The organism is Mesorhizobium sp. ArgA1 (genome assembly GCF_053714375.1).
The window spans coordinates 1-52,444 of sequence record NZ_JBSKBQ010000021.1; the positions used below are offsets into that span (position 1 = coordinate 1).

At 64.2% G+C, this 52,444-nt stretch carries 61 protein-coding genes, 1 tRNA gene and 1 pseudogene; 37 read left to right on the top strand and 26 right to left on the bottom strand.

All coding sequences use genetic code 11. From position 1 onward, the window contains the following. The first annotated feature begins 214 nt into the window (after positions 1-214). The gene (locus ACWGTI_RS28070; RefSeq protein WP_454590075.1) at positions 215-586 is read left to right on the top strand and encodes a hypothetical protein; all 372 of its coding nucleotides are present in this window, start codon (positions 215-217) and stop codon (positions 584-586) included. A gap of 234 nt (positions 587-820) precedes the next feature. Here the strand turns inward: ACWGTI_RS28070 and ACWGTI_RS28075 are convergent, their stop codons facing one another. Next, on the bottom strand, positions 821-1,141 hold the full coding sequence (locus tag ACWGTI_RS28075; protein ID WP_454590076.1) for a hypothetical protein: 321 nt from the start codon (positions 1,139-1,141) through the stop codon (positions 821-823). Positions 1,142-1,307: 166 nt separating this feature from the next. On the opposite strand from ACWGTI_RS28075, the gene mbfA reads away from it, so the two are divergent. Beyond that, positions 1,308-2,291: an iron exporter MbfA gene (mbfA, locus tag ACWGTI_RS28080; RefSeq protein ID WP_454590077.1), complete on the top strand. Its 984-nt coding sequence runs from the start codon at positions 1,308-1,310 to the stop codon at positions 2,289-2,291. Between the two features lie 42 nt (positions 2,292-2,333). Here mbfA and ACWGTI_RS28085 read toward each other — a convergent pair whose 3' ends face one another. The 3 genes from ACWGTI_RS28085 to ACWGTI_RS28095 all read right to left on the bottom strand — a co-directional run bounded on the left by ACWGTI_RS28085 (position 2,334) and on the right by ACWGTI_RS28095 (position 3,328). Beyond that, on the bottom strand, positions 2,334-2,678 hold the full coding sequence (locus ACWGTI_RS28085; RefSeq protein ID WP_454590078.1) for an antibiotic biosynthesis monooxygenase family protein: 345 nt from the start codon (positions 2,676-2,678) through the stop codon (positions 2,334-2,336). Continuing rightward, positions 2,675-3,037, bottom strand: coding sequence for an NIPSNAP family protein (locus tag ACWGTI_RS28090; RefSeq protein ID WP_454590079.1), 363 nt, complete (start codon positions 3,035-3,037; stop codon positions 2,675-2,677). Before ACWGTI_RS28090 ends, ACWGTI_RS28085 begins: the two co-directional genes overlap by 4 nt. 87 nt (positions 3,038-3,124) lie before the next feature. Next, a complete protein-coding gene (locus ACWGTI_RS28095) occupies positions 3,125-3,328 on the bottom strand; it encodes a DUF1127 domain-containing protein (RefSeq protein WP_454590080.1) in 204 nt (67 codons plus the stop codon). A 69-nt stretch (positions 3,329-3,397) separates the two neighbouring features. On the opposite strand from ACWGTI_RS28095, the gene ACWGTI_RS28100 reads away from it, so the two are divergent. After that, positions 3,398-4,072 (top strand): ArsR/SmtB family transcription factor, encoded by a 675-nt coding sequence (locus tag ACWGTI_RS28100; protein ID WP_454590081.1) that lies wholly within the window; start codon positions 3,398-3,400, stop codon positions 4,070-4,072. A 219-nt stretch (positions 4,073-4,291) separates the two neighbouring features. Here the strand turns inward: ACWGTI_RS28100 and ligD are convergent, their stop codons facing one another. Continuing rightward, positions 4,292-6,802 (bottom strand): DNA ligase D, encoded by a 2,511-nt coding sequence (gene ligD, locus ACWGTI_RS28105; protein ID WP_454590151.1) that lies wholly within the window; start codon positions 6,800-6,802, stop codon positions 4,292-4,294. Positions 6,803-6,807: 5 nt separating this feature from the next. Further along, positions 6,808-7,672: pseudogene (ku, locus tag ACWGTI_RS28110) on the bottom strand (non-homologous end joining protein Ku). A 354-nt stretch (positions 7,673-8,026) separates the two neighbouring features. Here ku and ACWGTI_RS28115 point away from each other — a divergent pair. The 4 genes from ACWGTI_RS28115 to ACWGTI_RS28130 all read left to right on the top strand — a co-directional run bounded on the left by ACWGTI_RS28115 (position 8,027) and on the right by ACWGTI_RS28130 (position 10,633). After that, positions 8,027-8,167, top strand: a complete 141-nt coding sequence (locus ACWGTI_RS28115) for a hypothetical protein (RefSeq protein ID WP_023672040.1) — start codon at positions 8,027-8,029, stop codon at positions 8,165-8,167. Positions 8,168-8,346: 179 nt separating this feature from the next. After that, a complete protein-coding gene (locus ACWGTI_RS28120) occupies positions 8,347-8,772 on the top strand; it encodes a thiol-disulfide oxidoreductase DCC family protein (protein WP_454590082.1) in 426 nt (141 codons plus the stop codon). 240 nt (positions 8,773-9,012) lie between these two features. Then, complete coding sequence (locus ACWGTI_RS28125) at positions 9,013-9,381, top strand: YciI family protein (RefSeq protein ID WP_454590083.1); 369 nt, start codon at positions 9,013-9,015, stop codon at positions 9,379-9,381. A gap of 7 nt (positions 9,382-9,388) precedes the next feature. After that, positions 9,389-10,633: an RNA polymerase sigma factor gene (locus ACWGTI_RS28130; protein WP_454590084.1), complete on the top strand. Its 1,245-nt coding sequence runs from the start codon at positions 9,389-9,391 to the stop codon at positions 10,631-10,633. A 16-nt stretch (positions 10,634-10,649) separates the two neighbouring features. On the opposite strand, the gene ACWGTI_RS28135 is transcribed toward ACWGTI_RS28130, so the two are convergent. From ACWGTI_RS28135 to ACWGTI_RS28145, 3 genes are all read right to left on the bottom strand, one after another. Beyond that, positions 10,650-11,276, bottom strand: coding sequence for a glutathione S-transferase family protein (locus ACWGTI_RS28135; RefSeq protein WP_454590085.1), 627 nt, complete (start codon positions 11,274-11,276; stop codon positions 10,650-10,652). 135 nt (positions 11,277-11,411) lie between these two features. Further along, on the bottom strand, positions 11,412-12,392 hold the full coding sequence (gene cysK, locus ACWGTI_RS28140; protein ID WP_352674863.1) for a cysteine synthase A: 981 nt from the start codon (positions 12,390-12,392) through the stop codon (positions 11,412-11,414). A 174-nt stretch (positions 12,393-12,566) separates the two neighbouring features. Continuing rightward, entirely contained in the window at positions 12,567-13,184 is a 618-nt protein-coding gene (locus ACWGTI_RS28145) for a LysE family translocator (RefSeq protein ID WP_454590086.1), read from the bottom strand. A gap of 220 nt (positions 13,185-13,404) precedes the next feature. Here ACWGTI_RS28145 and ACWGTI_RS28150 point away from each other — a divergent pair, with 220 nt between their 5' ends. Next, the gene (locus ACWGTI_RS28150) at positions 13,405-14,349 is read left to right on the top strand and encodes a hypothetical protein (protein ID WP_454590087.1); all 945 of its coding nucleotides are present in this window, start codon (positions 13,405-13,407) and stop codon (positions 14,347-14,349) included. Here ACWGTI_RS28150 and ACWGTI_RS28155 read toward each other — a convergent pair. From ACWGTI_RS28155 to hrcA, 3 genes are all read right to left on the bottom strand, one after another. Beyond that, on the bottom strand, positions 14,328-15,671 hold the full coding sequence (locus ACWGTI_RS28155) for a PQQ-dependent sugar dehydrogenase (RefSeq protein WP_454590088.1): 1,344 nt from the start codon (positions 15,669-15,671) through the stop codon (positions 14,328-14,330). The genes ACWGTI_RS28150 and ACWGTI_RS28155 overlap by 22 nt on opposite strands. A gap of 106 nt (positions 15,672-15,777) precedes the next feature. After that, positions 15,778-15,978 (bottom strand): hypothetical protein, encoded by a 201-nt coding sequence (locus ACWGTI_RS28160; protein ID WP_181059937.1) that lies wholly within the window; start codon positions 15,976-15,978, stop codon positions 15,778-15,780. Positions 15,979-16,014: 36 nt separating this feature from the next. Then, positions 16,015-17,100, bottom strand: a complete 1,086-nt coding sequence (gene hrcA / locus ACWGTI_RS28165; RefSeq protein WP_454590089.1) for a heat-inducible transcriptional repressor HrcA — start codon at positions 17,098-17,100, stop codon at positions 16,015-16,017. A gap of 213 nt (positions 17,101-17,313) precedes the next feature. Here hrcA and rph point away from each other — a divergent pair, with 213 nt between their 5' ends. The 5 genes from rph to ACWGTI_RS28190 all read left to right on the top strand — a co-directional run bounded on the left by rph (position 17,314) and on the right by ACWGTI_RS28190 (position 20,763). Further along, positions 17,314-18,030, top strand: a complete 717-nt coding sequence (gene rph, locus ACWGTI_RS28170; protein ID WP_454590090.1) for a ribonuclease PH — start codon at positions 17,314-17,316, stop codon at positions 18,028-18,030. A 188-nt stretch (positions 18,031-18,218) separates the two neighbouring features. Beyond that, positions 18,219-18,629 (top strand): VOC family protein, encoded by a 411-nt coding sequence (locus ACWGTI_RS28175; RefSeq protein WP_454590091.1) that lies wholly within the window; start codon positions 18,219-18,221, stop codon positions 18,627-18,629. Next, positions 18,629-19,276 carry an RdgB/HAM1 family non-canonical purine NTP pyrophosphatase gene (gene rdgB, locus ACWGTI_RS28180; protein ID WP_454590092.1) on the top strand — a complete coding sequence of 216 codons (648 nt, stop codon included), beginning with the start codon at positions 18,629-18,631 and terminating at the stop codon, positions 19,274-19,276. Before ACWGTI_RS28175 ends, rdgB begins: the two co-directional genes overlap by 1 nt. Position 19,277: 1 nt before the next feature. Beyond that, positions 19,278-20,435, top strand: coding sequence for a radical SAM family heme chaperone HemW (gene hemW / locus ACWGTI_RS28185; protein WP_454590093.1), 1,158 nt, complete (start codon positions 19,278-19,280; stop codon positions 20,433-20,435). Positions 20,436-20,439: 4 nt separating this feature from the next. Beyond that, entirely contained in the window at positions 20,440-20,763 is a 324-nt protein-coding gene (locus ACWGTI_RS28190) for a low molecular weight protein tyrosine phosphatase family protein (RefSeq protein WP_454590094.1), read from the top strand. Between the two features lie 288 nt (positions 20,764-21,051). On the opposite strand, the gene ACWGTI_RS28195 is transcribed toward ACWGTI_RS28190, so the two are convergent. Beyond that, entirely contained in the window at positions 21,052-21,240 is a 189-nt protein-coding gene (locus ACWGTI_RS28195; protein ID WP_192258691.1) for a hypothetical protein, read from the bottom strand. A gap of 7 nt (positions 21,241-21,247) precedes the next feature. Beyond that, entirely contained in the window at positions 21,248-21,451 is a 204-nt protein-coding gene (locus ACWGTI_RS28200) for a hypothetical protein (RefSeq protein WP_454590095.1), read from the bottom strand. Positions 21,452-21,626: 175 nt separating this feature from the next. Here ACWGTI_RS28200 and rsmI point away from each other — a divergent pair, with 175 nt between their 5' ends. Together rsmI and ACWGTI_RS28210 are read left to right on the top strand one after the other, a co-directional pair. Continuing rightward, positions 21,627-22,523 carry a 16S rRNA (cytidine(1402)-2'-O)-methyltransferase gene (rsmI, locus tag ACWGTI_RS28205; RefSeq protein WP_454590096.1) on the top strand — a complete coding sequence of 299 codons (897 nt, stop codon included), beginning with the start codon at positions 21,627-21,629 and terminating at the stop codon, positions 22,521-22,523. After that, on the top strand, positions 22,516-22,893 hold the full coding sequence (locus ACWGTI_RS28210; RefSeq protein ID WP_454590097.1) for a YraN family protein: 378 nt from the start codon (positions 22,516-22,518) through the stop codon (positions 22,891-22,893). The genes rsmI and ACWGTI_RS28210 overlap by 8 nt, the downstream gene beginning before the upstream one ends. A gap of 52 nt (positions 22,894-22,945) precedes the next feature. Here the strand turns inward: ACWGTI_RS28210 and ACWGTI_RS28215 are convergent, their stop codons facing one another. Continuing rightward, positions 22,946-23,752 carry an undecaprenyl-diphosphate phosphatase gene (locus ACWGTI_RS28215; RefSeq protein ID WP_454590098.1) on the bottom strand — a complete coding sequence of 269 codons (807 nt, stop codon included), beginning with the start codon at positions 23,750-23,752 and terminating at the stop codon, positions 22,946-22,948. 168 nt (positions 23,753-23,920) lie between these two features. On the opposite strand from ACWGTI_RS28215, the gene ACWGTI_RS28220 reads away from it, so the two are divergent. The 10 genes from ACWGTI_RS28220 (at position 23,921) to ACWGTI_RS28265 (ending at position 33,390) form a co-directional block, all read left to right on the top strand. Beyond that, complete coding sequence (locus ACWGTI_RS28220) at positions 23,921-24,613, top strand: glutathione S-transferase family protein (RefSeq protein WP_454590099.1); 693 nt, start codon at positions 23,921-23,923, stop codon at positions 24,611-24,613. Beyond that, positions 24,594-25,748: a tRNA epoxyqueuosine(34) reductase QueG gene (queG, locus tag ACWGTI_RS28225; RefSeq protein ID WP_454590100.1), complete on the top strand. Its 1,155-nt coding sequence runs from the start codon at positions 24,594-24,596 to the stop codon at positions 25,746-25,748. Before ACWGTI_RS28220 ends, queG begins: the two co-directional genes overlap by 20 nt. Further along, positions 25,745-26,647, top strand: coding sequence for an SDR family oxidoreductase (locus tag ACWGTI_RS28230; RefSeq protein ID WP_454590101.1), 903 nt, complete (start codon positions 25,745-25,747; stop codon positions 26,645-26,647). Before queG ends, ACWGTI_RS28230 begins: the two co-directional genes overlap by 4 nt. A gap of 65 nt (positions 26,648-26,712) precedes the next feature. Continuing rightward, the gene (gene mepA, locus ACWGTI_RS28235; RefSeq protein ID WP_454590102.1) at positions 26,713-27,798 is read left to right on the top strand and encodes a penicillin-insensitive murein endopeptidase; all 1,086 of its coding nucleotides are present in this window, start codon (positions 26,713-26,715) and stop codon (positions 27,796-27,798) included. Positions 27,799-27,886: 88 nt separating this feature from the next. Beyond that, a complete protein-coding gene (locus ACWGTI_RS28240) occupies positions 27,887-28,477 on the top strand; it encodes a cation transporter (RefSeq protein WP_454590103.1) in 591 nt (196 codons plus the stop codon). A 138-nt stretch (positions 28,478-28,615) separates the two neighbouring features. After that, positions 28,616-29,635 (top strand): glucokinase, encoded by a 1,020-nt coding sequence (locus ACWGTI_RS28245; RefSeq protein WP_454590104.1) that lies wholly within the window; start codon positions 28,616-28,618, stop codon positions 29,633-29,635. 156 nt (positions 29,636-29,791) lie between these two features. Continuing rightward, positions 29,792-31,648, top strand: coding sequence for an ABC transporter ATP-binding protein (locus ACWGTI_RS28250; protein ID WP_454590105.1), 1,857 nt, complete (start codon positions 29,792-29,794; stop codon positions 31,646-31,648). After that, a complete protein-coding gene (dapB, locus tag ACWGTI_RS28255; protein ID WP_454590106.1) occupies positions 31,645-32,466 on the top strand; it encodes a 4-hydroxy-tetrahydrodipicolinate reductase in 822 nt (273 codons plus the stop codon). The genes ACWGTI_RS28250 and dapB overlap by 4 nt, the downstream gene beginning before the upstream one ends. A gap of 87 nt (positions 32,467-32,553) precedes the next feature. Beyond that, positions 32,554-33,174 carry a 2,3-bisphosphoglycerate-dependent phosphoglycerate mutase gene (locus ACWGTI_RS28260; RefSeq protein ID WP_454590107.1) on the top strand — a complete coding sequence of 207 codons (621 nt, stop codon included), beginning with the start codon at positions 32,554-32,556 and terminating at the stop codon, positions 33,172-33,174. 131 nt (positions 33,175-33,305) lie between these two features. Then, positions 33,306-33,390, top strand: a tRNA-Leu gene (locus ACWGTI_RS28265). Between the two features lie 74 nt (positions 33,391-33,464). Here the strand turns inward: ACWGTI_RS28265 and ACWGTI_RS28270 are convergent. Then, entirely contained in the window at positions 33,465-34,004 is a 540-nt protein-coding gene (locus tag ACWGTI_RS28270; RefSeq protein WP_454590108.1) for a DUF6428 family protein, read from the bottom strand. Between the two features lie 42 nt (positions 34,005-34,046). Between ACWGTI_RS28270 and ACWGTI_RS28275 the strand changes: the two genes are divergently transcribed. Genes ACWGTI_RS28275 through arsC form a run of 3 tightly spaced genes read left to right on the top strand, consistent with a single transcriptional unit; the run spans position 34,047 to position 35,510 of the window. Continuing rightward, positions 34,047-34,403 carry an ArsR/SmtB family transcription factor gene (locus ACWGTI_RS28275; RefSeq protein WP_454590109.1) on the top strand — a complete coding sequence of 119 codons (357 nt, stop codon included), beginning with the start codon at positions 34,047-34,049 and terminating at the stop codon, positions 34,401-34,403. Beyond that, entirely contained in the window at positions 34,396-35,091 is a 696-nt protein-coding gene (locus tag ACWGTI_RS28280; protein WP_454590110.1) for an aquaporin, read from the top strand. The genes ACWGTI_RS28275 and ACWGTI_RS28280 overlap by 8 nt, the downstream gene beginning before the upstream one ends. After that, complete coding sequence (gene arsC, locus ACWGTI_RS28285) at positions 35,088-35,510, top strand: arsenate reductase (glutaredoxin) (protein WP_454590111.1); 423 nt, start codon at positions 35,088-35,090, stop codon at positions 35,508-35,510. The genes ACWGTI_RS28280 and arsC overlap by 4 nt, the downstream gene beginning before the upstream one ends. On the opposite strand, the gene ACWGTI_RS28290 is transcribed toward arsC, so the two are convergent. After that, entirely contained in the window at positions 35,488-36,006 is a 519-nt protein-coding gene (locus tag ACWGTI_RS28290) for an N-acetyltransferase family protein (protein ID WP_454590112.1), read from the bottom strand. The genes arsC and ACWGTI_RS28290 overlap by 23 nt on opposite strands. A 99-nt stretch (positions 36,007-36,105) precedes the next feature. Here ACWGTI_RS28290 and ACWGTI_RS28295 point away from each other — a divergent pair, with 99 nt between their 5' ends. Beyond that, positions 36,106-37,386, top strand: a complete 1,281-nt coding sequence (locus tag ACWGTI_RS28295; protein WP_454590113.1) for an MFS transporter — start codon at positions 36,106-36,108, stop codon at positions 37,384-37,386. Between the two features lie 818 nt (positions 37,387-38,204). Here ACWGTI_RS28295 and ACWGTI_RS28300 read toward each other — a convergent pair. Then, positions 38,205-38,441, bottom strand: coding sequence for a hypothetical protein (locus ACWGTI_RS28300; protein WP_454590114.1), 237 nt, complete (start codon positions 38,439-38,441; stop codon positions 38,205-38,207). Between the two features lie 256 nt (positions 38,442-38,697). On the opposite strand from ACWGTI_RS28300, the gene ACWGTI_RS28305 reads away from it, so the two are divergent. Continuing rightward, positions 38,698-40,365, top strand: a complete 1,668-nt coding sequence (locus ACWGTI_RS28305; RefSeq protein WP_454590115.1) for an FAD-dependent oxidoreductase — start codon at positions 38,698-38,700, stop codon at positions 40,363-40,365. Beyond that, on the top strand, positions 40,362-40,670 hold the full coding sequence (locus ACWGTI_RS28310; protein ID WP_454590116.1) for a UBP-type zinc finger domain-containing protein: 309 nt from the start codon (positions 40,362-40,364) through the stop codon (positions 40,668-40,670). Before ACWGTI_RS28305 ends, ACWGTI_RS28310 begins: the two co-directional genes overlap by 4 nt. A gap of 47 nt (positions 40,671-40,717) precedes the next feature. Here the strand turns inward: ACWGTI_RS28310 and ACWGTI_RS28315 are convergent, their stop codons facing one another. The 3 genes from ACWGTI_RS28315 to ACWGTI_RS28325 form a co-directional block, all read right to left on the bottom strand. Continuing rightward, positions 40,718-40,900, bottom strand: a complete 183-nt coding sequence (locus tag ACWGTI_RS28315; RefSeq protein WP_454590154.1) for a hypothetical protein — start codon at positions 40,898-40,900, stop codon at positions 40,718-40,720. Between the two features lie 122 nt (positions 40,901-41,022). Beyond that, complete coding sequence (locus ACWGTI_RS28320) at positions 41,023-42,195, bottom strand: trans-sulfuration enzyme family protein (protein WP_454590117.1); 1,173 nt, start codon at positions 42,193-42,195, stop codon at positions 41,023-41,025. After that, a complete protein-coding gene (locus ACWGTI_RS28325; RefSeq protein ID WP_454590118.1) occupies positions 42,192-43,631 on the bottom strand; it encodes a pyridoxal-phosphate dependent enzyme in 1,440 nt (479 codons plus the stop codon). The genes ACWGTI_RS28320 and ACWGTI_RS28325 overlap by 4 nt, the downstream gene beginning before the upstream one ends. Before the next feature lie 343 nt (positions 43,632-43,974). On the opposite strand from ACWGTI_RS28325, the gene ACWGTI_RS28330 reads away from it, so the two are divergent. After that, the gene (locus ACWGTI_RS28330; protein ID WP_454590119.1) at positions 43,975-44,307 is read left to right on the top strand and encodes a hypothetical protein; all 333 of its coding nucleotides are present in this window, start codon (positions 43,975-43,977) and stop codon (positions 44,305-44,307) included. Next, on the top strand, positions 44,304-44,954 hold the full coding sequence (locus tag ACWGTI_RS28335) for a cysteine hydrolase (RefSeq protein ID WP_454590120.1): 651 nt from the start codon (positions 44,304-44,306) through the stop codon (positions 44,952-44,954). The genes ACWGTI_RS28330 and ACWGTI_RS28335 overlap by 4 nt, the downstream gene beginning before the upstream one ends. Positions 44,955-44,961: 7 nt before the next feature. Here ACWGTI_RS28335 and ACWGTI_RS28340 read toward each other — a convergent pair whose 3' ends face one another. Continuing rightward, on the bottom strand, positions 44,962-45,315 hold the full coding sequence (locus ACWGTI_RS28340) for a winged helix-turn-helix transcriptional regulator (protein WP_454590121.1): 354 nt from the start codon (positions 45,313-45,315) through the stop codon (positions 44,962-44,964). A gap of 110 nt (positions 45,316-45,425) precedes the next feature. Here ACWGTI_RS28340 and ACWGTI_RS28345 point away from each other — a divergent pair, with 110 nt between their 5' ends. Then, entirely contained in the window at positions 45,426-46,196 is a 771-nt protein-coding gene (locus ACWGTI_RS28345; protein WP_454590122.1) for a type 1 glutamine amidotransferase domain-containing protein, read from the top strand. Positions 46,197-46,544: 348 nt separating this feature from the next. On the opposite strand, the gene ACWGTI_RS28350 is transcribed toward ACWGTI_RS28345, so the two are convergent. The 4 genes from ACWGTI_RS28350 to ACWGTI_RS28365 form a co-directional block, all read right to left on the bottom strand. After that, positions 46,545-47,897, bottom strand: a complete 1,353-nt coding sequence (locus ACWGTI_RS28350; RefSeq protein ID WP_454590123.1) for an FAD/NAD(P)-binding protein — start codon at positions 47,895-47,897, stop codon at positions 46,545-46,547. 16 nt (positions 47,898-47,913) lie between these two features. Next, a complete protein-coding gene (locus ACWGTI_RS28355) occupies positions 47,914-48,390 on the bottom strand; it encodes an RrF2 family transcriptional regulator (protein WP_454590124.1) in 477 nt (158 codons plus the stop codon). Between the two features lie 443 nt (positions 48,391-48,833). After that, positions 48,834-49,253 (bottom strand): histidine phosphatase family protein, encoded by a 420-nt coding sequence (locus tag ACWGTI_RS28360; RefSeq protein WP_454590125.1) that lies wholly within the window; start codon positions 49,251-49,253, stop codon positions 48,834-48,836. Continuing rightward, a complete protein-coding gene (locus tag ACWGTI_RS28365) occupies positions 49,210-49,395 on the bottom strand; it encodes a hypothetical protein (protein ID WP_454590126.1) in 186 nt (61 codons plus the stop codon). The genes ACWGTI_RS28360 and ACWGTI_RS28365 overlap by 44 nt, the downstream gene beginning before the upstream one ends. Positions 49,396-49,708: 313 nt before the next feature. On the opposite strand from ACWGTI_RS28365, the gene ACWGTI_RS28370 reads away from it, so the two are divergent. From ACWGTI_RS28370 to ACWGTI_RS28380, 3 genes are all read left to right on the top strand, one after another. Next, positions 49,709-50,068: a septal ring lytic transglycosylase RlpA family protein gene (locus tag ACWGTI_RS28370; RefSeq protein ID WP_454575726.1), complete on the top strand. Its 360-nt coding sequence runs from the start codon at positions 49,709-49,711 to the stop codon at positions 50,066-50,068. A gap of 255 nt (positions 50,069-50,323) precedes the next feature. Continuing rightward, complete coding sequence (locus ACWGTI_RS28375) at positions 50,324-51,601, top strand: polyhydroxyalkanoate depolymerase (RefSeq protein ID WP_454590127.1); 1,278 nt, start codon at positions 50,324-50,326, stop codon at positions 51,599-51,601. A 192-nt stretch (positions 51,602-51,793) separates the two neighbouring features. Next, positions 51,794-52,411, top strand: a complete 618-nt coding sequence (locus tag ACWGTI_RS28380; RefSeq protein ID WP_454590128.1) for a transglutaminase-like cysteine peptidase — start codon at positions 51,794-51,796, stop codon at positions 52,409-52,411. Positions 52,412-52,444: the final 33 nt, after the last annotated feature.

A 52,444-nucleotide genomic window follows, 5' to 3' on the forward strand; every position in this document is an offset into this window, starting at 1 on the left:
CGCTCGGCTTTGTCGTCATCGCAAAATCCCCGTTTCAAAAACAGGGAATCATATCCACCCAATTTTGCAACAGTCCCTCAAGGGGGGAGATCGGCAGTTCCGCCCCTCCGCCAATCCCCCCAAATTCAGTCAGGCGTTACCCTTCAATGTCACCCCGCATCATGCCATGCTCGCCTCTCGGCCGAGGGGGCCGATTCTCAATCCGGGGAACGTCATGTCTTTCACGATCACGCGCCGCATCGTCGTTGCATTCTCGCTTGCCGGGCTGTTTGCGCCATCGGCCTATGCCGCCGACATCACCTTTGCCGTCAAGAACAGCCATCCCAACGCCATGCGCCTCGAACTTTACAGCCAGGACCGAGACTATGTCTGGCCCGGCAACGACAAGGACTTTTATCTCGACGATGGCGAGACCAAGCAGATCCCGATCTCGTGCAATGAAGGCGAGTCGATCTGCTATGGCGCCTGGGTCGACGGGGACGAGGAAACCTATTGGGGCGTCGGCCCCAACAACCAGGAAAAATGCGAGGATTGCTGCTACACCTGCAATGGCGGCGAGACCGAAGAGATTGAACTGGTGCCGTGAGCTTCCTTCTCCCAGATCACGGGGAGAAGGTCCCGGCACGAGGATGAGGGGCGGCGGCGCCATTTCCAGCTAGGGTTCCTCGCCCCCACGACAGTGGGGGAGAGGTGGATCGGCGAAGCCGAGACGGAGAGGGGGCTGCGCCCTACGAAAAGGCCCCCTCTCCGTCCGCTTCGCGGCCACCTCTCCCCCGCTTTGCGGGGGCGAGGAACCCAAGTTCTGTTGCATCTCGGCCTCTCACCCAAGCAACGCCCTTTGCCGCTTCGATCCGCCCGCCTTGCGCCAGGCGTTGAACCTGTGCGTTGCGGCGGCAAACGAGATCTTCATCTGCTGGGCGACCGAATAGCGCGACTTGCCTTCGTCGAACAGGCGGTAGCAGCACTCGACGCCCTCCTCGGTCAGCTTGCCGTCGGGCGCCTTGTTGTGCGGATTGGCGGGGTCGAATTTCTCGACCTGCTGTTCGACCAGGCCTTTCAGCCGCTGCATGTCGGCCTCGATGCTGGCGATGAGATCGAGGACGGGTTTCGGGTCGAAGTGGTCGTGCGGCTTTGCCGTCATCTCATGAATACCTCTCGCTTTGCGTGTTGCCACCTATATAGGCGAACATTAGCTGATAATGAAGAGCGCGTACGGGCGCCCGCGCTTCAACATTTCTTGACCGGCGATTGACCGGCGAGGCGTCAGCGCCTAGTTTAGAATAATTCTAAACTAGGGTGAATTTATCATGCTTTCCCGTGTCTTCGGTTTCGGCCGCCGTCCCTTCGAATCGCTGTCGGAACAGGAGATCCTGGCGCTGGCGATTTCGTCGGAGGAAGATGACGGGCGCATCTACCGCGCCTATGCCGAGGGACTGGCCGAAAGCTTTCCGCAATCGGCAAAAGTGTTCGAGGCGATGGCGCTCGAGGAAGACGGCCATCGCGATTCCCTCATCGAGCTTTACCGCAAGCGTTTCGGCGAGCGCATTCCGCTGCTGCGACGCGAGCATGTAAAAGGCTATTACGAGCGCAAACCCGATTGGCTGGTGCGGCCGCTGGGCGTCGACCATGTTCGGCGGCAGGCCGAAGCCATGGAGCAGCAGGCCTATCGCTTCTATGTCGAGGCGGCCAAGCGCACCAGCGACGCTTCGACCCGAAAGCTGCTCGGCGAGCTGGCCGCTGCCGAACAGCGCCATGAGAATTCAGCGCATCGGCTGGAGCAGAAACTTGTGCCGGGCGCGGTGAAAGACGAGGAAGCCAGCGCCGAGCAGCGTCAGTTCATCCTGACCTATGTGCAGCCGGGGCTGGCCGGGCTGATGGACGGCTCGGTGTCGACGCTGGCGCCGATCTTTGCCGCCGCGTTCGCAACGCATGACACCTGGCAGACGCTGCTGGTCGGCCTAGCCGCCTCGATCGGCGCCGGCATCTCGATGGGCTTCACCGAAGTCGCCTCCGACGACGGCAAATTGTCGGGCCGCGGCTCGCCGATCAAACGGGGGCTCACCGTCGGCATCATGACCACGCTGGGCGGTCTCGGCCACGCGCTGCCCTATCTCATCCCGCATTTCTGGACGGCGACGGCGGTGGCGGCCGTGGTGGTGTTCTTCGAGCTGTGGACGATCGCCTTTGTCCAGAATCGCTACATGCAGACACCTTTCCTGCGCGCGGCGTTTCAGGTGGTGCTGGGTGGTGCGCTGGTGTTTGCGGCCGGGGTGCTGATCGGGAATGCGTGAGCGCCAACCTCGCCTTCCCCCACAAGGGGGGAAGGTAAGGCGCTACCCATTCACCGCCCGGCTATCCGCCGGCGCCTCATCCCGCTCCGTCAGCCCATAATCCCGCACCACATGCGCGATGCGCAACCGATAGCCGGCAAAGATTCCGCCGCGGCCGGCCTGCTGCGCCTGCCGGTGCTCTTCCGTGTTGCGCCATGCCTTGACCGCTTCCTCGTCGCGCCAGAAGGACAGCGACAGGACGCGGTTCGGGTCGACCAGGCTCTGGAAGCGCTCGATCGAGATGAAGCCGTCAATGCCGTCGAGCAGCGGCCGCAGGTCTGCGGCGATGCCCAGATAGGCATCGCGTTTTCCCTCAGCTGGCTCGACCTCGAAGATGACAGCGATCATGCTTCCTCCTTGACCGCGACATTGGTCTGGAACAGACGGTGCGGCCCATGCGGTCCGGACACCAGCTTCAGGAAGATGCGGTCTTCTTTCAAGATGAACTTTTCCCGGCGCGCAAATTCGTAATTGGCCTTGCCCGCCGGATCGGCGGCGAGCCGGGCGCGGTAGGCCTCGTAGGCGGCGAGGCTGTCGATGTTGTAGGCAGCGTAGGCGGTGGTGGCCGAGCCCTCGTGCGGTGCGTAGTAGCCGATCAGATCGGCGCCGCAGCGCGGGATCGCCTGGCCCCAGGCCTTGGCATATTGCTCGAAGGCCGCCTTGCCGAACGGGTCGATCTCATAGCGGATGAAGCAGGTGATGGTCATGTGGATCTCCTTGGGTTGTCTGCGTCAATAGTTCGAGCGGCGTCGAAACGTTGTGCCGCGGGGTCTGCTAGGCAAAAGCGCTGGCGCTCAGGCCTGCCAGAAGGATTTTGCGCATTCGCGGCGCACATCCTCGCGGGTCAGGCCGAGGTCGCGCAGCAGATGGTCGTCGACCTCCGCGAGGTCGAGCCGCTGCAGATGGCGGTCATACCAGCGGGCGAGCAGCCGCCGGTGCAGCCAGGTCACGAACGGAAACGGCCGGCGGCCGGCGGATGGGGCGGAAGCGGTTGGCATCGGCGTTCTCCTTGATCTCGCCCGACAATAGTGATTATCTGACAAGAATGCTTCGATGGAGACCTAACTATGCGTGAAGGACCGGACATTGCCCGCATCGCCAGCCTGGTCGGCGATCCGGCGCGGGCAAATATGCTGAATGCGCTGATGGGCGGCACGGCCTTGACGGCGAGCGAACTGGCGCTGGAGGCCGGCGTGTCGCTGCCGACCGCGTCCTCGCATCTGTCGAAGCTGATGGAGGGCGGGCTGCTGACCTTGGCCAGCCAGGGAAGGCATCGGTATTACGGCCTCGCCGGCCCGCAGGTGGCCGGTATGATCGAGGCGATCACCGGCGTGGCGGAAGCCGTTGGCCCCAAGCGCGTGCGGCCAGGTCCGCGTGACGGCGCGATGCGCGTGGCCCGTGTCTGCTACGACCACCTCGCCGGCGAACAGGCCGTTGCGATGCTCGACCGGCTGGTCTCGCGCGACATTCTTTTGCGCGACGACAAGGAGATCAGGCTCGGGCCGTCGGCAGCGTCGCATTTTTCGGCCATCGGCATCGATGTCGACGCCAAGCCGCGCCGGCCGGTGTGCCGCGCCTGCCTCGACTGGAGCGTGCGTCGCTCGCACTTGGCCGGGACTTTGGGTGCGGCGATTCTGGACAAGATACTCGCTGAGAAATGGGCGAGGCGGGAGAAGGACAGCCGGGCGGTGGTGTTCTCACCACCGGGGAAACAGGCGTTTGAGCGGGTGTTTTTGGGGTGAGGTAGACGGCGCTGTCCCTACAGGACGTCGGCGGGACAGCACCCCCCTCTGGCCTGCCGGCCATCTCCCCCGCAAGGAGGGAGATCAAGCGCGCCTTGGATTTCGCCAATCTCCAACCTCTCAAGAAGAGCGACGCTTTGAAGCTGCCAGTCTCTCCCCTTGCGGGGGAGATGTCCGGCAGGGCAGAGGGGGGTGTGACGGATCGCTACGTCGGCCCTTTCACCCCCGCTTCAATACCTTCGCCTGCTTGAAGAACTCCTTCCACGGATCGGCCTTCTCCAATTGCTTCAGCGTCGTCTTGTCGCCGATCGGAAATGCATTCGGCGCCAGCCCCGCTTCCACCTCAGCCCAGGTCACCGGGATCGACACCGTCGCCCCCTTCTTGGCGCGCGAGGAGTAGGGCGCGACGGTGGTCGAGCCGCGGCCGTTGCGCAGATAGTCGACGAAGATTTTTCCGGTGCGCGCCTTCTTCGACAGCGTCGCCGTGTAGCGATCGGGCGCGGCCTGCTCCAGCGCCTTGGCGAAATCATGCGAGAAGGTTTTGACCGCCTCCCAATCCGCCGCGGGCTTCAGCGGCACCAGCACGTGATAGCCCTTGCCGCCCGATGGTTTGACGAAATTCGGCAGCGACAGATCGTCGAGCTTGCCCCTGATGTCGAGCGCCGCCTCGCGCACCGCCTTGACGTCGACGCCCTCGTCGGGATCGAGATCGAAGATGATCTGGTCGGGCTTTTCCAGTTCATCGATCATGCAGCCCCAGATGTGGACCTCGACCACGCCATATTGGACCAGGGCGGCGAGGCCGTCGAAATCGCGGATGAACAGGATTTCCTCGCCGTCGGTCGGATCCTTCATCCGGGCGATCTTGTCGCTCATGCCGGCCGAGGCGTGTTTCTGGAAAAAGCGCGGGCCGCCAATGCCGTCCGGCGCCCTGACCAGGCTGAGCGGCCGGTTGACGATGAACTGCTCCATTCGCGGCCAGACCAGCGCGTAGTGCTCGAGCAAGGCCTGCTTCGATATCTTCTCGTCGGGCCACAGCAGCTTTTCAGGATGGGAAAGTTTTACGGTGGTGGTCATTGCCCCAGCTTTGGTCCCGATAGCCTTGCCGGCGCTGCTTGCCGCGAGCTTTGCCTTGCTGTCGGCCTTCGATGGCATTTCCTGCACGACTTCCTCCGCCGGCTTGTCCTCGCGCAATCCCTGGAACGACGCGTGGCGTATTATACGGTCGGAGGTCCAGCTGCGGAACTCCACTTCGCCGACCAGTTCAGGCTTGACCCAGACCAGGCCCTTGCCCTTCGGCACAGCGGCGGCGAAGGGCGAGGATTTTGCCTGCAGCGCATCGAGTTTTTTCTTCAGATCGGTGGCGCCCTTGACCGAGAAGCCGGTGCCGACGCGGCCGGCATAATGCAGCTTGCCGCCCTCGTGGTAGCCGACCAGCAGGGAACGCAATCCGCGTCCGGTCTTCTCCGACGGCAGGTAGCCGCCGATGACGAATTCCTGGCGCTCCGTGCATTTCGACTTCACCCAGGAGGGACCACGGCCGCTGCGATAGGGTGCGTCGGCGCGCTTGGAGACGATGCCTTCCAGCCCCATGCGGCAGGCATGCTGCAGCATGATCTTGCCCGGCTCGGCGAAGTGATCGCTGAAGCGGACGGCGGCATTTTCAGCCGGCTCGCCAAGCAGTTCCTGCAGCGCCTGCTTGCGCTCGACCAGCGGCTCTCGGCGTAGATCCTTGCCGTCGATCCGCATCAGGTCGAACACATAGTAGGTGAAGCGATTGGTGCGATTGGCGGAGAGATCCTGCTGCAGCAGCGAGAAGGAAGACACGCCGCTGTCGGCCAGCACGACGATCTCGCCATCGATGATGGCGTCGCTGCATTTCAGCTGCGCCAGTTCGGCGACGATTTCAGGGCCGAATTTCTCCGTCCAGTCGAGGCCGGTGCGGGTCAACAGCCGTACCTCGGTGCCGGCGATCTGCGCCTGCATGCGGTAGCCGTCGAATTTGACTTCGTGCAGCCAGTCCTTGCCGGGCGGCGCGTCGCGCTCCAGCGTCGCCAGCTGCGGCTCGATGAAATCGAGGCGTTTTCCGCGCGCTGCTTTCTCTTTGCCGGCGGCCGGCTTGTTGGAATGCCAGACTTTCGGCTTCTTGCCGTCGGAGGTCTTGCCTTCCGCGACCTGCTCGATAGTCAGGCCCGACTTCACCGATTTCGGCGCGTCCTTCAGAATATCCTCGCCGGGGCGGGCGGCGGCATCGTCGGATTTGATCAGCAGCCAGTTGTCACGCTTTTCGCCGGCGCGGGGTTTCAACCTGACCAGATGCCACAGACCGTTCAGCTTCTTGCCTTTGAGTTCGAACGAGATGTGGCCCTTCTTCATTGCCTTGGCGGGGTCGATCTCGGGCGTCCATGTGCCTTCGTCCCAGACGATGACCGTGCCGCCGCCATACTCGCCCTTGGGGATGGTGCCCTCGAAGCCGGCATAGTCGATCGGGTGATCTTCGACATGCACGGCCAGCCGCTTTTCGTGCGGATCGAGGCTTGGGCCGCGCGTCACCGCCCAGCTCCACAAGACGCCGTCATGCTCGAGGCGGAAATCGTAGTGTAGCCTGGTGGCGTCGTGCTTCTGGATGACGAAGATGCCGCCGGATGTCTTGCCACGCGTGACCTTGCCGGCAGGCTCCGCCGTCTTCTTGAAATCGCGCTTGGATTGATATTGTTCGAGGCCGGCCATGACGGTCACGCCGATTTGCGCTTCGTCGGAGCAGCTTTCGGCTTGGTGCTTTTGGCCGCCGGCTTGGCTTTCTTAGCCGGGGCCTTCGCCGCACCGCCATCAGACAGGCTCTTCTTCAGCGCGTCGAACAGGTTGACGACATTGGACGGCTTGGGCGCGGCCTGTGGCTTCGGCGCCTTCTTGCCGGCCTTCTTGGCGCGGATCAGTTCAAGCAGCGCGTCCTCATATTTGTCCTCGAATTTCGACGGATCGAACTTGGCTTTCTTCTTGTCGATGATGAGCTCGGCCAGGTCGGTCATCTCCTGGTCGGTCTTCACGGCCTTGATGTCGCCGAAGACGGTGTCGGGCTGCCGCACCGTGTTGTCGTAGCGCAAAGTGGTCAGCACCATGCCTTTGCCGAGCGGTTCGATGACGACGGGCCGTTCTCTGGCGTAGAGCACGATGCGCCAGCCCGGCCATCTTCTTGCCGGCCATGGCGTCGCGGATGACGGCAAAGGCCTCCTCCGACACCTTGTCGGCCGGCGCGACGTAATAGGGCGTGTCGAGATAGATTTGCTGGATCGAGGCTTTGTCGACAAAGCCGTCCAGCGCCATGGTGTGCGAGGACTCGATCTGCACCGCGGCAATCTCGTCTTCCTCGATATGGACGAAGTCGCCGTCGTCGAGTTCGTAGCCCTTGATCTCGTCGCCTTCGTCGAGCGGCTTGCCGGTTTCGGCATCGACATAGAGGCGCTTGACAGTGTTGCCGGTCTTGCGGTTCAGCACCCGGAACGAGACTTTTTCGGTGTGGGTGACGACGTTGGTCAGTTCGACGGCGCAGGTGACCAGCGACAGTTTCAAATAGCCCTTCCAGGCTGGGCGGGGTGCCATGGCGAAACTCCTGCGCGACGCGGTTTAAGCGAGAACGGGTAAGGCCCGTTCCGGTTCCGGACGCTGCCAAAGGCGCTTGTCGGCCGCGCGCACGGAAATTTCGCTGCGGCTTTCGCAATTGAAACAGAAGCGCGCCCAAGCGACATCCAGACGAAACATATGTGATGCAAAAGTCACATTGGCCGGAAAGGGCTCAAAAGGCTCTGAAAGACCCCGAAACAGCCGCATTCCGGCCACGAAGCGACGGGTTTTCGACCGAAGATTAACATCGTGTTCACCGACTATTCACGCCTCGACGCTATGATCCCCGCAATCGGACGGGACATCCGAAAATCGGGACAGGGACTTAAGAAAATGAAATTCTGGGGCCACATCGCCGGCTACGCCGCCGCCATCCGCGAATTCATCGCGCCGACCTATCGGCCGGAGCGCTATTACATGCGCGGCCCAGGCCCGGCCTGCGCCCGTCGCGGCAGTTCGCTCGGCGCGCACTGATCATGACGTTCGAAATGCGTCACGACAGCCGGATCTGCAGGCCGGCCGCCGACCACCGCGCAACCACCTACCGCGCCGAGCGCCCCGCGCTGGCCGCGAGAGGCCGTGCGACAACGCCGCGACTTTGATCCCGCTGCCGGCAGGCTTAGTGTCGTCTGACATGAGCCGCCGGATGTCCCGTGACTTCTTCTCCTGAACCCTTGGATGCCAGCCAGCCTTTGATCGTTTTCGACGGCGTCTGCGTCCTGTGCTCTAGCTTTGTGCGCACCGTGGTCAGGCTCGACCGCAAAAACCGTTTCCGCTTCGCCACCGCGCAGTCGCCCTTCGGCGAGGCGCTGTTCCACAAATACGGACTGCGCACCGACAGCTACGAGACCAATCTGGTCCTCATCGGCGGCGCTCCTTTCGTGCGGCTGGACAGTTTCATTGCCGTGATGGCCGAACTCGGCTGGCCGTGGCGCGCGGCGAAAGCCCTGCTGCTGTTACCGCGCCCTTTGCGCGACTGGCTCTACGAACGCATCGCCAAAAACCGCTACGCCATCTTCGGCCGCAAGGACAGTTGCGGGATCCCGCCCGCCGCGATGCGCGCGCGCATGATCGGTTGATGCATGCCGCCCAAAAGTGACCTCGCTTTGGGGAAACGACATGCCCCCCTGCCAACGCCAGAGGATAGTGCTGCGCAAAACGGCTGCCAGTCTGCTGCTGGTCATTGCCCCGGCAGACGGCCCTTGCGAAACCTCGTGGCGAAGACGAAAGTTTTTTCAGGAGCCTGTCGAAATCGGGCATGGCCGTACGACATACGTTCGGCCGCAACGGAGCGGCCCTCGAGAAAACGGGAGAAGACGATGCGATACATGCTTTTGATTTACGCGAACGAAGCCGCGATGGCGGCCGCGCCGAGCGACAAGACCTACGAGATCAGCGCCGCCTATGGCGCCTACACCGAAGCATTGAAGAAATCCGGAGCGTGGCTCGCCGGTGACCGGCTGAAGCCGACCCAGACTGCCACCGCGGTGCGGACGGCCAACGGCAAGACCAATGTGCTCGACGGCCCCTATGCCGACACCAAGGAGCAGCTTGCCGGGTTCTACATGATCGAGGCTGACGACGCCGATGCGGCAATCGCATGGGCGGCACGCTGTCCCGGCGCCAGCGCCGGCACGATCGAGGTGCGGCCGATCTGGGAAATGACCGAGTACATATCCGAGAAGTGACCCTGTGATGGACAGTCGCCCGGAGATCGTGCGGGCGGCGGCCGAGGCGGCCGCCCGGCAAAGCTATGGCAAACTGATCGCCTGGCTCGCGGCGCGCACGCGCGACGTGGCGGGGGCGGAGGATGCGTTGGCCGATGCCTTCGCGGCGGCGCTGGAGCGCTGGCCGCAGACCGGCGTGCCCGAGAAGCCTGAGGCATGGCTGCTGGCCGTCGCGCGCCGCCGTGGTGTCGATGCGGTGCGCCGTCGGCTGACCAGCGAGGCGAGCCGCGACCATCTCAAGCTGATGGCCGAGGAGATGGAGGCGAGCGTGAAAGACGAAGACCTTCCCGACGAGCGTCTCAGGCTGATGTTTGCCTGCGCGCATCCGGCGATCGAAGCCAGCGTGCGGGCGCCGCTGATCCTGCAGACGGTTCTGGGTTTCGACGCGGCGACCATCGCCTCGGCCTTCCTGGTTTCGCCGGCAACGATGGGCCAGCGCCTGGTGCGCGCCAAGAGCCGCATCCGCGAGATCGGCATTCCGTTTCGCGTACCGGAGCGGGCCGAACTCGGCGAGCGGCTGGATACGGTGCTGGAGGCGATCTATGCCGCTTTCGCCGAAGGCTGGACCGACCCCGCCGGCACGGAGACCCGGACACGCAACCTGGCGACGGAAGGCATCTGGCTCGGACGGCTGGTGGCGTCGCTGATGCCGGACGAGCCGGAAGCGCTCGGCCTGCTGGCGCTGATGCTGTTTGCGGAGGCGCGGCGCGCGGCGCGGCGCAATGACGACGGCGACTATGTGCCGCTGGCCGATCAGGATTGCCTTCTTTGGGATCACGCCCTGATCGATGAAGCCGAAGCGCTGCTCGGCCATGCCGCGACCAAGGGAATCATCGGCCGCTACCAGCTCGAGGCCGCCGTGCAGTCGGTGCACGCGACGCGGCGGCGGACGGGGCGGACCGACTGGGCGGCGATCCGCAATTTCTACGATGCGCTGTCGGTGATATCAGGCTCGCCGGTGGTGGCGATCAACCGCGCCGTGGCGATCGCCGAGGCCGATGGGGCGACCGCCGGGCTGGCTGCGCTCTACGTGCTTGGCGACGACAAGCGGCTCGCCGACTATCAGCCCTACTGGGCGGCCCGCGCCGGACTGCTGGCCAGGCTCGGCAATGCGGCACCGGCGGTCGAAGCCTACGACCGGGCGATCGGCCTCGAACGCGACCCGGCCGTGCGCCGCTTCCTGCAGGCGAAACGGGCGATCCTGCGAAATTGAGCTTCGCCGCGCCGGCTCAGGCCGGCCACATCTCATGCGCCGTGTTGAGCCGCGTCATCAGCGGATGCGCCCGCAACACCGACCACAGGCGTTCGATGTTCGGCCAGCCCGTGCGGGCTTTGTCGATATCGGGGTGCCAGGCCACCAGCATGACGAGATAGATGTCGGCCAGCGACATCCCGCCGCCGACCAGCCAGTCTCGTCCCTCCAGGGCGGTATCGACAATGGCGAAGCCGCGGTCCATCTCGGCAATGGCCGCCTGCTTGACGGCTTTCTTGCCATCGGCATCGGTGGTGTAGCGATGGGCATAATATAGGCGCAGGATGGCCGGATAGAGCGCCGACGACATGAACGCCATCCAGCGCAGGAAGTCGGCGCGGTCCGGCGAACCTATAGCCGGTGCCAGACCCGCTTCCGGGTGACGCTCGGCAAGCAGGATGCAGATCGCCGCGGATTCGGTTATCGACTGACCGTTGGGCAAGGTCAGCACCGGAACCTGGTTCATCGGGCTGATGTCGAGAAACGCTGGATCGGGCCGGTCAGTCTTGGGGACGTCGATCTGCTCGAATGGCGCGTTTGCCAGCGCCAGAGCCGCCTCGACAACGAAGCCGCCGCTGCCCGGGCGCGTATAAAGTCTGTACATCAAAATCCTCCCCTGGCCTGCACGAAGCAGGCCGGGCGATTTGACCCGGAAGCCGTCCTCCGCTCAAGCCGGCGGCTGAAGCCACCAGCGGTTTTTCGGCTGTCCAGCGGGGACGGTCGTTCGCAGACGCGAGGCCTAAGCCCCCAACCCGTCGAACAGGATGGTCGAGAGATAGCGCTCGGCGAAGGACGGGATGATCACCACCAGGTTCTTGCCCTTGTTCTCCGGCCGCGAGCCGACGACGATGGCCGCCTGCAGCGCGGCGCCCGACGAGATGCCGACGGGGACGCCTTCGAGGCGGGCGACGAGGCGGGCATTGGCGACCGAATCCTCATTGGAGACCTTGACGATCTCGTCATAGATCGAGGTGTCGAGGATTTTTGGCGCGAAGCCGGCGCCGATGCCCTGGATCTTGTGCGGGCCGGGCTGGCCGCCCGACAGCACGGGCGAGGCCTCCGGCTCGACGGCGACGACATGCACCGAAGGCTTGCGCTGCTTCAGCACCTGGCCGACGCCGGTGATGGTGCCGCCGGTGCCGATCCCGGCGACGAAGATGTCGACGCCGCCATCGGTGTCGTTCCAGATCTCTTCGGCCGTGGTGCGGCGGTGGATCTCCGGATTGGCCGGGTTTTCGAACTGCTGCGGAATGACGGCGTCGGGCAGAGTGGCGGCCAGTTCGTCGGCCTTGGCGATGGCGCCCTTCATGCCCTTGGGACCTTCGGTCAGCACCAGTTCGGCGCCGAGCAGCGCCAGCATCTTGCGGCGCTCCACCGACATGGTTTCGGGCATGGTCAGGATCAGCTTGTAGCCCTTGGCGGCGGCGGCGAAGGCGAGCGCGATGCCGGTGTTGCCGGAGGTCGGCTCGATCAGCGTCGTCTTGCCGGGCTTGATGCGGCCCGACGCCTCCAGCGCCTCGATCATCGAAACGCCGATACGGTCCTTGACCGAGGCGATCGGGTTGAAGAATTCGAGTTTGGCCAGAAGGTTGGCGACGACGCCTTTCTCCCTGGCGAATTTGTCGAGCCGCACCAACGGCGTGTCGCCGATCGTCTCGGTGATCGAATTGTAGACGCGGCCGCGGCCGGGCACGCGCGGCGAAGAGACGGGCTTGTTCATTGGTTTCGCTCCCAGATCAGGCAATTGGCATCGGCGGACAGAATAGGGCTTTCGACCGCGCAAGATAGGCTGCCGGCCGAAAATATCGAGTGGGGCGCTTGCTGAAAACGCTTGCCCTCCGGAAACGCATTTTCCGGATGGCCTGATCGGCGGAATGGATTGGCTGAAATCGATCTACTGACGCGCCGCAATGGCTGCGGCAGCGCCCACCATGAAGCCGGCGGCGGTGCGGTTCAGCGCTTTCAGCGCGCGCGGCGATTTCAGGAACCAGCGCGCCTTGGCCGCCAGCGCCAGATAGGGCACCAGCACCACGAAGAGCACGATCACGGTGAGCATGACCAGGATGCCGTAGTCGGCAAGCGTGATGGTCTTCAGGTCGACGATGGTCGGCGTGATGGCGAGGTAGAAGATCATCGTCTTGGGATTGCCCAGCGTGACGGTGAGCCCGGCAAGGAAGCTCGACACCAGGCCGCCCTTGCCTTTCCTGGCTTCGACGGTCTCGGGCGTGATCCCCGCGGTCCAGAAACGCCAGCCGAGGAAGGCGAGATAGGCGACGCCCAGCCATTTGATGGCGAGGAAGACCATGCCGAAGGTCTGCGCGACGAAGGCAAGGCCGAGCACCACGGCGGTGAGGTAGGTGAGGTCGCCGAGCATCAGGCCGAAGGACATGGCCAGCGACGAGCGAAAGCCGGAGCCCAGCGCCCGCGCCACAAGCGCGGTGACGCCAGGGCCGGGAATGGCGGCGGCGATGCCAAGTGCGGCGCTATAGGCGAGAAAGCCGGTGAGGGTCATGACGGTTGCACCCCGTGAACGGACCCCTGATGCCATGAAAGCCGCCGGGGGCAAAACGGATTCGATTGCGCCAGCAGGGTCGGACGGGCGTCCGGGCACGGCCGACAACGAGAGATGGTTCACTTACGCGCCCGGGAAGAGCGGCTATCCCCCATCCGCCCCACCGCACGTTGCAATCCTTTAGCTGCGCTCTTGCGCGGCTACACCGGCAGGAGCCACCATGCTAGCGAAACGACTTCACATCGAGCTCATGCAATGGATGCCCAACAACTATTCCGAAGCGCGCGGTCACGTCCACGAGCTGGAATGGTACCTGTGGTTCGAGGGGCGGCAGGCTTTCAGCCTGTTCGACAAGGGCGCCAGCGATATCGTGCCTGCGCCCGGCTACTTCACCGACAGCCGGAACCCCGGCGCCCATCCCGTTCGTCCGATGATCTATCCGCTGGTCGTCAACAACCGCTTCAAGGTTCGGCTGGTGGCGTTGGGGCGCGACGCCCCGGACCCTGACGACCCCGCCAAGGGCGAGTTCACCATCGACCTCGACGCGAAATATCCGCCGGTTTCCGATTGGCGCATCATTGCTTCCGACCCGCGCAACACCGACCTCAACGTGGAAGCGTCGTTTCATCTGCAATGGCTGGACTATGTCGACACGTCAGAGATTGCCGACGACGGCCCGCCACGCATCATCGACAAGTCAAATTATCCCTATCCCTGGGGCGCCAATGTGATGGTGTTCGAGCACTGGCTCGGGCTTGGCCGCAAGGCGCCGCTCAAACTCATCGACCCGAACCGCGCATCGCGCCGCGAATACTGGATGATCAACGGCAATGCGGCCCGGCGCATGGTGCAGGACGTCTATCGCTTCAACGTCAACCAGTTGGGCGTCGCCAACGACACGATCAGCAGTGTTTACGTGCCGAAGCTCAAGGATGGCCACGCCACGGTGACGCTCTACGAACACGACTTCAGCGACAGCCGCTTCGCGCAAGGGGCGAAGAAGTCCTTCGGCTCGGTCGGCCTCTTCAATCTCAGGGATACCGGTTTCGATGACCGCGTCTCATCGGCGGAGGTGATCCATACCTATCCCAAGGCGATCCATCGGGACGTGCACTGGGGCAGCGCTTTGCCAAATCAATCGGCTCAGGACGGCCCGTCGACATGAGTGATGCGCCAGATGGTGCCGTTTGCGTCCTCGGTGAGGATGAGCGCGCCGTCCCTGGCTACCGCCACGCCGACCGGTCGGCCCCAGACCGCACCATCGGAGAGGACGAAGCCGGTGATGAAATCCTGGTACTCGCCGGTCGGCTTGCCGTCGCTGAATCTCAGCCGCACCACCTTGTAGCCGGTGCGCACACCGCGATTCCAGGAGCCGTGCAGGGCGACGAAGGCATCGCCCCGATACTCCGCCGGAAAGTTGCCGCCAGTATAGAAGGCGATGTTGAGCGGCGCCGAATGCGCCTGCATCAGAACGTCCGGCACGGTGACCGAACCGGCGAGGTCAGGCCGCGCGCCCTTGTGGCGCGGGTCTTCGTTGGCGCCGATATAGTACCAGGGCCAGCCATAGAAGGCTCCGTCCTTGACAGAGGTGGCGTATTCGAACGGCACATTGTCGCCCAGCCCGTCACGCTCGTTGACGACGCACCAGAGCGCGCCGGTCGCCGGCTGAACGGTCATGCCCGAACAGTTGCGCAGGCCGGTGGCGACGATGCGGCCATTCTTGCCGTCTGGATCGAAGGCCAGCACATCGGCGCGGCCGTCCTCCTGGCCCCAGGCAGCACCGAGCGGCATGGATTTCATCCATGCGTCGAGGCCGCCACGTGGTTCCTTCTGCATGCCCTCGGCGACATTCGATTTAGAACCGACCGAGAGATACAGCGTCTTGCTGTCGGGCGAGAAGGCGATGTCGCGAGTCCAGTGGCCGCCCGAGGGGATGCCGGAGACGATTGTCTCCGCTTCGCCTGAGGCTTTCAGCTCGCCGTCGCGATAGGCAAAGCGCACGACACTGTCATTGTTGGCGACATAGACCCATTGCGGCTTGTCACCCGGCGGGTAGAAGGCGATGCCGTAGGGCTGGTTGAGATCGCCGGCGAAAATGCTGTCCTCGGCCGGCTTCGCACTGCCCTTGGCCAGCCGATAGACGCGGATCTGGTTGGCATCGCTGTCGGCGACGAACAAATCACCATTCGGCGCCACCCGCACGACGCGCGGATTGGCGATGCCGGAGGCGATCAATTCGGCCGAAAAGCCGGGCGGCAGGACGGGCTTGGCGCCTTCCGGCTGATCGCCGAGGCCGGCGCCGTTGGAGGCGGATTCGGTGAGATAGGGCTTTTGCAGATCATCCGGCTTGATCAGGCGGCGCACGCCCGGTCTGTCGGCCTTCCAATCGCCGAACGCGTCTTTGCCGGTCAGCAACGGCTGGTCCTGGGCGAAGGCGCTGGTGGCCAGAAACAGGGCAACGCCCGCCAGGCCGGCAATCCGGATCATGCTGTCCTCCTCGAATTCACGCCGGTCGGCGCGTCATTGACCGAGGAGATATCGTGCGTGTGCCGCAAATGAGAAGCGTGCGCGCACAGATTCAAGGTAGAACCACTCAACTTTCCTCTTCGACGTCCAAGTCGTCATCGAGACGCTTTTCCAGCTTCACGAGATCGTCGGGCAGCGGCAGGCCCATGGCGCGCATTTCGCGCAGCTTCTCGCGCAGCTGCTCCTGGATTTCGTGCTCGTCCTCAGGCTGGTTGACCATTTCCTCGAGCAGCATACTGATCTGGGCCTTGAACGATTCAAGCGCCATTCTGCGCCCTCCTTTGCGGTGATCCCGGCTTTGGAACTATCTCAACATCCGGGTAATCAATTGGGCAGTGTAGTCGACCATCGGCACGATGCGGGCATAATTCAGCCTGGTCGGCCCGATAACGCCGAGCGCGCCGACGACGCGGGCGTCCTTGTCGCGGTAGGGCGCCACCACCAGCGACGAGCCCGATAGCGAAAACAGCTTGTTTTCCGAACCGATGAAGATGCGCACGCCCGGCCCCTCTTCGGCGAGGTCGAGCAGCTGGATCAGCCCGTCCTGCGTCTCCAGATCCTCGAACAGGTGCCTGAGCAATTCGATGTCAGCCTGGGCGGTGACGTTTTCGAGCAGATTCGCGCGGCCGCGCACGATGAGGCGCGCCGGCAGGCCGCTGTCGGCGCCGGCCCACACCGCCAGCCCTTTCTCGACCAGATCCTGCGACAGCGTGTCGAGGGCTGCCCTGGTCTCGTCCTTGATGCGGGCGATCTCGACGCGCGCCTCGGCCAGCGTGCGGCCCCTGATATGGGCGTTGAGGAAATTCGAGGCTTCGTGCAGCTGCGAGACAGTGATGCCGGCCGGCAGATCGACGACGCGGTTCTCGACGTCGCCGTTCTGCGACACCATCACGGCCAGCGCCTTGGTCGGCTCGAGCTGTATGAACTCGATGTGCTTCAGCGCCACCTCGTTTTTGGTGGCGAGCACCAGGCCGGCGCCGCGCGACATGCCCGACAGCATCTGGCTGGCCTCGGTCAGCATGTGCTCCAGCGTCGCGCCCGAGCCGGAGGCGCGCACCTGCGCCTCGATGACACGGCGTTCCTCGTCGGAGAGATCGCCGAGTTCCATGAAGGCATCGACGAAGAAGCGCAGGCCGGTCTGTGTCGGCAGGCGTCCGGCCGAGATGTGTGGGGCATAGATCAGGCCGAGATGTTCGAGGTCGCTCATCACGTTGCGGATGGTGGCCGGCGACAAAGACGACGGCAGGATGCGCGACAGGCTGCGCGATCCCACAGGTTCACCGTCCTTCAGATAGGACTCGACGATGCGCCGGAAGATGTCGCGCGAGCGCATGTCGAGCGACTGCAGCGCGGGCGCCAGCAGACTGGATTCGGTGACTGCCTTGGTCATTCGGGCCAAAAACCTCCGCCCCAAGGATATAGACTTCCATCACCCCCGCGCAACCCGGTGCCGCACTTGCGGTCGCCGGTGTCGCTCTTGCGATCGCCCGGTGCCGCACTTGCGGTCACGGCGCCGCGTTTGCGGCCATTTTCCTTTGCGCCATGGCCTGCATGCGTCTACAAGCCGCCGACGCAACCGCAAAAAGAACAGAAAGAGGCCTCGATGCGCCCCTCCAAACGCCAATCCGACGAAATGCGCGCCATCTCCTTCGAGCGCGGCGTGTCCAAACACGCTGAGGGGTCGTGCCTGGTGAAATTCGGCGACACGCACGTCCTGTGCACGGCGAGCCTGGAGGAAAAAGTACCGGGCTGGATGCGCAATTCCGGCAAGGGCTGGGTGACCGCCGAATACGGCATGTTGCCGCGCTCGACCGGCGAACGCATGCGCCGCGAGGCTTCGGCCGGCAAGCAAGGCGGCCGCACGCTGGAAATCCAGCGGCTGATCGGCCGCAGCTTGCGCGCCGTCGTCGATTTGCAGGCGCTGGGCGAACAGCAGATCACCCTCGATTGCGATGTCATCCAGGCCGATGGCGGCACCCGCACGGCCTCGATTACCGGCGGCTGGGTGGCGCTTTACGATTGCCTGCGCTGGATGGAAGCGCGGCAGATGGCCAGCGTTGCCAAGGTGCTGAAGGACCATGTCGCGGCGATTTCCTGCGGTATCCATGACGGCCAGCCGGTCATCGACCTCGACTATATCGAGGATTCGTCCGCCGGCACCGACGCCAATTTCGTCATGACCGGCAAGGGCGGCATCGTCGAGATCCAGGGCACCGCCGAGGGCGAGCCTTTCTCCGAGGGGCAGTTCGCGGAGCTGATGGGGCTCGCGAAGAAGGGCATTCAGCGACTGGTCAGCTTGCAGCAGATGGCTGTTGCCTGACATTGAATTGAGATGACGTTGGCGATCCTGCACACCCCCCTCTGCCCTACCGGGCATCTCCCCCGCAAGGGGGGAGATCGGATGTCGCCTTGGGTTTCGCCAACCATTGACGTTGAAGCGCTGTCAGCGGGACTGCCAATCTCCCCCCTTGCGGGGGAGATGGCCGGCAGGCCAGAGGGGGGTGCCTGATGCAGCCCTCCGCTATTCTTGAATCGGCCCTCTACGTCACCGACTTGCATGCCGCCGAAACCTTCTACCGCGATGTGATAGGCCTCGAACCCCTGCGCAAGGTCGAGAACCGTCACGTCTTCTTCCGTTGCGGCGCCGGCGTTCTCCTCCTCTTCAACGCCGAGGCCACCAAAGTGCCGCCGGCGCCGGATGCGCGGCTGAAGGTGCCGCCGCACGGTACGGTCGGTGAAGGCCATCTCTGCTTTGCCGCGAGCGCCGACGAGCTTGCGGGCTGGAGGGAACACCTCCAGGCGAAAAACATCGCCATCGAAAGCGAATTCGAATGGCCGCAAGGCGGGCGCTCGATCTACATACGCGACCCCTCGGGCAATTCGATCGAATTCGCCGAGCCACGGATCTGGGGCCTTTGATGCATTCTCTCGATGGAAAAAAGATTGTCGTCGCCAGCCACAATGCAGGCAAGCTGCGTGAATTCGCCGATTTGATGGGTCCGTTCGGCTTCGAGGCGAAGTCGGCCAAGGACTTCGCCCTGCCGGAGCCGGACGAGACCGGCACAACTTTCGAGGAAAACGCCTACATCAAAGCTTTTGCGGCGGCTAAAGCCACCGGCCTGCCGGCGCTGTCGGACGATTCGGGCCTGTGCGTCGATGCGCTCGACGGCGCGCCCGGTGTCTACACCGCCAACTGGGCCGAAACTCCGGAAGGCACGCGCGATTTCGGCATGGCCATGCAGCGCACGGAAGTTGCCTTGCAGGAGGTTGGCGCCGCCCAGCCGGCGCAACGCAAGGGCCGCTTCGTCGCCGTCATCTGCCTCGCCTTTCCCGATGGCGAGGCCGAATATTATCGCGGCGAGGCGGAAGGCACGCTGGTGTGGCCGCCGCGCGGCGAACTCGGCTTCGGCTACGACCCGGTGTTCCTGCCCGACGGTTTCGACAAGACGTTTGGCGAGATGAGCGCCGAGGAAAAGCACGGCTGGAAGCCCGGCCAGCCGACCGCGCTGTCGCACCGCGCCCGCGCCTTCCAGAAGTTCGCCCGCGCGCGACTTGGCTCGGTCTGAGATGCCGCTGGATCGCAGCCCGGGCTTCGGCGTCTATATCCATTGGCCGTTTTGCGCGGCCAAATGCCCGTATTGCGACTTCAACAGCCATGTCCGCCACCAGCCGGTCGACCAGGAACGCTTTGCCCGCGCCTTCGAAACGGAGCTTGCGACCATGCGGGCGCGCACCGGGCCACGTGACGTCACCAGCATCTTTCTCGGCGGCGGCACGCCGTCGCTGATGCAGCCGCGGACGGTGGCGGCGGTGCTGGACGCCGTGGCGAAGAACTGGACGGTCCCTGATGGCATCGAGGTGACGCTTGAAGCCAACCCGTCCTCGGTCGAGGCCGAGCGTTTTCGTGGCTATCGCGCCGCCGGCGTCAACCGTGTGTCGCTCGGCGTGCAGGCGCTGAACGACAAGGATTTGCGCTTCCTCGGCCGGATGCACAATGTCGACGAAGCGTTGCATGCCATTGGACTGGCGCGCGAGATTTTTCCGCGCCTTTCCTTCGATCTGATCTACGCGCGCCCCGGCCAGACGCTCGACGCATGGCAGGCGGAGCTCGAGCAGGCAATCGGCCACGCCGCCGACCATCTGTCGCTCTACCAGCTGACCATCGAGGAAGGCACGCCGTTCCATGCGCTGCATGCGGCGCACAAATTCACCATCCCCGACAACGACCGGGCGGCCGATCTCTATGCGTTGACGCAAGAGGTCACCGCGGCACATGGTTTGCCGGCATATGAAATTTCCAATCACGCCAGGCCGGGCGCCGAGAGCCGACACAATCTGACCTACTGGCGCTACGGCGAATATGTCGGCGTCGGCCCGGGCGCGCATGGCCGTTTCATCGAGAACGGCCACCGCACCGTGACCATCGCCGAGCGGATGCCGGAGACCTGGGCCAATCTGGTCGAGGCCAAGGGCCATGGCGTCACCGGTGGTGAGGTTTTGACGCGTTCCGAAGAGGCCGACGAGTTCCTGCTGATGGGGCTGCGGCTGGCCGAGGGCATCGACCTCACCCGTTACGAGGCGTTTTCCGGGCGCGGCCTGTCCACCTCGCGGCTGACCGTGCTGCAGGATGAAGGGCTGGTGGCGCCGATCGGCAATGCAAGGCTGCGCGCCACGCCGGCCGGCATGATCGTGCTCGACGCTGTGGTGGCGGATCTGGCAAGGTAATCCCTTGAAGAACGTGCTCTTTGTCTGTAGCCAGAACCGCCTCCGCAGCCCGACCGCCGAACAGGTGTTTTCCAGGCGCCCGGATATCGAAGTGGCCTCGGTCGGCACCAATCACGACGCCGACACGCCGCTGACGCATGAACTGGTTACCTGGGCCGACATCATCTTCGTCATGGAAAAGGCGCACCGCAGCAAATTGCAGAAGAAGTTCAAGGCGAGCCTGAAGAAGGCCCGGGTGATCTGCCTCGATATTCCCGACGATTACGAATTCATGGATCCGGAGCTGGTGCGATTGCTCGAAGTGAGGGTAACGCGATTCCTGGGTTAGTGGGTTTCTTCCAGGCGTCGTATCAACCACGCGGTCGTCATCCTAGGGCGGAGCAGGAGCGAAGCTCCGTCGCGCAGACCCTAGTATCCATTCCGTCACATCAGCCGAAGAGTGCGGCGGTGCAGAATTCTGGATCGCCGCAACACGTCAACGTCACGGAATGGATCCTCGGGTCTGCGCCGCGTCGCTACGCTCCTTGCTCCGCCCGTAGATGACGAAGGCGCGGATGGCGAAGCCAATCGCCCAGCGTTGCGGATTGCGCTTCTGATGGTGCGCGTTTCTGTGCGATCAAGCGTCGTGCTTGAAGCGGCGCTTGCCGCGGTCCTTTTCGGCATGAGCGTCGCCGGGTCGGGCCGGCTTGGCGTCGGCCTTGTCGCGGCGGACGCTGTGCTGGTCATTCATAGGATGCGGCGGCACGCCTTCTCTGGCGCTCTTGGTTTCAAGACGGGTGATGAAGATATCGAAGCGATTGGGCATCGTCCGGTCAGTGCTCCGTCGTGCTTTCGGTGTCGGTCTCGATTTCGTTGCGGGCCTCGGCGAGCACGCGGCGCAGGAGCCGCTTGCCGGCTTCCCTGCGGATAGCTTCGTCCCGGGCTTCGGCGGATTGGCTTTTGGCGCGAGGCGCGGCGAAGCGCTTGCGCCCGGCATAGTAGGGCTCGAAAACGTCCTGCAATTTCAGGCTGTCCATCCTGTCCTCCTCCTCAAGAGACTCAGGTATTCAATCCGCCGGCCACGGTTTCGTTCCCTACTATGGCAAAGACATGGCGGCCGGATTACATCGACGTGAGATTCGGGCCCGGACGCTGGGCGTTTTGCAACCGCGCTGGCGCCATGCCAAACAGGGCTGAACGGAGATGTGAGCGGTGACCGGCGAAAAACGCAGCTATGTGATCGGCCAGACCGAGATGCCGGTCCGGCCGCTCGAGCCAGCGCTCTATCTGGTGGCGACGCCGATCGGCAATCTCGCCGACATCACGCTGCGCGCGCTGGAAACGCTGGCCGCCGCCGACATTGTCGCTTGCGAGGACACCCGCGTCTCGCGCGTGCTGCTCGACCGCTACGGCATCCGCCGCCGTACCACTGCCTATCACGAACACAATGCCGGCGAGGCCGGGCCGAAGCTGATCGCAGCGCTCGAGGCCGGACAGAGTGTGGCGCTGATTTCGGATGCCGGTACGCCGCTGATCTCCGATCCCGGCTACAGGCTGGTCGGCGAGGCGCAGGAGCGCGGCCTGCGCGTTGTGCCGATTCCCGGGCCATCGGCGCCGCTGGCGGCGCTGACGGCGTCTGGCCTGCCGTCGGACGCCTTCCTGTTCGCCGGCTTTCTGCCGGTGAAATCAGGGCAGCGGCTGACCAGGCTGGAAACGTTCAAGGCGGTGCCGGCGACGCTGATCTTCTTCGAATCACCGCGCCGGCTGGCAGAGACGCTGGTCGCCATGGTTGAGGCGCTGGGCGGTGAGCGGAAAGCCGCGATCGGCCGCGAGCTGACCAAGACCTTCGAGGAAATGCGCACCGGAACGCTTGCCGCGCTGGCCGACCATTACGCGGCGGCCGACACGCCGAAGGGCGAGATCGTCATTTGCGTCGGCCCGGCCGAGGCCAAGGCCGACCAACCCGCCGACATCGACCGGCTGCTTCTGTCGCTGGCCGCCGAAATGCCGGCCTCGAAGGCGGCGGCGGAAGCCGCGAAAATGACCGGCGGGCAGAAACAGGCGCTTTACCGGCGCTTGCTCGAACTCAAGGATGCCGGCGATGGCTAAGCGCCCGAGCGCCAGCCGCCAGAAAGCCTATCGGCGCGGCCATCGGGGCGAGTGGCTGGCAGCAGTGGCGCTGATGCTGAAGGGCTACCGGATTCTCGCGCGCCGCCATCGCACCCGCTTCGGCGAAATCGACCTGATCGCAAAGCGCGGCGATCTCGTGCTGTTCGTCGAGGTCAAGGCGCGGCGCACGCTGATGGAAGCGATGGAGGCGATCGGCCACGAATCCGAACGCCGCATTGAGGGCGCCGCCGACATCTGGCTGTCGCGGCAGCCTGACTATGGCAGATTGTCGATGCGTTTCGACATGGTGGCGGTGCTGCCCTGGCGCTGGCCGGTGCATGTCGAGAATGCGTTTTATGGAAGGGGTTGAGGGCGGCTTACTGACAAGCCGTTGGCTTTCCGTCCGCTACGCGGACCGCTCCTCACCCCCAAATCAGCAACGCCACCAGCCCGACGCCACCCACCACCAGGCGCCACCAGCCGAACAGCGCGTAGCCGTTGCGCGAGACGTAATCGAGCAGGAAGCGAACGACGAAGAGCGCGGTGACGAAGGCGGCGACGAAGCCGATGGCGATGATCGGCAGGTCGGCCGTTGTCAAGACGTTGCGGTTCTTGAATAGGTCGAAGGCGAAGGCGCCGACCATGGTCGGGATGGCGAGGAAGAAGGAGAATTCCGCCGCCGCCCGCTTGTCGACGCCCAGAAGCAGCGCGCCGACAATGGTCGAGCCGGAACGCGACGTCCCGGGGATCAGCGACAGACACTGGAACAGGCCGATCTGTAGATAAAGCCTTGTCGGGAAGCGCTCGACGTCGCGGTAGACCGGCTGCAGCTTCATGCGGTCGACGACCAGCAGCACGACGCCGCCGATGATCAGCATGATGCAGATCAGCCTTGGCGATTCGAACAGCACGGTCTTGATGAAATCATGCCCCAGCGCGCCGATGATGGCCGCCGGCAGGAAGGCGATCAGGATGCCGAGGACGAAATGCCGCGTCAGCCGGTCATGCGGCAGGTCGAGCAGCATCTGCCACAGGCGGCGGAAATAGACACTGAGGATCGCCAGGATGGCGCCGAGCTGGATCAGGATCTCGAAGGCCTTGCCGGTGGAATGGAAGCCGAGGAAATGGCCGGCGAGCAGGATATGGCCTGTCGAGGAGACCGGTATGAACTCTGTCAGCCCCTCCAGCAGGCCGAGCAGCAGGGCTTCGACAATGGTGTGGCTATCCATGGCAACCTCGGCATTCAAGTGACGGAAGGAAACGACTAGCAAAGGGCTTGCTTGTCACGGCGCGGAAGTCCCCCTATAGGTCGCAACACCGTGACGGTCGCATGACGGGCCGCCAAGACTTACCGGTGCGCCCTGCGATTCGCCAGTGCGCTTAATTATCGCGGAACCATGCTGACGCTTTTCCATCATCCGATGTTCGCCACCTGCCGCTTCGTTCGCCTCGCCTTTGGCGAGTATGGCGAGGAGCTGGCGCTGATCGAGGAAAAGCCGTGGACGCGGCGCAAGGAGTTTCTGGCGCTGAACCCGGCCGGCACCTTGCCGATCCTGCTTGCCGAAGGCGACGTGCCGATCGTCGGCGCCGTGGTGATAGCGGAATATCTCGACGAGACGCGCGGCGTCTTGAAGCGAGACAAGAGGTTGTTTGCCGAGGACCCGATGCAGCGCGCCGAAATCCGCCGGCTGACCGACTGGTATCTCAACAAGGCCGAGAGCGAAGTGACCCGGCATCTGGTGCGCGAGCGCGTGCTGAAGCCAGTCATGCCGGAAACGGCGGGCGGCGGCTCGCCCGACTCAGCGGCGATCCGTGCTGCCCGCGCCAACATCCGCCAGCATATGAAATACACCAACTGGCTGGCCGGCACCCGCCACTGGCTCGCCGGCAGCAAGGTTACCTATGCCGATCTCGCGGCAGCGGCGACGCTGTCGGTGCTCGACTATCTCGGCGAGATCGACTGGCGCGAGCATGCCGCCGCGCGCGAATGGTACACGCGGGTGAAATCGCGGCCGTCGTTTCGGCCGCTGCTTTCGGACCGGGTGCGCGGCCTGTCGCCTGTGTCGCACTATGCGGACCTCGACTTCTAGAAGCCAAACCTTGCGCGCGCTGATCGACGCCGAGGCGCGGCGCGCCGGCTTCGATGCGGTCGCCGTCACCACCCCCGATGCAATCCCGCTGGCGCCCGCACGGCTGGCCGAATTCGTCGCCGACGGCTTTCATGGCTCGATGGCGTGGATTGCCGAGACGCTCGAGCGCCGCAGCGAACCCTCGGCGCTGTGGCCCGACGTGCGCTCGATCGTCGTGCTGGCGATGAATTACGGCCCCGACCACGATCCGCGCGCGCTGCAGGCAAGACGCGATCGCGGCGCGATCTCGGTCTATGCGCAAAACCGCGACTATCACGAGGTGATGAAGGGCCGGCTGAAGGAGATCGCCGGCAAGATCGTGGCGCGGGCCGGCGGCGACGTGAAGGTTTTCGTCGATACCGCACCGGTGATGGAAAAGCCGCTGGCCGAGGCCGCCGGGCTCGGCTGGCAAGGCAAGCATACCAATCTGGTCAGCCGCGAGCACGGCTCGTGGCTGTTCCTCGGCACCATCTTCACCACGGCGGAATTGGCGCCCGATGCAGCCGCGATAGACCATTGCGGCTCCTGCCGCGCCTGCCTCGATGCCTGCCCGACCGATGCCTTTCCGGCACCCTACCGGCTCGATGCCAGGCGCTGCATTTCCTACCTCACCATCGAGAACAAAGGCCCGATCCCGCACGAATTCCGCGAAAAGATCGGCAACCGCATCTATGGCTGCGACGATTGCCTGGCCGCCTGTCCATGGAACAAGTTCGCCCGCGCCGCCTCCGAAGCAAAACTTGCCGCGCGCGACGAATTGCGCGAGCCGCCGCTGGCCGAGCTGCTGAACCTAGACGACGCGGCGTTCAGAGCTTTCTTCTCGGGGTCGCCGATCAAGCGCATCGGTCGCGACCGCTTTGTCCGCAATGTGCTGACCGCCGCCGGCAATTCCGCCGATGTTTCGCTGGCCGATCTGGTCCGCGCCTTGCTGGACGATCCGTCGCCGCTGGTGCGCGGCGCTGCGATCTGGGCGCTGGCCCGGCTGGCGCCGGCTGCCGAATTCAGGGAGCTGGCCGCCATCAGCTTGGAAAGCGAAACCGAGGCTACAGTGCGGGACGAATGGCTGTCCGCGCTGCCAATTGAGGCGCATGCATGAGCGAAAAGCAGATCTTCATCTTCGGCGCCGGCTATTCGGGCAAGGCGTTTGCCCGGGCGAACGGGGAGGCGGCGACGATTTTCGGCACTACGCGCTCGGCTGAAAAATTCGAATCGCTCAAACAGGCCAGCATTGCGCCGTTGCTGTTCGACGGCGCGCTGACGGGCGAAATCGGCAATGCGCTGGAGAAAACGACCCATCTCGTCATCTCGGTCGCCCCGGAAGAGGCCGGCGACCCCGTGCTCAATGCGGCGCGCCAGGCGATTGCGGCGATGCCGGCGCTTGAATGGATCGGCTATCTCTCGACCGTCGGCGTCTACGGCAATTATGACGGCGCCTGGGCCGACGAGACGGCCGCATGCCGGCCGGTGTCGAAGCGTTCGGCCATGCGGGTGGCGGCCGAGCAGGACTGGCTGGAGCTTGGCCGGCAGATCGGCAAACCGGAGGCAATCCTGCGGCTGTCCGGCATTTACGGGCCGGGCCGCAACGCGCTGGTCAATCTGGAGAATGGCACCGCACGGCGGCTGGTCAAGCCGGACCAGGTCTTCAACCGCATCCATTGCGACGATATTGCCGGCGCGCTGTGGCATCTCGCCGAGGGCAACATATCAGGCATTTTCAACGTCACCGATGACGAGCCGGCGCCACCGCAGGATGTCGTCACCTATGCCGCATCGCTGATGGGCGTTGAGCCGCCACCGGAAATTCCTTTCGAGACCGCCCAACTTTCGCCTATGGCGCGGTCCTTCTATGGCGAGAACAAGCGCGTCGCCAACACCGCGATCAAGGCGGCGGGCTATCGGTTCCGCTTTCCGGACTACCGCCAGGCATTCGACCGGATGTGGGCCGATGGAACCTGGCGCGACGGCGAGCCGCGCAGCCCTATGAAGCGACCGTGATCGAAACCAAGCGGCGAGCGTGGTATGATTCGCCGAGCAGCGCGGCTTTGTTGCAGTGGGGGCTCATGACGATTTCGATGCGATCCTTGCCCGGCAGACGGCCGTTCCTGACGGCGGCGCTGACGATCGTTGCCTTGGCAGGGCTGGTGGCGGGTGCAATCACGGCCGAGCCGCGGGCAAAAGACCTGTTCGGGGCCAAGAAGCTGCCCGCGGTGGCGGCTGCGCAATCCTTCGGCTTCTATTCCAAGGGCTGCTTCACCGGCGGCGTCGCCATTCCGATGGACGGCCAGAACTGGGAAGTGATGCGTCCCTCGCGCAACCGCCGCTGGGGCCACCCGACGATGATCGCGCTGATCGAGAAACTGTCGCGCGATGCCGCCGCCGACGGCTGGCCGGGGCTTCTGATCGGCGACATCTCGCAGCCGCGCGGCGGCCCGATGCTGACCGGGCATGCCTCACACCAGATCGGCCTCGACGCCGACATCTGGCTGACGCCGATGCCCGACCGCAAGCTCACGACCCAGGAGCGCGAAAACATCAGCGCCACGTTGATGGTCGACGACAAGACGCATCTGGTGAAGGACCGGCTGTGGAAGCCTATGCATACGCAGCTGTTGAGGCGGGCGGCGAGCTATCCGGAAGTCGAGCGCATCCTGGTCAATCCGGGCATCAAGAAGAAGCTGTGCGACAGCGTCACCGGCGACCGCTCATGGCTGCGCAAGATCCGGCCGTTCTGGGGCCATGACTACCATTTCCACATCCGCATCGGCTGCCAGCCGGGTTCGCCCAATTGCAAGGGACAGGAAGCGACGCCCGACGATGACGGCTGCGGCAAGCCGCTGGCCTGGTGGTTCACCGAGGAGCCGTGGCGTCCCAACAAGAACCCGGACGCGCCCAAGGCGCGCGACGTGATGACGATGGCGAACCTGCCGAAGCAGTGCCAGTTCGTGCTCGACCAGCCCGACGCGGATTCGGCGGAAGCCGTCACCTATCGCGGCGGCGGCGTGCCGATCGCTGTCGCCGTGCCCGAACCTGCCGCGCCTCCGCCGCCCGCCGTGAGCAACGCGGCCGGACTGCCAAGCGCCGTCAACGCCTTTGCCGAGACGCCGGAGATCGGCGTGCCTTTGCCGAGACCACGGCCGGGAGGCTGACCGCTGCTTCACGTCTGGCAACCGGCGCTTTACCGCCGGTCACTCAAGGTGCAATGATCCTGCCATAGCGCGGGCAGGAGGTACGGCATTGCAGACGGAGGATACCGGCCTTCTCCGCGTCGTCCGGCGGGTAGCTCTTCTCAATCTGGGATACTTCGTCGTCGAGTTCGCCGTGGCATCTGCGATCGGCTCCGTGTCGCTGTTCGCGGACAGTGTTGATTTCCTGGAAGATACCTCGGTCAATTTTCTTATTCTGGTTGCCCTGAGCTGGGCCGCACCTGGCCGTGCGAAGGTTGGCATGGCCCTGGCGGCCATTCTTCTGGTGCCTGGGTTGGCAACGCTCTGGACGGCCTGGGCCAAGTTCAACCTGCCGGTCGCGCCGGCGCCGTTGCCGCTGTCCCTGACAGGCGCCGGCGCCTTGGCCGTGAACCTGTCTTGCGCGTTCATGTTGGCACCCTTCCGCCAGTCCAGCGGCAGCCTGACAAAGGCGGCGTTCTTTTCCGCGCGCAACGACGCCTTCGCCAACATAGCCATTATCGGCGCCGGCCTTGTCACTGCTGTGATCTGGCATTCTGCGTGGCCCGACCTGATTGTCGGCCTGGGAATTGCCGCCATGAATGTCGATGCGGCTCGCGAAGTCTGGTCTGCGGCTCGCGAGGAGTACAAAGCGTCCGCCTAGCGGCGAGATCGTGGCCGTTTGGCCGCAGAGTCGACCTCAGTGCGCCGCCGGGCTCGAAAAGCGTTTCCCTTTTCAAACCCATGCGCTAGTCAATCGATTGAAACGGCGCAACAGCATCGCAAAGGGGACGACCAAGGCATGGCAGGCGACGACGACGCAGCGTTGCGGTTTCCAGTGTTGATCGGCGACATCGGTGGCACCAATGCGCGCTTTTCGATCGTGCTCGACGCGAATTCGGACGGCGGCGAGCCGCATATCGTGCAGACGGCCAATTTCACCACAATCGACGAGGCGATCCAGGCGGCGGTGCTCGACCGCTCGTCCATCCGGCCGAATTCGGCGGTGCTGGCGATCGCCGGGCCGGTCGATGGCGATGAGATCCCGCTCACCAACTGTCCCTGGGTGGTGAAGCCGAAGCAGATGTTTTCCAATCTGGGCCTGAGCGACATCGTCGTGCTCAACGATTTCGAGGCGCAGGCGCTGGCCGTCGTGGCGCTCGGCGAAGAGCATATGGAAAAGATCGGCGGCGGCACGCCGGAGCCCAATGCCGGACGCGTGGTGCTCGGCCCCGGCACCGGACTGGGCGTCGCCGGGCTGGTCCATGCCCTCAACCACTGGATACCGGTGCCCGGCGAGGGCGGCCATATGGACATTGGCCCGCGCACGCCGCGCGACTTCGAGGTGTTTCCGCATATCGAGAAGCTCGAAGGCCGCATCTCGGGCGAACAGATCCTGTGCGGGCGCGGCCTGGTCAATGTCTATCGCGCCGTCGCCAAGGCGGATGGCAAGCCGACGCCGTTCACCACGCCGGCCGAAATCACCGGCGCGGCGCTGGCCAGGACCGATCCGGTGGCCGAGGAGGCGCTGGCGCTGTTCGTCACCTGCCTCGGCCGCACCGCCGGGGATCTGGCCCTGGTGTTCATGAGCCGCGGCGGCGTGTTTTTGACCGGCGGCATCGCGCAAAAGATCGTGCCGGCGCTGAAGCAGGGCAATTTCCGCGCCGCCTTCGAGGACAAGGCCCCGCACAGCGCGCTGATGGCCTCGATGCCGGTCTATGTCATCACCCACCCGCTGGCGGCCCTTTCAGGCCTTGCCGCCTATGCCAGAAACCCCTCGCTGTTCGGCGTCCAGACGCAGGGACGGCGTTGGCGGGCGTGATCCGCACTGCAAAAAGTGGCGAGCAACGCCAAACCGTGAACTGAGCCGCGACGAAGTTTCGCCGCCTTGGCCATAGGCAAGTCACGGCCGGAGCGTTAAGAGGAGGCCGAATTCCAGCTCGCCCTACGACGCGGAAACCGACGAAGTGCTGCAGATTTGACATTTCAAAGCCCAAACAGAGCCAAGGTGAGGCCGGCCGAGGTCACGGCGGTGCTGCGCCGCATCCTGGCTGAAAACAGCCGCGACTATCGCTCGTCCTATGCCGTCGCCATCATCTGCTCGCTGCTGGTTTCGGGCACCACAGCCTTCAGCGCCTGGATCATGGCGCCGATGGTCAACCAGATATTCTACGAACGGCAGGGCGGCGCCGTCGTGTGGATCTGCGCCGGTTTCATGGGCGCCTTCATGATCCGCGGCTTCGCCGGTTACGGCCAGGCGGTGGCGCTGGCCAAGATCGGCAACAATCTGGTGGCGCGCTACCAGAGACGCATCTTCGATCATCTGATGAAGCTCGGCGTCGACTTCTTCAACGATACGCGTTCGGGCCGGCTGGCGGCACAGGTCAACGAGAATGTCGGCGGCATTCGCGACCTGCTGTCGCTGACGCTGGTCTCGATCACCCGCGACGCCGTCACGCTGGTCGGCCTTGTCGGCGTCATGATCTACCAGGATCCGGTGCTGTCGCTGAGTTCGCTGCTGATCGGACCGCCGCTGATCTGGGCCGTCGTCTACATCACGCGCCGGGTACGCAAGATCAACCGGGAATCGGTGCTGATCAATTCCCGGCTGATCGGCGCCGTGCAGGAGGCGACCCAAGGCATCGCCATCGTCAAGGCCTTCACCATGGAGGAGGAGCTGTCGCGCCGCATCGGCGACCTCGCCGCCAGCGCCGAACAGCGCAGCAACAAGATCGCCCGCGTCTCGGAACGGCTGTCGCCGATTTCCGACATGCTGGCTGGCCTCGCGGTCACCGCGGTCATCGGTTATTCCGGCTATCGGGCCCTGGTCCTCGGCCAGCCGCCGGGTGCGGTGTTTTCGTTCATCACCGCGCTGATCCTGGCCTATGACCCGGCGCGCCGTCTGGCGCGCATGCAGGTCTCGATGGAGCGGGCACTGGTCAATGCGCGCATGATCTACGAGCTGCTCGACCGCGAGCCGAAGCAGGGCGACGCGCCAGGCGCCGCAGAGGCCCATTTCACCACCGGCGCCGTGCGGTTCAACAACGTATCCTTCCGCTATGTCGAGGAAGTGCCGGTGCTCCAGGATCTGAGCTTCACCGCCGCCGCCGGCAAGATGACGGCCATCGTCGGCGCCTCGGGCGCCGGCAAGACGACGCTGGTGGCGCTGCTGCAGCGTTTCTACGATGTCGATGCAGGGACGATCGAAATCGACGGCCAAGACATTTCCAAAGTCACCAAACACTCGCTGCGCGGCTCGATCGCCTATGTCTCGCAGTCGCCCTATCTGTTCGAAGGCACCATCCGCGACAACATCAGGTATGGCCGGCTTTCGGCCACCGACGCCGAGATCGAACAGGCGGCGATCCTGGCCGCGGCCGACGACTTCATCCGCCAGCAGCCTGAAGGCTACGACACGCCGGTCGGCGAAGGCGGCTCGACGCTGTCGGGCGGCCAGCGCCAGCGCGTCTCGATCGCCCGCGCCATCGTGCGCAATGCGCCGATCCTGCTGCTCGACGAAGCGACCTCGGCGCTCGACAACGAGGCCGAAGCCCGCGTCCAGGAAGCGCTCACGCACGTCATGGCCGGCCGCACCACCATCGTCATTGCGCACCGCCTGTCGACCGTGGTCAATGCCGACCACATCATTGTCATGGAACAGGGCCGGCTGGTCGAGGAAGGCACGCACGCCTCGCTGATGGCCGATCCGCACAGCGTCTATGCCCGCTTCCACCGCGTGCAAGGCAAGAAGGGGCTGGGGCTTGTCGACGACGCCAAGCCCATTCAAACTCCGTTGCCGCGTGCGCGCGCAAAGAAGGTAGTGAGGAACGCATGAGCGAAACGGGCGATATGGGCCTGGTGGTGGTCGGAGCGGCCGGCCGCATGGGCCAGACGCTGATCCGTACCATCCATTCGATGCCGGGGGCGCGCGTGGTCGGCGCGGTCGAGCGGGCCGGATCGCCCTATCTTGGCAAGGATGCGGGCGAACTGGCCGGCATCGGCATCATCAACGTGCCGATATCGGACGATCCGCTGCCGGTCTTCGCCAAGGCCGACGGCGTGCTCGATTTCACCGCCCCGGCAGCCACCGTGGAATTCGCCGGCTATGCCGCGCAGGCGCGCATTGCCCATGTCATCGGCACCACCGGCTGCTCGGCGGACGACAATGCCAGGATAGAAGCGGCGGCGCGCCATGCGACGATCGTCAAATCCGGCAATATGAGCCTCGGCGTCAATCTGCTGGCGGTGCTGGTCGAACAGGCGGCGCGCGCGCTCGACGCCGACGATTACGACATCGAGATCCTCGAAATGCACCACAAGCACAAGGTCGACGCACCGTCGGGCACCGCATTGCTGCTCGGCGAAGCGGCGGCGGCGGGACGCGGCATTGCGCTTGCCGGCAACGATGTGCGGTCACGCGACGGCCATACCGGCGTGCGCAAGACTGGAACGATCGGTTTCGCCAGCTTGCGCGGCGGCTCGGTGGTCGGCGACCACAGCGTGATCCTGGCCGGCACCGGCGAGCGCATCACGCTGGCCCACCATGCCGAAGACCGCGCGATCTTTGCCCGGGGCGCGGTCAAGGCAGCCCTTTGGGCGCGCGGCAAAAAGCCCGGACTGTATTCCATGCGGGACGTGCTCGGCCTGAGCTGAGGCGTCTATTTTCTTACGCAATTCCGGAGGGAAAACCGCTATTTTCCTGGAATTGCTCAAATCCAACCCATCCCTGAAGGAGCAAACATGTCGGGAACTCTCGTGCTCGTGCGCCACGGCCAGAGCGAATGGAACCTGAAGAACCTGTTCACCGGCTGGCGTGATGTCGACCTGACCGAACAGGGCCACAAGGAGGCCAAGGAGGCCGGCCAGAAGCTCAAGGCGCGCGGCTTGAAATTCGACATCGCCTTTACCTCGGCGCTGATCCGGGCGCAAAAGACCTGCCAGCACATTCTCGATGCCGTCGGCCAGAGCGATCTGAAGACGATCCGCGACCAGGCGCTGAACGAGCGTGACTATGGCGACCTCTCCGGCCTCAACAAGGACGACGCGCGCAAGAAATGGGGCGAGGACCAGGTGCATATCTGGCGCCGCTCCTACGACGTGCCGCCGCCCGGCGGCGAAAGCCTGAAGGACACCGGCGCCCGCGTCTGGCCCTATTATCTGCACGACATGCAGTCGCATGTGCTGAGGGGCGGCACGGTGCTGGTCGCCGCGCACGGCAATTCGCTGCGCGCCCTGATCATGGCGCTGGACGGCAAGAGCGGCGAGGAGATCGTCAAGCTCGAACTCGGCACCGGCGTGCCGGTGATCTACAAGCTCAACGCCGATTCGACCGTGGCGTCGAAGGACGTGCTGGAAAACTGAGCCGGCGCGCCACAGGCGGGTGTTTCTTGATTGAGCATGATCTTTTCCGAAAACCGGTTCCCACTTTTCGGGATCATGCTCTAAAACCGCGTTGACACCCGTCGTTTGCCCGCTTACATGAGCCCGCACCAGCCCAGATGGCGGAATTGGTAGACGCGCACGGTTCAGGTCCGTGTTCCGCAAGGAGTGGAGGTTCGAGTCCTCTTCTGGGCACCACTCTTCCTCCGAAGCCTTGGCGAAGGAGGACAGTCAAAAAGCCCGGTTCGTCCGGGCTTTTTTGTTGCTCACATTCAGCTGCAGCAGGGTTTGCCGTCACTTGCCGGTTCGCAGCATGAGGCGCTGGCCTTCTGTTGCGCCTCGAGCCAGCGGTCGCGCGGCTTGCAACTCGCCGGGCGTGGCGACAGCTCGACATGCACGGCACCCGCAACGATCTCGGGCAGGGCTGCACGGTAGAGCTGCATCGGCCGCACGCCGTCACTAACCTCGAAGGTCAGCTTGGCCGAATGGTCGAGCCCGACATGCTCGGTGACCTTGCGGATGATGGCCGAGAATTTGGCGGCCGGCATATGCGTGCGGTCTTCGGTCACGTCCCATAGCTGCACAAAGATTTCCGACCAGGATTCCGGGTTGGCGCCGCAATCCAGCGCCGCGAACTGGCCGGCCTTCACCTCGGTGACGTGATAGCCGGGCTGCACGGCGCGGCCATCATAGAAAAACACCAACGGCTTTTCCTTGTGTGCCGCCAGGAACCCCAACAGGCCGTCAATGGTGATGTCGGCGGGATCTGGTATCGCGGCACGGTCAAATTCTGTGTTGTCAGCGGCGAGCATTTGCGATAATCCTTATTTCGATATTTTTAGGATTATTGAAATATGGATGAACGTCAAGCCCTTTCCGCCTTCGGGGCACTGTCCCAGGAAACGCGGCTGAAGCTGCTGCGGCTGCTGGTTGTTGCCGGCCCGGACGGCATCGCCGCCGGCGCGCTGGCCGAGCAGGTGGAGGTCTCGGCCTCCAACGTCAGCTTTCACCTGAAGGAGCTGGAGCGGGCGGGCCTGGTCTCCACCCGGCGCGACTCCAGGTCGATTGTCTACAGCGCCGAATATGACGCGCTGACCGGCCTGATCCGGTTCCTGATGGAGGATTGCTGCTCGGGCCGGCCGGAGATCTGCTCGCCAGCGCTCAACCCGACATGCTGCGCCCCGAACAAGGGAAGCCGTGCCGATGCCTGACTACAGTGTGCCGCGCCATGTCGCGGCCGAGGCGCTCGGCACTGCTTTCCTTGTCGCCACCGTGGTCGGCTCCGGCATCATGGCCGAGACGCTGACTGCGGACAAAGCTGTGGCGCTGCTCGGCAATACGCTGCCGACAGGCGCCATTCTCGTCGTGCTCATCACTATTCTTGGGCCAATTTCCGGGGCCTATTTCAACCCGGCGGTCTCGCTGGTCTTCACGGTTTTGCGGCAGCTGCCGATGCGCTTGGCCGGGCTATACATCGTGGCCCAGACCCTCGGCGGCATTGCCGGTACGATGACGGCGCACGCCATTTTCGGCCAGTCGCTCGTGCAGGCCTCGACGCACATACGCACCGGCGCGGCACAGTGGCTCTCCGAAGGGATTGCCAGCTTCGGCCTGGTCGCCGTCATCCTGGCCGGCTTGCGCTTCGAGCGGAGCGCCATTCCATGGCTGGTCGGCCTCTACATCACGGCCGCGTACTGGTTCACGGCTTCGACTTCCTTTGCCAATCCGGCCGTGGCTGTCGCCCGCTCGCTGACCAACAGCTTTTCCGGCATCCGGCCGGCCGACCTTCCCGGCTTCATCCTTGCCGAGATTGCCGGCGCACTCATCGCCGCCGCCGTAATGCGCTGGTTGCTCATTCCCGCCGACACCACACCACAGACCGAAAGGGCAGGGCCGTGACCGTCACCATCTATCACAACCTCGATTGCGGAACCTCGCGCAACACGCTCGCTCTCATCGTGGCGAGTGGCGAAACACCTGTCGTTGTCGAGTATCTGAAAAATCCCCCCTCGCGATCTCGCTTGGTCGGCCTGCTCAAGGCCATGGGGATGTCCGCGCGGGCACTGTTGCGCGAAAAGGGCACGCCCTATACCGAGCTTGGCCTGGCCGACGCGAAATGGAGCGAGGAGGATCTGATTGACCAGATGCTCGCCCACCCCATCCTCATCAATCGGCCGATTGTCGAAACCCCGCGCGGCACGCGGCTTTGCCGGCCATCCGAGCTGGTGCTGGATTTGCTCGACCACCCTGTTCGGGATTTCGTGAAGGAAGACGGCGAGAAGGTCGCCTATCGGCCTAAAGCGACAGATGCTTCATGAAATAGATAGAGACTTTCGGCTGGCCATGCGGGTCGACAAAGTGATGCGGGACAGAGCCGACTTCGTGCCAGTCGAGCCGCCTGTACAGTCGCTCGCTGGCCCCGCCCTCGACCGTATCGAGGAGGAGCAGAGACCGTTTTCTGCTGATGGCCTCACGCTCGACAGCCTGCATCAGAGCGAGGCCTATGCCTTGCCGCTGGAAGTCGCGATGAACGAGGAGTTTGTAAACTTCGGCCCGGTGCGGCGCGTTCGGCTCCGGCGAAAGATAAAGTTGAACTGTGCCGACGACGCGGCCGTCGATATCGGCGCAGATGAGGAGCCGTTCGCCTTCACTCACCGAACGGAAAACATCCTCCCAATGTGCCAGCGCCTGGGGCTCATCGAAAGGCAGCACGAAGCCAACGAGCGCGCCGTCTTCGACGCTCTGGGCCAGCATCTCGGCAAGGGCTCGTACATGAAGCCTCGCCTCATTCTCATCAAACACGGCGATGCGCATCGGATCTTTCCTTTTGAGGGGTCAGAAATAGCGGGCTTTGAAGGGCGCGTGAAGGCATCGATGACAGCCGCTCCACCCGCTTCCCGGGGGCATGCCTGAGTGGCTTCAATCCCAAGTCGACCTGTCATCGTCACAACGCTCGGCCTGACGCAAATCATGGCGTGGGGTTCCTCCTACTATCTGCCGGCCGTCATTGGCCCTGCCGTGTCGGCTCAGACCGGCTGGCCGTTTCCCTGGGTGATCGGCAGCCTGTCGCTCGGGCTTTTGGTCGCGGGCCTGATATCGCCGCATGTCGGGGCCGCGATCGAACGCCATGGCGGCCGCATGACGCTGGCCTTCAGCGCCATTTGCCTCGGCATCGGCCAGGCGGTGGTAGCGACGTCGCCGACCCTTTCCATCTTCATCGCCGGCTGGCTGATCATGGGTTTCGGCATGGGCGCCGGCCTTTATGACGCCGCCTTCGGCACGCTCGGAAGGCTGTATGGGCGCAGCGCCCGTTCGACCATCACCAGCCTGACGCTGTTTGGCGGTTTCGCCAGCACCATCTGCTGGCCGATTTCGGCCTTTCTGCTCGACGCGTTCGGCTGGCGCGGCGTGTGCCTGGTCTACGCGGCAATCCAGCTTCTGGTGGCATTGCCCGCCTATCTGCTTGTCCTGCCGCGCGGCGCTCCCGCCGAAGCGTCTGCCCAGACGGCTGCTGCGCCGGAAACGGGCCTGGCGCCGCGCAGCCTGCCCCTGATGGCCACGCTGGCCGCAAGCATCACGCTGTCGGCGGTCATATCCTCGACCTTGTCTGTGCATCTGCTGAGCGTGCTGCAATCCACCGGCCTGGCGCTGGGCGCGGCCGTCGGCCTCGGCGCCCTGGTCGGTCCTTTCCAGGTCGGCGCCAGCGCCGTCGAGATGGTCATCGCCCGCTACCACCATCCGATCTGGACCAAACTCGCCTCGGTGATTTTTGTGGTCATAGGTGTGGCGACGCTCTGGACCGGCCTGCCGGTTCTGCCGGTGGCTCTGATGTTTTACGGCGCCGGCATCGGCCTGGAATCGATCGCGCGCGGCACGCTGCCGCTCGCCCTGTTTGGCGCCCCCGGCTATGCGAAGCTGATGGGCCGGCTCGCCATGCCGAGCCTGATCGCCCAAGCCGCGGCGCCGTCCGTCGGTGCGCTGCTCCTGCAACATACGGGTGAGCGCGGATTGCTGGCCGCTCGCACTCGCCCTGACAAACGTCGCGCTGGTCGGCGCTCTGTTTGCCTTGCAGCGCGGGGCGATGCGGCGCATCCGCATCAGCTAGCGGCCGCCATGGGTTCGCCCGCGGGGGCGGCTCTTGTCAGACCAAAGTCCGAAGAGACGCCGATCAAAAGTCCAACCCTGCGCTTCTAAGGCCCGATGAGAGGAACACCGGTGTCGAGCGGGCGTTCATCGAATGGACTGAAAGAGCACTGACTGGAGGGATGGCAAATGCACAAGCATTTCATCGTCAAGACGGGCTATGGGCCCGGAACTGCGATTGCCGTCCTGATGGTTGGCTTGGCGGCTATCGGGATCCTTTTCGGCGTTCTGGGCGGCGCCCTTTACCTCACTGAAAAGCCGGCGACGAGACAATCCCTCATGTCGGTTCCAGCACGAGCCTTCGTGCCGGACGAAAATGTCCGGACACGGTGAGGCGCGAAACCATCGCGCACCATAAATGCGATCGACGATGAGACGTATCCTTCCAGTCGCGGTCCACATCCGCGAATTTCGGGGCTGACACGTGCCAGGGTCCCCTCGACTGCAGCGAAAGTTCCGGCCAACCGCCAGGACGTTTGCCAAGGCTGCAGTGTGGGTGGCAGCGATCGTTGTGCTTTATCTCATGACTGTCGGCAGCATCGGCACTTAATGAGCCGCTGCAACCAAGCGTCTGCCGGTATGTGCAGCAAAAAGCATAACAATTTTTGGATTTGGCAAGGCGCAGACTGTTTTGAGTTGGCCGTGGAGGCGGCGCTTGGCATCCGAACAGACAGGGCGCGCCAATCTGCTTTGAAATTGTTTCAGGTCAGTATCAGGCCGGCCAACAAGACCGCGAACATCACGGAAACCGGCACGGCAAGAAGCCACCGGGCTTCCAATACGCTGTTGTGTGGGTCATCCATTGTCTTGTTCCCTTGGTGAAAGCTGGCTCCAGCGCTCCTCCCGCGCTGGAGCCGCAGCCGATCGGCTCAACCGCCGTTGGCGGGAGCCGGGGCTGGAGCTGGAGCTGCCGGCTTTGGCGTTGAGGCCGGAGCCTCGACCTTGGGCACATCAACTTTCACGTTGATGTCTTTTCCACCACCGCCACTGAGATCGATGACGCCGGTCACGAAAAGCAGGGCAAGGATTGCGACAACTGCAACAACAATCGCTATCGCCGTTCCCGCGCCCCCTCCAGCATTCACGACAGTTGGTCCGTCAGCCATTTCGTCCTCCTTGAAGTTTCCTGAGAAGGCAACGGCAGCCGTAAGCCTTTGTTCCTGCTCAGGGTCTTCAGTCGTATTGGCGTAGGACTTCGGTCTGACGATCTATGATCAGCGATTGCAGCGGCTTCTGCTCCCTTGTCCTTCGTCGCGGCAGGAGAAATGACGAATGCCAATCCGTGGGCGGACAACCTCCCCTCCTGGTCAGGCACTCAACAAACCCCTTCAAACCCGGCGCCCATGACGCTACGCTCCAATCATGGCCCCTTCCGCCCAGCCCATCACCGTCACCCGCCGCGACCAGATGTTTCCCATCCTGGCCGACGCCGATATCGAGCGCATGCGCCGCTTCGGCGAGGCGAGTTCCTATGCCGCCGGCGAGCACATCGTCACCGCCGGCGCCGTGGCGCCGGGGCTGGTCGTCATCCTGTCGGGTTCGGTCGACATCACCCAGGATGTCGGGCTTGGCCGGCGCGAGACCATCGTCACCCATGGTCCCGGCAATTTTATCGGCGAGCTGGCGCAGCTTTCGAGCCGGCCGTCGCTGGTCAATGCCGAGGCCAAGGAGCCGGTCGAGGCCTTCGTCATCCCCTCGCAGCGTCTGCGCGACCTGATGGTGCAGGAGGCAAGTCTCGGCGAGCGGATCATGCGGGCGCTTATCCTGCGCCGCGTCGGGTTGCTCGAAAGCGGCAGCAGCGGGCCGATCATCATCGGCCCGGCAGCCAATGGCGATACGCTGCGGCTACAGGGGTTTCTGCGCCGCAGCGGCCAGCCGCACCGGGCGCTCGATTCCGACAGCGATCCGTGCGCGAAAACACTGATCGAGCATTTCCGTGTCGACCAGCACCATCTGCCGATCGTGCTCTGTCCCAATGGCAAGCTGATGCACAATCCCGGCGAAACAGAGCTCGCCCGCTGCATCGGCCTGCTGCGGCCCATCGACAGCGACATGGTTTATGACGTCGCAATTGTCGGCGCCGGGCCGGCGGGGCTGGCGGCGGCGGTCTATGCGGCGTCGGAAGGGCTTTCGACCATCGTACTCGATTGCCGCGCCTTCGGCGGCCAGGCGGGCGCCTCCTCGCGCATCGAAAACTATCTGGGTTTCCCCACCGGGATCTCCGGCATGGCGCTGATGGCGCGCGCCTACAACCAGGCGCAGAAATTCGGCGTCGAAATGGTCATCCCCGACGAAGCGAAGCTGCTCGGCGCAGCGAGCGTGGGCTACTCGCTGGCGGTCGGCGACGGCGAGAGCGTCAAGGCGCGCACGGTGGTGATCGCCAGCGGTGCGCGCTACCGCCGCCTCGACATCGCCAATCTGGCCGAATTCGAAGGCACGTCGGTGCATTACTGGGCCTCGCCGATCGAGGCGCGGCTGTGCGCCGGCCAGGAGGTGGCGCTGGTCGGCGCCGGCAATTCGGCGGGGCAGGCTGCGGTCTATCTCGCCAGCCAGGTGCGGAAAGTGACGATGCTGGTGCGCCGCGGCCTCAGGGAAACCATGTCGCGCTATCTGGTCGAGCGCATCGAGGCGCAGCCCAACATCGAGGTGCTGGCCGAGACCGAGATCGAGGCGCTGGAAGGCGAAGGCGGCAATCTCACCCGGTTGCGCTGGCGCAACGGGGCCGGCGACGTCGAGACGCGGTCGATCCAGCATCTCTTCCTGTTCATCGGCGCCGACCCCAACACCGACTGGCTGGCTGAGTGCAATGTGGCGCTGGACGCCAGGGGTTTCGTGCGCACCGGCGCCGACGTGGCGGCTGGGTTGATGGAGACGAGCCGCAGCGGCGTGTTCGCCATCGGCGATGTGCGCTCCGGCTCGGTCAAGCGGGTCGCCGCCGCCGTCGGCGAAGGCGCCCAGGTGGTGGCGGCTTTGCACGCCTATCTCGCGCGACCCAACGCCGCGACATCAGAACTGGCCAGGAGAGCATGATGGACGAATGTAAACACACGACAGGCATCAAAAAAGTGACGCCGAGCGCGCTCGGCTGCGAGGAATGCCTGACGAGCGGCTCGATGTGGGTGCATCTCAGGCTCTGCCGCACCTGCGGCCATGTCGGCTGCTGCGACGACTCGCCCAACCGCCACGCCACCAAGCATTTCCACGCCACCAAGCACCCGGTCATCGAAGGCTACGACCCGCCGGAAGGCTGGGCCTGGTGCTTTGTCGACGAGGTGTTCATCGACCTCGAGGGCGACGTGACGCCGCAGAACGGACCGATCCCGAAGTTTTTCTGAGGGGACCAGGTCTGGGACGGGCAACCGCTCCGAGCCGATGCCGGCCGTTATTTTATCGAGCTGGTGACGGTGCGGTCGATGGCGGCGGGATCGCGGTCATTGCCGGCGAGCGCGCCGATGATGAGCAGACTGACGATGATTGGGACAAACAGGATGGCCACGCGGGCCTGCACATAAAAAATGGCGCGCCATTCGCTGCGCTTTTCCGGGCTGTTGTCCATCACACTCACTCTGTCACGCCTCCCTTGGCAGGACATAGCGGCGAACGGTTAAGCAAAGGCTTCCGATTGTGTTAACGGGCGTGTTCTGAGTGTACGGCGTCGCGTTGCGCATCGTTGCGCGCCCTGTCCAGCTACCCCCTAAGCGCCTGCTCCAGATCGGCGATCAGATCGTCACCATCCTCGATCCCCGCCGACAACCGCACCAGCGAATCCGAGATGCCGATCGCTGCCCGCTTTTCCGCCGGGATGGAGCCGTGCGTCATCAGCGCGGGGTGCTCGATCAGGCTTTCGACGCCACCGAGGCTTTCGGCCAGCGTGAACAATTGCGTGCGTTCGAGGAAGCGCTTGGTGCCGGCGAGGTCGCGGTCGAGGTCGACCGAGATCATGCCGCCGAAGGCATGCATCTGCTTTTTGGCGATAGCGTGCTGCGGATGGCTGGGCAGGCCGGGATAGAGGACGCGGCGCACATCTTTGCGCGCTTCCAGCCATTGCGCGATCTTGAGGCCGTTGATCGAGTGCCGCTCCATCCTGAGCGCCAGTGTCTTGATACCGCGCAGTGCCAGAAAACTGTCGAACGGGCCCGAGATGGCGCCGATGGCGTTCTGCAGGAATTTCAGCTGGGCCGCGAGATCCTTGTTGTCGCCGACGATGGCGACGCCGCCGACCATGTCGGAATGGCCGTTGAGATATTTGGTCGTCGAATGGACGACGATGTCGACGCCGAGCTCCAGCGGGCGCTGGATGTAAGGGCTGCAGAACGTGTTGTCGGCGACCGTAAGGACGCCCTTGCGCTTGGCCAGCGCGGCAACCCCTTCGAGGTCGACGATGCGCAGAAGCGGGTTGGTGGGCGTCTCAACCCAGAGCAGTTTTGTGTCCGGCCGGATCGCAGCTTCGACGGCGGCCAGATCGGTGAAATCAACGAAGCTCACCTGCAGGTTGGCCGAGCGCTTGCGCACCCGCTCCATCAGACGGAACGAGCCGCCATAGATGTCGTCGGTGGCAACGATATGGGCGCCGCTGTCGAGCAGTTCCAGCACGGTCGAGATCGCCGCCAAGCCGGAGGCGAAGGCGAAGGCGGCCGAGCCGCTTTCGAGATCGGCTACCCCGCGCTCGAAGGCAAAGCGCGTCGGGTTCTGGCTGCGGGCGTATTCAAAGCCCTTGTGCACGCCGGGCGATTGCTGGCCATAGGTCGACGTCGCGTAGATCGGCACCATGACCGCGCCGGTCAGCGGGTCGTGGCTCTGGCCGCCATGGATGGTGCGGGTGGAAAAGGCCAGGCGGTTCTTGCCTGAGTTGCTGGTCATTTTGTGCGGCGCCTCAAATGATTGATCAGATCGATACGGGTTATCAGGCCGACGAACTCGTCGCCATCGAAGATGATGGCGACCTCGTTGCGGTCGAACACCGGCAGCAAGGCGTCCAGCGTCTGGCTGGCCTGCAGCGTGTGCAGGTTGGAGGTCATCGCCGTGCGCACCGGACCGTTGAAACGGTCCCAGCGGCCGTCATAGGGGCCGTCGACCTTGGCGAGAATATCGCTTTCGTCGACGATGCCGACCAGTCTGCCCTCGTCCAGAACCGGCAGCTGCGAGACATCGGAGCGGCGCATGCGGCCGTAGGCGTTGAGCAGGCTTTCGTCCGGGCCGACATAGACAATGTCGCCGGTGCGCGGCGACCGGGTGACGAGGTCGCGCAAATCGCCATGCTGTTCATGGTCGTCGAGCCCTTGTTCGGCCAGCCAGATATCGTCGAAGACCTTCGACAGATATTTGTTGCCGCTGTCGCAGACGAAGGTGACGACGCGCTTTGCAACAGTCTGCTCGCGGCAATAGCGCAGCGCCGCCGACAGCAGCGTGCCGGAAGAAGAACCGGCCAGGATGCCTTCCTTCGAAAGCAGGTCGCGCACGGCCAGCATGCTCTGCTTGTCGGGGATGGAATAGGCTTTCCTGACCAGCGACAGATCGGCATTGGGCGGCACGAAATCCTCGCCTATGCCCTCGACGGTCCAGCTGCCGGCCTCTTCCATCTTGCCGGTCTTGATCAGCGGCGCCAGCACCGATTCCACAGGGTCGGCCAGCACCATCTCGGTCTTGGGCGACACTTTGGCGAAGTAGCGCCCAAGCCCGGTCAGCGTGCCGCCGGAGCCGACGCCGACGACCACGGCGTCGACATTGCCGTCGAGCTGCGAAAAGATTTCCGGACCGGTGGTGGTCTCATGCGCCAGCGGGTTTGCCGGGTTGGCGAACTGGTTGGCATAAAAGGCGCCGGGCGTTTCCGCCGAGATCTTCTCGGCCATGTCCTGGTAGTATTCGGGATGGCCCTTGCCGACATCGGAGCGGGTCATGCGTACTTCCGCACCCAGCGCGCGCAGATGCTGGATCTTTTCGCGCGACATCTTGTCGGGCACGACGAGGATGATGCGGTAGCCCTTGGGGATACCGACCTGGGCAAGGCCAAGGCCGGTGTTGCCGGCGGTCGCCTCGACAATGGTGCCGCCGCGTTTCAGCCTGCCCTGTTTCTCGGCCGCGGCGATCATCGACAGCGCGATGCGGTCCTTGATCGAGCCGCCGGGATTCTGGCTCTCCAGCTTGATGAACAGCCGGCATTTTCCGGTGTCGAATTTGGTCAGCTCGACCACAGGCGTCTGGCCGATGAGGTCGAGCACAGAGGCGTAGGGTGGACGCAGCCGCGATTGGCCGTCCGATGTTGTGCCGCCTGACGCAGCGTTTCTGTGCTCGCTCATACAGAGGCTCCCTGATCTACAAGCGACCGCGTCGGGGGCGGGGCGGTAGCGTAACCTCTTTTCCAGCCGTTTACAGACGGAAAGAAGATAGATCGTGCCAATCGACCGGCCAGATGCGGAATGAAATTCCACGAGCGCCAATCTCCCCCTCGAGGTGGAGATGTCGCCGAAGGCGACAGAGGGGGTCGCCTCGCGTGAAGTGCTAACCTCCGTCTGTCGCACAAAGGTCCCGTCCGGTCGAAACAGACGTGGGAGCTTTTCAACGCACCATCTTGTTCGTTGCCGCCGCCGATTTCGGCATGCTAGCCGATTGGCCTGCGGGGCAAACGCAAGGGAAAGCTCGATGAAGATCATCGCCTATGACAATTTCAAGCCCGGCGTCACGCTTGACGATCTGAAACCCTATCTGCGCGACGAGGTGTCGAATGTCTGGCGGCTGTGGAAGGCCGGCATCGTGCGGGAGAACTATGCGCGCGCAGATGTCGGCGGCGCCATCATCGTCTTCGAACTCGACAGCGTCGAGGAAGCCAGACGCTACACCGACGACTTTCCGCTGTCCAAGGCCGGGCTGCTGGAATGGGTTTTCCTGGCCTTCGATTCCGCACCCCTGCCGCTCGAATATCTGTTCGATCCGACCGTCGACATCGCCACACCGTGGGACCGGACCGCGGCATGATCCGGTCGCGCGAAGGCATCGAAATCCCCACCAGCCTGGCGGAATGGTGCGACCCCAGCCGCATGGCGCTGGTGGTCTACGACATGCAGGTCGGCATCTGCCGCCAGGTGGCCGGCGCGGCTGATATCGTCGAGCGCACCGGCATCGTGCTCGAGGCCGCCCGCTCGGCCGGTATGCGGGTGGCATTCACTCGCCACTTGTCACTGCCGCTGAAATGGATGGGTGCCACCCAGCTGCGCACCGCCATGGCCTGGCAGCGACGTGATAATCCCGACGCCGTCGAGCCGTGGTTTCTGCGCGACGCCGAGGCGACGCAGATTGTTCCTGAACTTGCGCCCCGCGCCGACGAGGCGGTGTTCGACAAGCTGGCCATGTCGGCCTTCGATTCCACCGCGCTCGGCTTGGCGCTCGGGGACTGCGGCGTGCGTGCCTTCGCCATTGCCGGCATCGCCATGGAGATCGGCATCGAGCCGACCGTGCGCCAGGCGACCGACAACGGTTTTGTCGCGGTGGTGATCGAGGACGCCTGCGGTTTCGGCAACAGCGAAGCCCGCGATCGCTCAATGGCGACGCTTCGCTTCCTCGGCGAGGCCGTCATCACCGACGTCGCCGGCTTTTGCGGTGCGCTCAAAGCCGGCGGGAGATAGGTCGATGTCAGGCGGCCGCGTCGATGTTGGTGCGGAAGCGTACGCCTTCGGCGCGGCCATGCACGCTGCCCCAGTCATAGAGGGCCTGGAGGGCGCCGGCGAGATCGTGGCCGCGCTTGGTCAAGGCATAGCGCGCCTTGCCGTCGGGCGACGTTTCCAGCACGACGAAGCCGATCTCGACAAGATCGGCCAGGCGCTGCGTCAGCATCTTTTCGGACAGCGAGGGGATCAGGCGACGCAGTTCGGAATAGCGCAGCGGCCCTTGCTTGATGCGCGCGATGATCACCGTCTTCCACTTGCCGCCAAGCGCGTCGAGCGCGAACTCGACCGGGCAGCCATAAAGTCTTCCGCGTTGGGTCATGCGCCGATTTTAGGCAAGGCGCCGCCGAGACGGAAGCGGAATTTGCCCGGCCATCTGGCTGGGTTGTGGCCTCGGGCTTTATCGGCAAAGGATTATGAGGAGGAGCAGTAATGAGCGTTCGGGACCCCAATCCGGTCAATGCCAAGAGCCCGAAACGCGTGGCGATCGTCATCGCCAATCCGGCTGTGTCGACCACAACCGGCTGGCCGGTGGGCTTCTGGTGGAGCGAGCTCACCCACCCCTGGTTCGCCTTCACCGAGCGCGGCTATGCCGTCGAGATTTTTTCGCCCGATGGCGGCAAATGCGAGGCCGATGCACTGAGCGACCCGCGCGACGCTTCGGGCTATTCGGAGACCGACCTGATTTCGCTCGGCTTTATCGCGAGCCCCAAGCTCGCTGCGCTGGTCGACACCACGCGGCCGGTGGCGGAGATCGATGTCGAGCGCTTCGACGCCATCGTGGTGGCCGGCGGCCAGGCGCCGATGTTCAGCTATGATCGCGCGCAAACGCTGCAACAGATTTTCGTCGCCTTCCACGACGCCGGCAAGGTGGCGGCGGCGCTGTGCCACGGCACGGCGCTGCTGCGCTATGCCCGGCGCGCCGACGGAACGCTGCTTGTCGCCGGCAAGATGGTGACCGGCTTTGCCAATGCCGAGGAGGATTTTGCCGACGAGGCGACCTGGGCGATGGGTGCGCTGGAACGCGGCAGGCATCTGATGCCGTGGCGCATCGAGGACGAGTTGAGGGCGGTCGGCGCCAACTATGTCCAGGCCGGGCTGTGGCGCGGCTTTGCCGTGCGCGACGGCAATCTGATCACCGGCCAGCAGAATTTTTCCGGCGCCGAAACCGCGCGCCTGGTGTGTGAGGCATTGGGCGGGTGAACGCTCTCTCTTTGGTTTTGACGCACTTTCCTGGGTAGGCGCTGCGCGCTTTGCCCGGGGAAAGCGCTCACACTTTCTCCGGAACGGTGTCCGGACGTTCCCTTGCGGGAGGGACTTCAGTCTTAATTGAGCTATGGCTAATATTTGTGTAACTTGGCCAGTGCGGGGCGACGATCCCAAATCCAAGCTTAATCCCGCAATGGCCGGTGCGGTGCGCTTTCAACCCAAGCATCCCCTGCACCGGCCATTCTTTTGCCTCCCGCCAGGTGGCGCATGGCCAGCCTGAAATCGGATGCGCGATTGTCGCCGCAACGGGTCTGTCAAATTTATGGTCGCTCCGGAATTGCCCTAGCCCAGTAATTGCTTGCTCAGCCGCGCGCATTGGACGCGAATATCCGGGATGGCGTCGATCTCGAAGAAGGTGCCGCGGGTCAGCGGACCAACAGCGAGAATCTTGGCAGAAACGGTGCCGTCGCCAGCGATGATCTCGCATTTGGCCGAGACATCGAGGCCAAGCCGCAGCGGGTCCGCCCGCGCCAGGCCGCGGTCGACCAGCGAGCGCACGACGCTATTCGAGGTGGTCGAGATGTCCCGGGCGATGCCTGTGCAATCGTAGATGCGGGCGACCTCCAGCGTCTCCAGCGCCTGGGTGTGGCGGGACTGGATGTCGACGGCAAGGCCGTCGCCCGCCTCGATGCCGACGACACGGCCGGCGACGGGCCGGATGCGGCCAGTGCGCACCGCCTCGGTGACGCGGGCATGCACCTCCGGCGCCAGGCGATGGCGGTGGATGTCCCACCAGGCTTTGGTGTGTTCGACGAAACGGCGCTTGGCCGAGGACGGCCAGTTCTGCCAGATCTTCTGGTTGAAGGGTCTGAGACCATCGACGACATCGCGCCAGTCGATGCCGGCTTTCTGGTTTTCGCGGATCAGGTCGCGAAACCAGCCTACGAAATAGGACAGCTGAGTGCCGAGCGGAATGTCGGCGACATCGAGCTTGATCGGGTTGCCCTTGCGGTGCGGCGACGGCAGCAGGCCGCGCCGCGACACGGCGACGATCTCGCCTTTGTGGCCGCGCTGTTCAAGCGACAGGAACGCATCGACCATGCTCAGCCCAGTGCCCAGCACCAGCACGCGGGCTTCAGGGTCGAGCGCGGTGTCGGCCTCGGTTCCCATGCGGATGGCGTGTCCCTGGCCTGCGCCGGGCTGCTCATCATGGCCGGTGGCGAGCACCGCCAGATGCGCAACCACGCTGGTGCCGTTGGCCAGCGTCACCTCGACGCCGGAAGAGGTCGGTGAGATCGACAGGCTTTCCTCGCGGATCAGCCTGAGACGGCCGGTTTCCTTTTCGCGGGCTTCGAGCTCGTCGAGCAGTTCCTTGAGATAGCGGGCATAGACGCTGCGCGGCGCATAGAAGGGTGTCTGCGGCGTCTGCTCCTGGCTCACCAGGCCGCGGGCCTGCAGCCAGCGCCAGAAATTGCCGGGATCGTCGGCATAGGCGCTCATCCCGGCGGCGCTGACATTCAGCACATGCGCCGACAACAGCGTCGAATAGGCGATGCCCTGGCCGAAATGCGGACGCTTTTCGATCAGCGTGACGCGCAGGTCCGGATTTGCCGACTTCAACAAATGCGCGGCGAGAACGACGCCGCTGGCGCCGCCGCCGACGATAATGATGGAGTTGGTGCGCGCGACACTCATGCGAGCACGCTGAGGATCAGGCGAGGACCTTTTGCGCCGGCGCCAAATCGTGGATGTCCTTCGCGACCGTAAGGTCGTCGAGGGCGATGTCGCGCATTTCCGCAAGCGAGCGCTGGTCGAGCACCTCGGCGATTGCCTGCCGGACCTCGAGCATCAGATGTCGGACTTGGCATGTCGCCTCATTGCAGTCTTCACAGCGCTGATACTGGGTGCGGCTTGCGCATGGGATGGGCGCGAGCGGCCCGTCGAGCACACGCACGACATGGCCGACCTTGATCTCGTCGGCCGGGCGCGCGAGGCGATAGCCGCCTTCCTTGCCCTTGCGGCTCTGGACGAATCCGGCATTGCGCAATTCGCCCAGAATGGCGTCGAGAAACTTCTTCGGGATGTTGTTGCCGGTGGCGATATCGCCGACGAAGGCGAGCTGCCCGACCGGCAACTGCGCCAGATGGACCAGCGCCTTGAGGCCGTACTTGCCTTTTTTGGTGAGCATAGAGCGAACGTTTCCCTGTCAGGCGATGGTTCAGAACCATCGGTTGCGAAACGCCTGACGTGCCTCCCCGCCGCGTGCAAGCTGCTTTGACACATAAATTCTAGTGACATGATGTACAAGCCGAGGAACCTTGATTCTGCTTCGTTTTCACGCCCGAGAGGCCACTTTAGCAGGGCTTTGTGCCGATAAGGTCACAGGCTGGGCCCCAAAGGCAGGCGGATGCCGCGAGCGATCAAGGTGGCAGAGTGGCCGCGCATCGTCTCCTCCATTCCTTAATGTCGATAAGATTACTATACTTACCCACGAACAGGCGGAACGTGTTTTCAAATCAGCGGCTGTTTGCAGCATGTATTTGCTCGACCATGGCACTGCGCGCAATCTCGTTCGCTGTCAGCATCCAAGATCGGTATGGCGGGGACGAATGCCCAACCCTCCGCTCAGGATTAGGCGCCGTCGCGTTGCAACCGGTCGGCCTTGGCAGGCTTGGCCACCGGCACGCCGGTCGAACGCAGCATCCAACGGTGGCCGTCGCTGCGGAAATCCGTGAGGCTCAACGGCTCGACATCGATCCTGCGGCAAGCCGAAAGCGGTGCGCCGAGAACGAGAACGATGGCCGTGCGGATGACACTGGCGTGTGTGACCGCGACGGTGTGGCCGCTGGTCCGGATCAGGCGGCCAATGAGACTGGAGACACGCTTCGCCACATCGGCCAGCGACTCGCCGCCATGCGGAGCGGCCTCGGCATCGCTGAGCCAGGCGACGATGCCCTCCGGCTCAAGCGCCTGCACCTCCTCGAAACTCTTGCCCGCGCTCCGCCGCTCAGATACGCGACCGGCTCGCCCACACCATCCCGACCAGGCCAACCAGCATGGTGACGATGCCGATATAGAGCCATTGCGACTGGCCGGTCATGAAGCTGCCGCCGACCACGCCCAGGCCTTGCAGCGACCACAGCAGGCCCATGGCCAGGACGATCAGTGCGAGCAAATACCTGAACAGTCTCATCGCCCGAATTCCTTCCCCCAAGTCGATTGTCCGCTGCGCAACGGCCGTGATGAAAGAGCGAAAGGACGGTGTCCAATCGCGTGTGCCTTTACTTGCACTATAACGTCTTGTCTTGCTCAAGGCATCTGCAGTGAGGTTCGAAATATCACGAGCGATACCGGCAGTCGGGTACGTAATATCCCTAACAGACTGTTTCCCCGTGACTCCAAACGTGTGCCAGTGCCACGGAACCGCCAGATCCCTGCCGCATTTCCTGCCTTATTCGACACTTAACGGCTGGGGTCTGTCCAAAGAACGGAGCCAATCCCCCAATATGAAGACAATAAACCAGACCGCGCTTGTCGCGGTAACGATCGCGGCTGGCCTGATGGTCGGCGCATCCGCCTCCTCCGCCGCCGGCCAATGCGGCCGTGCTTCCTGGTACGCGCTGCACTCCCGGACCGCCAATGGCGAGCGCATGAACCCGTCGGCAATGACCGCCGCGCATCGCAGCCTGCCCTTCGGCACCAGGCTGAAGGTGACCAACCAGAACAATGGCCGCAGCGTCGTCGTGCGCATCAACGACCGCGGCCCGTTCATCAAGGGCCGGATGCTCGACCTGTCGAAGGGCGCCGCCGGCCAGCTCGGCTTCATCGGCTCGGGCCATACCTCCGTCTGCGTGGCGCGCGTCTGATCTGTCCAAGTCCGGCCCATTCGGGCCGGACGCATCCTTGCTCCCTATATGTCCAACAGCCGCGCTTTCGCAGCTGCACAGTGAGCCGGCTGGCCCCGTTCGAAGCGGATTCTCAAGGCCTTGGACCAAAGAATTGCATATGTCACGCCACGTGACGTATTGCGTCGCAGCAATATCTTGTTAACCTCGGCGCGAGACATTCAAGGATCGGCGCTGCTCGTCGTCCCTTCGGTCACGGCAGCTGCGGAGTACCTGATGTTCTACCAGCTCTACGAAATGAACCATGCCGCCCTGCAGCCCGCGCGGCTCTACGCCGATGCGGTGCGGTTGTTCTACACCAACCCGCTCAACCCGTTTTCGCACACGCCATGGGGCCGCTCGGTGGCTGCGGCCGCTGAATTGTTCGAGCGTACGACGCGCCGCTACAGCAAGCCGCATTTCGACCTGACCAAGACCGTGGTCGACTGGAAGAGCGTCGAGGTCAACGAAAAGACGGTGTGGTCGCGGCCCTTCTGCAACCTGACCCGCTTCGAACGATCGGTGCCTGCCGGGCGCAAGGCCGACCCCAAGCTTCTGATCGTGGCGCCGATGTCGGGCCATTATGCGACGCTGCTGCGCGGCACGGTCGAGGCGATGCTGCCCTATGCCGACGTGCATATCACCGACTGGGTCGATGCCCGCATGGTGCCGCTGACCGACGGCCATTTCGACCTCGACGACTACATCGACTACATCATCGACATGCTGCATGCGCTGGGGCCGGACACCCATGTGATGGCGGTGTGCCAACCTTCGGTGCCGGTGCTGGCGGCGGTGGCGCTGATGGAAAAGCGCGGCGATCCCTTCGTGCCCTCGACGATGACGCTGATGGGCGGGCCGATCGACACCCGCCGCAACCCGACCGCGGTCAACCTTCTGGCCAAGGAAAAGGGCATCGACTGGTTCCGCGACAACGTCATCATGAACGCGCCCTGGCCGGTGCCGGGCTTCGGCCGCGAGGTCTATCCGGGCTTCCTGCAGCTGTCGGGCTTCATGAGCATGAACCTCGACCGCCACATCATCGCCCACAAGGACTTCTTCATGCACCTGGTCAAGCATGACGGCGACAATGCCGAGAAGCACCGCGATTTCTACGACGAATATCTGGCGGTGATGGACCTGACGGCGGAGTTCTACCTGCAGACCGTCGACACGGTGTTCGTGCGCCATGCGCTGCCCAAGGGCGAGATGATGCATCGCGGCGAAATCGTCGACACCAAGGCGATCCGCAACGTTGCGCTGTTCACGGTCGAGGGCGAGAACGACGACATTTCCGGGCTCGGCCAGACCCAGGCCGCGCACGACCTCTGCCCCAACATCCCAGCCGACCGGCATGCCCATTACATGCAGCCGGCCGTCGGCCATTACGGCGTCTTCAACGGCTCGCGGTTCCGCTCGGAAATCGTGCCGCGCATCGTCGATTTCATCACCAGCTACGGCCGCCAGAACCGCGTTGCTGTGAAACCGAGGCTGGTCCGCTCCGCCAAGGGTTGAGGCTCGATACGGCTGTGGCGTGCGTTGCCTGCAGAAGCGGGGCGATTTCGCACGCCAGAGGCGTTCTGTTGCACAATAGACGCTGTCGGGCGGGCGCGGGTAACCATGCCGGAGAATCTAGCTCCCCCCATAATTGACACGGACTGTAAATCCCCTTTAACCTTTCGTTAACAACAAGGGTGAACGGGGACAATGACTTCCTCAGCGATGGCACGGACGCTGCGCTTGTGTGCGGCAGCAGGGCTTGCGGTTTTGGGATGCTGGGCGGCGCCGGCATCGGCGGGCGGCGCAATGGCGACCGGCGGCATGACCTCGCAGCCCATCGGCCACTATGATTTCTGCAGGTCGCATCCAGGCGAATGCTTGATTCGGCCAAGCAATCTCAACCCCGCCGCGATGACCGACGCGTTCATGCGCAAGCTGATCAACGTGACATCAAGGGTCAACGCCGCCGTCAAGCCGATGAGCGACTACGACATTTACGGCAAGGACGAAGTCTGGGCCTATCCCGACAAGGGCGTCGGCGACTGCGAGGACTATGTGCTGGAAAAACGCCGCCAGCTCTTCCGCTCGGGCGTGTCGCTGGCCGATCTCCTGATCACCGTCGTGCGCAAGCCGGACGGCGAGGGCCATGCGGTGCTGACGGTGCGCACCGACAAGGGCGACTACGTCCTCGACAACCTGACCGACAGGGTGAAGGTCTGGGACGCCACCGGCTACCGCTTCCTCAAGCGGCAGGCGATCGACAACACCGGCCGCTGGGTCTCGATCCGCGGTGGCCAGCAGGTGCTGGTGGGCGCGGTTCAGTAGCGAACCGGGCTAAGGCGGCCTCGTCATCGCAGG

Excerpts from the sequence above, each read along its gene's own strand:
- ACWGTI_RS28175 (WP_454590091.1), top strand. The coding sequence starts at position 18,219 with ATGCAGCCCTCCGCTATTCTTGAATCGGCCCTCTACGTCACCGACTTG.
- mbfA (WP_454590077.1), top strand. The coding sequence starts at position 1,308 with ATGCTTTCCCGTGTCTTCGGTTTCGGCCGCCGTCCCTTCGAATCGCTG.
- ACWGTI_RS28125 (WP_454590083.1), top strand. The coding sequence starts at position 9,013 with ATGCGATACATGCTTTTGATTTACGCGAACGAAGCCGCGATGGCGGCC.
- ligD (WP_454590151.1), bottom strand. The coding sequence starts at position 6,802 with ATGGCCGGCCTCGAACAATATCAATCCAAGCGCGATTTCAAGAAGACG.
- ACWGTI_RS28355 (WP_454590124.1), bottom strand. The coding sequence starts at position 48,390 with ATGCTCACCAAAAAAGGCAAGTACGGCCTCAAGGCGCTGGTCCATCTG.
- ACWGTI_RS28215 (WP_454590098.1), bottom strand. The coding sequence starts at position 23,752 with ATGGATAGCCACACCATTGTCGAAGCCCTGCTGCTCGGCCTGCTGGAG.
- ACWGTI_RS28275 (WP_454590109.1), top strand. The coding sequence starts at position 34,047 with ATGGATGAACGTCAAGCCCTTTCCGCCTTCGGGGCACTGTCCCAGGAA.
- hemW (WP_454590093.1), top strand. The coding sequence starts at position 19,278 with ATGCCGCTGGATCGCAGCCCGGGCTTCGGCGTCTATATCCATTGGCCG.
- rph (WP_454590090.1), top strand. The coding sequence starts at position 17,314 with ATGCGCCCCTCCAAACGCCAATCCGACGAAATGCGCGCCATCTCCTTC.
- ACWGTI_RS28270 (WP_454590108.1), bottom strand. The coding sequence starts at position 34,004 with ATGCTCGCCGCTGACAACACAGAATTTGACCGTGCCGCGATACCAGAT.
- ACWGTI_RS28135 (WP_454590085.1), bottom strand. The coding sequence starts at position 11,276 with ATGTACAGACTTTATACGCGCCCGGGCAGCGGCGGCTTCGTTGTCGAG.
- ACWGTI_RS28200 (WP_454590095.1), bottom strand. The coding sequence starts at position 21,451 with ATGGACAGCCTGAAATTGCAGGACGTTTTCGAGCCCTACTATGCCGGG.
- ACWGTI_RS28290 (WP_454590112.1), bottom strand. The coding sequence starts at position 36,006 with ATGCGCATCGCCGTGTTTGATGAGAATGAGGCGAGGCTTCATGTACGA.
- ACWGTI_RS28160 (WP_181059937.1), bottom strand. The coding sequence starts at position 15,978 with ATGGCGCTTGAATCGTTCAAGGCCCAGATCAGTATGCTGCTCGAGGAA.
- ACWGTI_RS28130 (WP_454590084.1), top strand. The coding sequence starts at position 9,389 with ATGGACAGTCGCCCGGAGATCGTGCGGGCGGCGGCCGAGGCGGCCGCC.
- ACWGTI_RS28150 (WP_454590087.1), top strand. The coding sequence starts at position 13,405 with ATGCTAGCGAAACGACTTCACATCGAGCTCATGCAATGGATGCCCAAC.
- ACWGTI_RS28115 (WP_023672040.1), top strand. The coding sequence starts at position 8,027 with ATGAAATTCTGGGGCCACATCGCCGGCTACGCCGCCGCCATCCGCGAA.
- queG (WP_454590100.1), top strand. The coding sequence starts at position 24,594 with ATGCGGACCTCGACTTCTAGAAGCCAAACCTTGCGCGCGCTGATCGAC.
- rdgB (WP_454590092.1), top strand. The coding sequence starts at position 18,629 with ATGCATTCTCTCGATGGAAAAAAGATTGTCGTCGCCAGCCACAATGCA.
- ACWGTI_RS28070 (WP_454590075.1), top strand. The coding sequence starts at position 215 with ATGTCTTTCACGATCACGCGCCGCATCGTCGTTGCATTCTCGCTTGCC.
- cysK (WP_352674863.1), bottom strand. The coding sequence starts at position 12,392 with ATGAACAAGCCCGTCTCTTCGCCGCGCGTGCCCGGCCGCGGCCGCGTC.
- ACWGTI_RS28220 (WP_454590099.1), top strand. The coding sequence starts at position 23,921 with ATGCTGACGCTTTTCCATCATCCGATGTTCGCCACCTGCCGCTTCGTT.
- ACWGTI_RS28310 (WP_454590116.1), top strand. The coding sequence starts at position 40,362 with ATGATGGACGAATGTAAACACACGACAGGCATCAAAAAAGTGACGCCG.
- hrcA (WP_454590089.1), bottom strand. The coding sequence starts at position 17,100 with ATGACCAAGGCAGTCACCGAATCCAGTCTGCTGGCGCCCGCGCTGCAG.
- ACWGTI_RS28350 (WP_454590123.1), bottom strand. The coding sequence starts at position 47,897 with ATGAGTGTCGCGCGCACCAACTCCATCATTATCGTCGGCGGCGGCGCC.
- dapB (WP_454590106.1), top strand. The coding sequence starts at position 31,645 with ATGAGCGAAACGGGCGATATGGGCCTGGTGGTGGTCGGAGCGGCCGGC.
- ACWGTI_RS28090 (WP_454590079.1), bottom strand. The coding sequence starts at position 3,037 with ATGACCATCACCTGCTTCATCCGCTATGAGATCGACCCGTTCGGCAAG.
- ACWGTI_RS28300 (WP_454590114.1), bottom strand. The coding sequence starts at position 38,441 with ATGGCTGACGGACCAACTGTCGTGAATGCTGGAGGGGGCGCGGGAACG.
- ACWGTI_RS28375 (WP_454590127.1), top strand. The coding sequence starts at position 50,324 with ATGTTCTACCAGCTCTACGAAATGAACCATGCCGCCCTGCAGCCCGCG.
- ACWGTI_RS28075 (WP_454590076.1), bottom strand. The coding sequence starts at position 1,141 with ATGACGGCAAAGCCGCACGACCACTTCGACCCGAAACCCGTCCTCGAT.
- ACWGTI_RS28305 (WP_454590115.1), top strand. The coding sequence starts at position 38,698 with ATGGCCCCTTCCGCCCAGCCCATCACCGTCACCCGCCGCGACCAGATG.
- ACWGTI_RS28330 (WP_454590119.1), top strand. The coding sequence starts at position 43,975 with ATGAAGATCATCGCCTATGACAATTTCAAGCCCGGCGTCACGCTTGAC.
- ACWGTI_RS28345 (WP_454590122.1), top strand. The coding sequence starts at position 45,426 with ATGAGCGTTCGGGACCCCAATCCGGTCAATGCCAAGAGCCCGAAACGC.
- ACWGTI_RS28320 (WP_454590117.1), bottom strand. The coding sequence starts at position 42,195 with ATGACCAGCAACTCAGGCAAGAACCGCCTGGCCTTTTCCACCCGCACC.
- ACWGTI_RS28280 (WP_454590110.1), top strand. The coding sequence starts at position 34,396 with ATGCCTGACTACAGTGTGCCGCGCCATGTCGCGGCCGAGGCGCTCGGC.
- ACWGTI_RS28380 (WP_454590128.1), top strand. The coding sequence starts at position 51,794 with ATGACTTCCTCAGCGATGGCACGGACGCTGCGCTTGTGTGCGGCAGCA.
- ACWGTI_RS28370 (WP_454575726.1), top strand. The coding sequence starts at position 49,709 with ATGAAGACAATAAACCAGACCGCGCTTGTCGCGGTAACGATCGCGGCT.
- ACWGTI_RS28195 (WP_192258691.1), bottom strand. The coding sequence starts at position 21,240 with ATGCCCAATCGCTTCGATATCTTCATCACCCGTCTTGAAACCAAGAGC.
- ACWGTI_RS28245 (WP_454590104.1), top strand. The coding sequence starts at position 28,616 with ATGGCAGGCGACGACGACGCAGCGTTGCGGTTTCCAGTGTTGATCGGC.
- ACWGTI_RS28100 (WP_454590081.1), top strand. The coding sequence starts at position 3,398 with ATGCGTGAAGGACCGGACATTGCCCGCATCGCCAGCCTGGTCGGCGAT.
- ACWGTI_RS28145 (WP_454590086.1), bottom strand. The coding sequence starts at position 13,184 with ATGACCCTCACCGGCTTTCTCGCCTATAGCGCCGCACTTGGCATCGCC.
- ACWGTI_RS28210 (WP_454590097.1), top strand. The coding sequence starts at position 22,516 with ATGGCTAAGCGCCCGAGCGCCAGCCGCCAGAAAGCCTATCGGCGCGGC.
- ACWGTI_RS28095 (WP_454590080.1), bottom strand. The coding sequence starts at position 3,328 with ATGCCAACCGCTTCCGCCCCATCCGCCGGCCGCCGGCCGTTTCCGTTC.
- ACWGTI_RS28085 (WP_454590078.1), bottom strand. The coding sequence starts at position 2,678 with ATGATCGCTGTCATCTTCGAGGTCGAGCCAGCTGAGGGAAAACGCGAT.
- ACWGTI_RS28340 (WP_454590121.1), bottom strand. The coding sequence starts at position 45,315 with ATGACCCAACGCGGAAGACTTTATGGCTGCCCGGTCGAGTTCGCGCTC.
- ACWGTI_RS28335 (WP_454590120.1), top strand. The coding sequence starts at position 44,304 with ATGATCCGGTCGCGCGAAGGCATCGAAATCCCCACCAGCCTGGCGGAA.
- ACWGTI_RS28230 (WP_454590101.1), top strand. The coding sequence starts at position 25,745 with ATGAGCGAAAAGCAGATCTTCATCTTCGGCGCCGGCTATTCGGGCAAG.
- ACWGTI_RS28155 (WP_454590088.1), bottom strand. The coding sequence starts at position 15,671 with ATGATCCGGATTGCCGGCCTGGCGGGCGTTGCCCTGTTTCTGGCCACC.
- ACWGTI_RS28260 (WP_454590107.1), top strand. The coding sequence starts at position 32,554 with ATGTCGGGAACTCTCGTGCTCGTGCGCCACGGCCAGAGCGAATGGAAC.
- mepA (WP_454590102.1), top strand. The coding sequence starts at position 26,713 with ATGACGATTTCGATGCGATCCTTGCCCGGCAGACGGCCGTTCCTGACG.
- ACWGTI_RS28365 (WP_454590126.1), bottom strand. The coding sequence starts at position 49,395 with ATGAGACTGTTCAGGTATTTGCTCGCACTGATCGTCCTGGCCATGGGC.
- ACWGTI_RS28325 (WP_454590118.1), bottom strand. The coding sequence starts at position 43,631 with ATGAGCGAGCACAGAAACGCTGCGTCAGGCGGCACAACATCGGACGGC.